We start from the raw sequence: 57,671 nt of genomic DNA on the forward strand, positions 1-57,671 counted from the left end.
CCCTTAAAAGCAGATGACGGGCCGCCAAGGGTGATCAGCATCATCGGAATCGCCATTCTTCCTGCTTTAATTGCACTTGCTGGGGGACCTCCAACGGCTCGCCAGATTGGCAATTTGCCATTCAAAGGTTTAGGAAAGATTTCCATATCATTTAAATAACAAATCCAAAGTTGCGAAGTCCTCATATACACGTACAGGATCTGCAGTGCTTAGCACAGTGGCTGAACTTACAAGCTTTATACGCTCGGTAGCATTTGCTATAGCTCCAAGGACAACCGAGGCTGCAGAGGTAATGAATTTCGGTTGATGACTCTCACCTACTCCAAATACATCTAATCCAGCATCCTCAGCTAATTTGGCAGCAGATACGATCTCTTGAACCGTTGTCGTTCACTAATTGCTTTACCTGTTAAGGCGTCTGTGGTGTGATCACCTAACGTGTATAAACCTAGCTCCAACCCTTTTCTCTCGTCGTTTCTATATTGTTCCATCATGATAATGTCCTCCTTTCATAGCTATATTAGGTTTAGCGGATAGGATGAAGCTTCGATTCAATCTCTTCACGACGTTCTTCCAGAAATGAAGGTAAGGTCAAATTCTCTCCTAGTGCATCAAAAGCTTCATCAATCTCAAATCCTGGGCCATCTGTAGCAAGCTCAAAGAGAATATGGTTCGGATCCCGGAAATACAAGGAATGGAAGTAATAACGATCAATGACCCCCGTGTTTTTAAACCCTGCAGCAGTGATTTTGGCGGCCCATTCGGTTAATTCTTCAACATCCTTCACTCTAATAGCCACATGATGAATACTGCCTCTACCTGGTCTCTCCCGATCTTTGTCATTTATTTCTTTGAGCTGAAGTTCAGTGTACAAACCACCCTTATCTGTTTCAAAAATATCCACCATAACCTTCGGATCACCCATGGAAGGCACTGTCCGAACTTGTGTATAGCCTAAAATATCTTCCAAAACCGCTTTTGTTCGGCTAGCCTCACGTACAGTCAATTCAACGGGTCCTAACCCCACGATGGCATACTTTGTAGGGATATCTTCTGTAATCCACGGTTCAACGAGCTCAATTCCGTTATCTTTTTCAGCAGATACTAGATGGACCATCAATTCATCCCTATCATAAAAAGTAAGCGACTTACGCTCCCCTATACTTACAATAGCTTCATGAGGTACTTCAAAAGAATCTAATCGACTAGCCCAATATGACAAGGCTTCATCACTAGGAACAAGAAGGGAGAAAGAACTAATACTGTTCGTCCCTTTGCGAGTCCGACCTGCATTTGGCATTTCAAAGAAAGATACCTCGGTGCCAGGAGCGCCATTGCGATTGCCGTAAAATAGATGGTACATGGAAGGATCGTCCTGATTTACTGTTTTCTTCACAAGTCTTAGGCCCAGTACCTCTGTATAAAACCACAAGTTTTGTTTAGCGTCTTTAGTAATCATGGACACATGATGTTGTCCGTTTATGGGTTGTTGTTTCATTTTAAAAACCTCCTAGTTGAATCGTATTGAATTTAAGTTTACTAGTATACTGATGGAGAAAAAAGTAAGCTTTATGATTAATAAAGCTTGTCATTACTACTGGACCCCTCGCGGGAGCCGATTCACATCTTGACTATGCCGATGAATTTTCTTAAGCATGCTGTAAAATACTTTCTTCTCCTCGTCAGTCAATGGATCGAATAACGAAGCTTGGAAGTCTGATTGCAAAGGCAACACCTTCTCGATAAGTGTTTGACCCTTTTCCGTTAAAGTAATGTACTTCACTTTCCAATCCTGTTTGCGTTCAATGAACTCTTCCTTCTCTAATCGGCCTAACATATGCGATACTCCGCCTTTAGTAATGGTTAGGTGCTCGGCGATCTCCATCTGTGTCACAGGTTGATGTATTAATATTTGTACCAATGTATCGAACTGATTGACAGTTAAGCCAAATTGTTTCAAGAACTCATTAGAAAGATCGTTACTATTCTCATATACCCTTACCAGCCGTAACCAGATCAATAAGCTTAACTGGTTATCTTCAGTGAATCCATTATTCCTCATTTGGTCACGCCCATCATTTGTTTATTTTGTTTGTGATTTGATTTGTTAATATGAGTATACTAGTAAACTGACAAGGAGTCAAGCATAGCAGGAATCCTACTTGCTTGCCAAATACCAATTTGGAATATAGGTTTGAAAATCATCATACCACTTCAGAACACTTTCCGCCCTGCTCAGCATATCAGCAACGTCCTCTTTCCCAAATGGAATGGCCCAATAAATGCTTGATAACTGGTTGCTAGCAATATATAAAGCCATCATTTTAAAGAACAAGTCCGGGACATTGTTATTAAAATATCCATGAATACGACCCGAAGCGAACTCTGCACTTATCATCGCACAAAATGTAATTCGATTAAATTCCTCCCACGGATCACCATCATCAAACCTGTTGAAATCAATAATCCCCAAATCACCCGACTTCGTAACGATCATGTTTCCCACATGGTAGTCACCATGCTGAAAAGTTTGAGGGCGTCCGTCAAGTAAGTATCGATTCGCCTCTATAAATTGAATGACTTGATCTTCTCCCTTTAGAACAATGCCGCATGCTTTATAGTTGGTAATGTATTTATCGATCTTCCGATTATAATAATCAGCCCACGGCACTTGATCTTTCCCCGCAGGCATTTGATGTATAGATTGTAAGTATTGTCCCGCTTTCACACCCAATTGATATTGCTCTTCTACACTTAGCGTAGGGATAATCTTTTCCGCATCCTCCCCATCAATCCAAGTCAATAAGGAATATACACTCTGATCACCATTGCATACCCCAAACTGTAGCGGCCTTGACATCAAAATATCTTGATCTACCAGCCGTAGAATTGCTTCGTATTCCCGCTTTTTCTGATCATATTGAGAAATATCTGATGTTCTCAGCAAAAGTTCGCTGCCACTAATGGTCTTTATGTAGTATTTCTTATCCTTTGACCAACCTTTATGAACAGGCTCAACACTTACCCATGTAGCGGCTTCCGGTATGTCTTTATAGAAAGAATCCATTTCACTTCACCCTCCTTTTACTTTTTTTGATTGATTAGTAAAATTTCCTTGTTATTTCCTAGAAGAATATTCTAATTCAATTGATACTGTAGCAACAATAGTGTATGATACATAGTATAAAACATATACTGTATGACATACATTAATATCATTTTTAGTATCCATACAATGGCGGCAAGTATTTAAATGAGAAATATAATGAGGTGGGTGAATGAGTACTTTATTAAACTCCTTAATTACAGAGCTTAGGAGAGGTACGTTAACACTAGCTGTTTTAAGTCAATTACGAACACCACAGTATGGATACTCGCTCGTTCAATTACTGGAGGAATCCAGCATCGCTATTGATCAAAGCACCTTGTATCCATTGCTTCGCCGATTAGAGAAACAGGAACTAGTGACGAGTAGCTGGGACACATCCGAGAGCAGACCCCGTAAGTATTATGTCTTAAGTGACTATGGCATAGAAATTTTTTTGCAGCTAAAGGAAGAATGGCTTAAGAATTCGAAAGAACTCTACGGCCTATTACAAGGGGAGGATGACCATGAAGCTGATTGAGATTTACATCCATGAAGTGACTCGGAGGCTACCAGAACAAACTCGGGAGGATATCGCTCTCGAATTACGATCAACCATAGAGGATATGTTACCGGATGATCCTGATGAACAAGAGGTCAAGGCTGTACTTGCTAAGTTGGGGAATCCTGCAGTATTAGCCAGTGAATATCGCGACCAGCCCATGCATCTCATCGGACCACGTTATTATGAGTTATATCTTACCTTATTAAAAATGATAATACCGATTGCTGTAGTGGTTTCTTTAATCGCGATGACTGCCGAATATTTGATCGGGTATAGCGGTGATCAATCAGTGGCGGGGATTGTTACGACTGTTATAAGCAAAGGTATTGCTAGTATCCTTGAGGTAGGAATCCAAGTCTTTTTTTGGATAACCATAGTTTTTGCTATCATCGAACGAACGGATAACGGAAAAGAGAAACACCCCTTCACAACAAAAATGAGCAAATGGACACCTGATGATTTGAAGGACATCACTCCTATTCATAAGAAAAAAGCGATTAAGAATTTTGAAGTATTCAGTAGTTTTTTCTGGATTGCGATATGGGCTACCTTATATTTTAATGCTGAGCATTTGATCGGTGTATATAAAGGGGGTACAGGTGTACTTGATTTTGTCGCACCCGTTTTTAATCAGGATGTATTACTTCAGTATTGGCCTATTGTTCTTGTAGTGATCGGATTTGAAGCCGCATTAGCTATTTATAAATTAATTAAGAAACAATGGACAAAGGGATTGGCATTATGTGCTACAGCTCTCGAGCTCCTTGTGATCATTGTATTCGCTATCATCCTACGGAATCCAAATGTATTCAACCAAGAATTCATAACGTATATGTCTGATCTATTTAACATTACGACGAATCAATTTAAAACCGGGCTAGTCGGCGGTGGAATTTCCTTGTTCATTTTAGTTGCAGCTCTCAATATATACGAAGGCTTCCGTAAGGCTAGAATTTAATATTTTATCTATTAATGCAATATTACTGCTCGGTGATTGTAGACATTAGACTCCTTTTTTAACAGTATCATCCTCCACTAATAGTTTTGGACTCAAATGACGTTAATGGGGTCTATCAGGTCCGATATCGAAAGACAATAGAGTGCCCCAGCAGCCATTCATGACTTTTGGGACACTCTATCTGTATTAATTAAAAAGTTCTAGCTCAATAACCGTATCCATTTCGTCGGGCAGTTTGGCCCCTTTTAATGTAATAAACGCTCCACCGTTAACATCTGAATATTCTTCAGCCATCCAAGGTGCTTCTACCTTCAATTCGGTGCCATCTCGTAGTAATCTAGCCTTCTTAATCTTCCCCTTCAAGCCTTGGAAATAGATCGGACCAATTCCACGATCGTAGACATGTGCATACAACTTATTCCCTTTTTGCGTATAACGGCCCCACTCCGGCTTAGCAAGCAAAGAACTACCGCAGCCATAAATACTATCACCGTTCAGACGCATCCACTCGCCCACTTCATCAAGGATGACAAGCGATTCCCTTGTCATTTCACCTTTGGCATCTGGACCAATGTTAAGAAGCAGGTTACCGTTCTTACTGATACATTCAACCATCGAGCGAATGACCTGCTGGGTTGATTTATAATTTTTATCTTCGGAATGATAACCCCAGTTATCGTTTAGCGTAATACATGCTTCCCAAGGGATCGATTGACCATTCACGTCAACGATGCCGCCAGGAGGAATGATTTGCTCTGGAGAGAAGAAATCTCCAGCATATTCTTCTGGCTCGGCCGCGCGGATATTCCCACCCAAACGATTGTCGATAATAATATCCGGCTGGATAGAGCGAATCATACGGATTAGCTCCGTTGCTTTCCATTTCTCTCCGGTCATATTATCGTAGGAGAAGTCAAACCACATGATGTCGATTTTGCCGTAATTCGTCAACAGTTCCTTCACTTGTCCATGCATATACTCCAAATATCTATCAAAATCAATCGGCTTGTCTTTGGCCGCTTCATTGTCCCGATCCGGATGCGCTTTATCACCATATCCAGGGTAATCATCATGATGCCAATCAATAATAGAGTAGTACAAACCTACAGCAATACCCTCTGCCCGGAAAGCGTCTACATATTCTCGTACAAGATCACGTCCAGCGGGCGTGTTAGTCGCCTTGAAATCAGTTAGCTTACTATCAAACAAGCAGAATCCGTCGTGGTGCTTGGTCGTAAGAACCGCATACTTCTGCCCCGCTGCTTTTGCTGCGCTGGCCCACTTCTTCGGGTCATATCGAGATGCGTCAAATTCATCGAAATACGTCATGTAGTGCTCTCTACTCATTCGCTCGTTCCCACGTATCCACTCACCTCGTGCAGGAATTGAATATAATCCCCAATGAATGAACATGCCGAATCTATCCTGCAAGAACCATCTCGTTCTTTCTTCTCTTGTACCCATCTCTCTTCAGCCCCTCCGTTTTCGATAGCTTTGATAAACAGTTACCATCATCTAGACGGTATGAAATAATGCCGCAGCGCCTATAAGACCTACATCATCCCTCAGACCTGCTGACTCAATAGTATAAGTTCCTTTATACGGCTTCATGACAAGTTCCTCTGTTTTCTCTCTCAGCGCCGGAAACAGTAGTTCACCAGCTTTGCTTACGCCTCCACCAATTACAATGCGATCTGGATTAAACGTATGTACCGCGTTAGCTAATCCAATCGCCATATAATGAATTGTTCGCTCAATCACCTCGACAGCTACCGGATCTTTTAGTGCCATCGCTTCGAAGACGTGTCGAGAATTAATCTTTTCACCACTTCTATTAGCCAGCTCTGTAATCATCGACGTTCCGCTCTCCATCCTCCGCAGTGCCATGTCCCGAATCGCTGTACCCGAAGCAAATACTTCCCAGCATCCATATCTTCCACAGCTACATTCCGTTCCGCTCGGGTCAATAATATTATGACCGAGTTCTCCTGCAAATGAGTTCGTGCCGAGCAATAGCTCACCATCCATGACAATGCCAGCTCCAATTCCTGTGCTGAAGGTAACATATACCATGTTGTTTGAACCTTTGCCAGCTCCTCTTACATACTCACCCCAAGCTGCAGCATTCGCATCGTTTACCACTTTCACTTCAACACCAAGTTCTGACTCCATCCAACGCTTCAGTGGAACATTGTCCCATTCAGGAAGATTGGTACCGTGAATAACAATTCCATCCTGGCTGTTCACTGCTCCGGGAGAAGCAAGTCCGACCCCCATTAGCGGTCGTCCTTCGGATACGGAACGTATCATTCCGATCATTCGCTGTACTACCTCTTCCGCAGTGCTTGCCCCGGCCGTCTCCATCAACTCTCGATTCAACAAAACACCTTTTGAATCGAATAATGCTGCGGCAATTTTTGTCCCACCTAAATCAATTCCCACTACGTAACTATCTACCTTATGCATAACCATTCACCTTTTCACCATCAAATATTAGCCGTTAGAATGAATATTCTCAGCTAACGCCCGCAGGGCTACTGGATCGATTGGAGACAAAGCGTCTTTGCCATAACGAACAGCCGATCCAAAATGTACTTCCGTGACTCCTGTCTGTTGAATAAAGGATGTAATACCTTCTGGCTTCAGACCGCTTCCAGCCAATATATTAATCGAACTACCTCTAGATTCCTCTACTAGCCTACGCATAGCGGGAATGGCATCAGGTGCTGGACCAGGTCCAGCAGAGGTAAGAATACGTGTGATTTGCGGATAATTACAAAGCGTTCGATAACCTGCAATTTGATCCCCCAGCTCATCAAAAGCACGATGGAAGGTTACTTGTAAGCCATCTGTCAACGGCAATAATGTTTCAAGCGCTCGCTCATCGATCGTTCCTTCCGCTGTTAGTGCGCCGAGAACAACACCCGACGCACCGCTGGCTGCAATCTGTCTGATTTCTGAGGCCATAGTCAAAATATCATACTTGGAATAGTTAAATGATCTACTGTGTGGACGGACCATAACAAAGACAGGAATACGAACCGATTTGACTACTTGCTCCACCAATCCTATTCCCGGTGTTAATCCACCTTCTGTAATAGCAGTAATGAGCTCAAGGCGATCTGCCCCATTCGCCTCAGCCGTCAGAGCATCATCCATACAAGTAGCGATGACTTCCAATCTCATAACTTCCCCCCACTCTTCCAGTTGTTATTGATGTATTTGCTTCATGACATAATCGGCGAGCAGGCGTGCACCATATCCCGTCGCTCCAGCTTCTGAATACCCCACATCCTGCTTGTACTGTACCGTCCCTGCCATATCAATATGAACCCAGCTCATCGACTCTGCTACAAAGCGCCGAATAAATAGGGCTCCTGTTATCGCACCTGCAAATGGGGACGTACTAACATTGCGCAGATCAGCGTAATTACTCCGCAAATCTGCTTCATATTCATCCATTAGCGGCATGGGCCACAAGCGTTCCCCATTTCGCTCACCAATCTCTACCAGGCTCTGCGTTATATCAGCATCGCCCCATATACCTGCGATACCTAATCCCAGCGCCGCACCGACATTTCCAGTTAGGGTAGCGATATCGATCGCTTGGTTCGCTCCGATATTCGCGGCATGAATAAGCGCATCCGCTATGATAAGTCGACCCTCACCATCTGTATTTGCAACCTGAACGGTTAACCCGTTAGGGTAGCGGATAACAGATGAAGGCAACATCGCCTCAGCATCCGGCACATTATCAACAACCGGAATAAGTGCAGTCACATTTACATTGGCACGCTTCCGTATCAAAATATCCATAGCCCCAATTACAGCAGCCGCACCGCCCATATCCATGCGTGCATCGCTAATATCACTGGCTGTCTTCACGTTCATGCCACCTAAGTCAAAGGTTACACCTTTACCTACCAGTGCTAACATCGGTAATTCAGGGTTGCTCTCGTAACGAATTTCAACCAGAGCTGGAGCATGCTTGCTCCCTGCTCCAACAGAGATCAGTCCATTCATCTGAAGATCCACAAGCTCCTGCCCTCGATAGATATGAACTTTTAATGCAGCATCATCACGGTCAAAAAATTCAGCCATCCATTCCGCGAAACGATCAGGGTTTAGTGTCCCGGGCACTTCATTCACAAGATCACGAGCAACGATTGCTCCTTCAGCACGTATCTGTGCAGAAACCCGTACAGCTTCTATTTCAACAGAAGACAGTTCAGGCCAATCTAAGGATTGAAGCTGTAAATCAACAGAGCCTTCAACCTTGGTCGTTCCGCGATAAGTTTGGAAACGGTACAACCCGAGAATCCAGCCTTCCATCCAAGCTTGTAATTCATCAGCAGCAGAAATATCACTGTTCCTATTTACAGCCTCAGAGGCTAATCTCACTAGTGAAGCACTGCTGCGTCTTTCTTTCAAGATAGAACGAGCAGCAGCTCCTCCTGCTCGGCGAATCTTCTCAAGCGTAATATCCTTGCGCTTTCCCATGCCTACCGCTAATACGTCAGACTCTTCCTCAGTGCGGGCATGTAACCAAGTCACACTGCTGCACTGTTTGTGAGCCGCTCCCAGTTTAAAAGGAAATGACTCCTCGTCATAAGCTAAATAGACAATAGTATCCGCCACGTTAGCGGAATCGAATAAGATATTCATCGCTGTCCCTTCTTTTCCGTAAAGTTATCTCACAATTTCCGTTATCGCTCTAATTTCAGCATTTCTTCATCAAATAAATGACACGCAACCTCATGACCTGGTTCAACTTCTCGGAATATTGGTACATGCTGCTTACAGATTTCCATACAGGAAGGACATCTTGTATGAAAACGGCATCCCGACGGTGGATCAACCGGACTTGGGAGATCTCCCTTCAGAATAATGCGTTCCTTCTTTAAGGTAGGATCGGGTACAGGTACAGAAGATAGCAACGCTTGCGTGTAAGGATGCATTGGACGATCATACAAAGTATCTTTATCCGCCGTCTCTACGAGGGAACCAAGATACATGACACCGATTCGATCACTGATATGTTCAACAACACTTAGATCATGAGAAATGAATAAATAGGTCAGACCATACTCTTCCTGCAGATCCTGCAATAGATTCAGCACTTGTGACTGAATCGATACATCCAGTGCAGACACGGGCTCATCCGCCACGATTAAGCTTGGTCGAACAGACAATGCTCGGGCGATTCCAATCCGTTGGCGCTGTCCACCGCTGAATTCAAAAGCGAAGCGCTCGGCATGGAAACTGTTCAGTCCTACTGTCTCTAGCAGCTCACATGCTAGTTTATCCCGTTCTTTGGAGGATAGCTTTGTATGAATGAGCAGCGGTTCAGCGACAAGATCCTTCACCTTCATCCGTGGATTAAGTGAAGCATAGGGATCTTGGAACACCATCTGCATATCTTTACGAATAGGCCGCATTTGATTGTCTGAAATATGGCTAATATTTTGACCCTTAAACCACACTTCACCGTCATTTGGTTCCAGCAAGCGAGTCACAAGTCTACCTGTAGTGGATTTACCACAGCCACTCTCACCCACAAGGCTGAACGTTTCTCCTTTACGTATAGCGAATGAGATCCCATCAACTGCGTGCAAATATCTTGTAGTTCCGAAAAAGCCCTTCTTCACTGAAAAAAACTTCTTCAGGCTTTTAACTTCAATTAGTGGAGTCTCCTTCACAAACGTTCCCCTCCTTCCATGTTCTCCTGCTGTGTAAGCCAACAACGACTCTTTCGCTCAAGTCCCTCAATCGGAAGTAACTCAGGCTCCTGCGTGAGACAACGCTCTGTGACAAACTCGCAGCGTGGGGCAAATTTACAACCTGCTGGCATTTGTGAAAGGTCAGGTACATTTCCTTTAATAGAGTCCAAACGGCGTACATTCTGGCGCAGCTTCGGAACGGATTGAATTAATCCCTTCGTATATGGATGCTGCGGTCTTGCAAAGAGTTCTTGTACGGAAGCTTCTTCTACTACACGACCAGCATACATAACAACTACACGGTCGCATAGTTCGGCTACTACCCCAAGGTCATGGGTAATGAGCAGCATTCCCATATCCTGTTCTTCTTTCAGATGCTTCATTAGATCAAGGATCTGTGCTTGAATCGTTACATCCAGCGCCGTTGTCGGTTCATCTGCAATCAGCAGCTTCGGGTGACAAGACATCGCCATCGCAATCATGACACGCTGCCTCATACCACCAGAGAGCTGATGCGGATAATCATCCACCAATTCTTCCGCACGTGGGATACCCACAAGACGCAACATATGAATGGCATGCTCACGAGCTTTCTTCCGGCCATAGCCCAAATGCAGCATGATCGGCTCCATCAATTGCAAACCAATCTTTAGCACAGGATTAAGCGAAGTCATCGGCTCCTGAAAAATCATCGCCATATCATTTCCACGGATCTGACGCATCTCTTTATCCGTTACTTTCGTCAGATCAGTCCCCTCAAAGCGAACAGAGCCACCGGAGATTCTACCTGGCGTATCCTTAAGCAGCCGCATAATGGACAGTGAGGTTACACTTTTGCCACAGCCGGATTCTCCAACTAGACCCAGCACTTCACCTTTCTTAATCACAAAGTCAACACCTGCAACGGCCGTTATACTTCCATCGCCGCGTTTGAACTCCGTTTTCAGCCCTTGTACTTCCAGCAAATTTTGAGTCATGTCTTGTCCCTCCTTAGTTTTTCATTTTGGGATCAAGAGCATCGCGCAGTCCGTCCCCGACCAGGTTAAATGCAAGTACAGTCAAAAAGATAGCGATCCCCGGAAAATACACGATATGCGGAGCGATACTTAAATAATCACGGCCCATACTTAGCATCGCGCCCCAATCGGGCTCTGTTGGCTTCGCGCCCATGCCTAGAAAGCTCAGTGACGCAGCGGCCAAGATTGCCCCGCCAATCTTCATGGATAGATTAACAATAATGCTAGGAACTGTTTCCGGAAAAATATGTCTCCAAATAATTCGGCGATTCTTCGCACCCATAGAACGGGCGGCTTCAACAAACAATGTTTCCTTCGCAGACAATGTAACGCTCCTAATAATTCGGGCAAACGATGGTGTGCCGAAGACTGCAACGGCAATGACAACGTTAGATAAACCAGGCCCGAGTATGGCGACAATCCCAATGGCAAGCAGTAAATCCGGGAATGAGAACAGTACATCACTCCCCCGCATAATAATCCGATCCAGCCAACCGCCATAATATCCACTGACAAGACCAAGAATGGTTCCAAGTACACCCGCAATTAATACGGAACTTAGACTGACCGCTAAAGTCAACCTTGTTCCGTCAATTAAACGGCTTAGAATATCACGGCCATATTCATCCGTTCCTGCCCAGTGCGCGGCAGAGGGTCCCTCCATTAGTGCGTCGTAATTCGTAGCTTCAGGATTATACGGGGTCAGAAAAGGCCCAAATATTGCAATCAAAAAAAGCAATATGACAAAAAATGCAGCCAATAGGGGCATCTTTTGTTTGCTGAACTTGCGAATAAAAACACCCGCGCGGCCTTTCGTTTTCTCCGGGGCTATTACCTCTCCGGGTATAGGAGAATTAGTTCCCATAACTGCCGAATTGTCGCTCATGATATCCCTCCTAATCCTAAATTCTCCCTAAATAAAACTATCGTATTGTTTCTCTGTAGCAATCTAGCTACTGAGAAAACCTGATTTTCGGATTGAGTACGCCATACAATAAATCTACAATTAAATTGATAAGGATAAATTGTGTTGAAAACAGCAGCAGCAAAGCTTGAATAACCGTATAATCCCGGAACAAAATGGAATCTACCAGCAGTCTACCAAGACCAGGAATACTGAATACTGTCTCAACCATTACCGAGCCACCAAGCAAGAACCCAAATTGAAGTCCAGCTACAGTAACGACCTGAATAAGAGAATTGCGCAACGCATGTCTACTGATAACAACATACTCGCGTAAGCCTTTCGCACGTCCAGTACGGATATAATCCTCCCGTAACGTTTCTAGCATCGATGACCGTGAGTAACGGGCCAACATCGACATAATCCCCATTCCAAGTGTAATGGAAGGAAGAATATAGGATTTCCAGGAATCTACACCGCCGGTCGGAAACCAGCCCAGCTCTACCGAGAAAATTTGAATGAGTACTAAACCTAACCAGAATCCAGGAACAGACATCCCTGAAATAGCTGTCAATGTACCTAAATGATCCGGCCATTTATTGCGGTAAACCGCCGAAATAACACCGATTAGAAGACCAATGACAAGTGCCCAAGCCATACTTAGAAATGTTAGCCATAAAGTAGGCATGATTCTGCTCTCCAGCATATCAGTGACCGGAATCCCTGAACGGATCGAATTACCTAGATTACCACTTAGTAGATCACCCATGTAGTTTATGTATTGTTTCCACAAGGGCAGATTGAGACCCAGTTGCTCTTGAATGCCATGAATCTCTTCAAGTGTGGCGTCCTTACCCGCAATAAGTCGGGCCGGATCACCCGGAATTAAGTGAATAAACAAAAAGACTAGTACCGATACAATGAACAACAGCGGAATAACCCCGAGGAGTCTTTGTAAAGCATATCTACCCAACTCATAAGCCCCCTTCAGTATAGACAAATGATTTAGTGAGGCCGCTTCCTACCATTCTATAGAAGCGGCCTCGTTCAATTCTTGGGATATTAATCTTACTTTTGTTTTACATCATTATTTTACTTCTGCATTGAGGACATTTATGGAACCGTCCGGGAAGACTTTTACACCTTCCAAATAAGATCTTTTGCCAGAAATAATTTGGTCAACGCCCATGAAGGCCCACGGAGCATCTTCCCATACTGTTTTTTGAATATTGGCATAAATGGATTTAGCCGCTTCAGGATCAACCGCTTTATTCGCCTCAGCAATCCATTTATCTACATTTTCATTTTTGTAATAAGCTGTATTCGAGCCTGCAGGTGGGAACATTTCACTACTGAACAAACCTCTAGTTGCGCCATCTGCATCACCGGAGGATGGAGACCAGCTGACATACCACATTTGAATTTTTGCTTCTTCAGGCGTTTTCGCAGAGTTAATTTGGTCGGACAATGTACCGCCCTCCATAGACTTCACTTCTACCTTAATGCCTACAAGCGCTAGCTGTTGTTGAATAAATTGCATACCCTTCATCGTTTCGGATTCGTTTTCTCCCCAGATTTCGGTTTCGAATCCGTCAGGATATCCCGCTTCAGCAAGCAATTGTTTAGCTTTTTCAATGTCATAGTCATAACCTGTTTGTTGGGAGTAATATTGTGTTTTGGAGGACATTGTGGAATCAAGCTTAGCGCCGAGACCCGATTTCACAACCTTGATATAAGCATCTTTGTTGATAGCATAGTTAATGGCTTGACGTACTTTAACATCATCGAAAGGTTTCTTCATCGTATTCAAAGTTACATAACGAACAATGGTTGAATCGATCGTATCTACAGTAATTCCTTCAAGACCTTCAACCTCGGATACTTGCTCGGTTGGCATAGGATAAATGAAGTCAGCCTCACCAGTTTTTAGCATCGCAATCCGCGATCCATTCTCTGGTACGGGTCTGAAGGTTATGCTATCCACTTTCGGCAAGTCTTTTTGCCAGTAATCCGGATTCTTCTCAACAACTAGACGATCACCTTGTACCCACTCTTTGAACTTAAATGGACCAGTACCTACAGGCATTTTTGAAATATCGGCACCGTTTTCTGTCAGAGCTTTCGGGCTAATGATCGGCGCCATGGCAACCTTATTTAAAAAGGCGTTGTACGGCTCACTCAGTGTAATAACCACGGTTTTAGCATCAGGAGTCTCCACTTTAGCTACCTTTGCGAAGCTTTTGCGCAGTCTCAGATTATTCTTCTCATCTTGAATACGGGCGATGTTTACTTTAACCGCTTCAGCATTAAAGTCAGTGCCGTCTTGGAATTTAACATTCTCTTGCAAGTTGAACGTGTAGACCAAACCGTCATCACTTATGGAATGGCTTGTGGCAAGAACAGGAACTACATTCATATTCTCATCAAAACCCATTAGACCTTCGTACATCGTTCTGGCAGCGCTTATTGAATGTGTATCGCTAGCGTTATGAGGGTCCAGCGTAATAAAGTTAGAATTGATGGCAATTACAATGTCTTTATCATTTTTTGTAGTTGGGGTGCTAGTTTCCGTGCCGCCAGCTGTATTGCCACCTTGTCCCTCGTTGTTCGCTTTGTTGCCGCACCCTGCAGTCACTACTACTGTAATAAGCAGCAGCATGAACATTGACCATACTTTTCCTTTTACTTTCATGTTATACACTCCCCTTTAGAAACGATGTATTAGAAAAGCTCCCAGTCCGATTATTCATGAGACTTGAAGATTATTCTCGATCCTGATAATCAAACTTCCCATTGGAATACAGCTCGGCGTTCGCCTACAATAGTACCGCCATCATTAACGATGGTATTTGGTACGAGCGCATATAAACGATCAATTGTAGCTTGATTGCTATAGCCTAAACGTTCCAGAATCGATGCGATGATACAAGGCCAGACTTGCTCAGAGCCATCGGATACTTTTAGTGATATACCGATTCGTTCCTTACGAAGACCAATACCATATACACCTTTAGCCCCGCCCTTGGCCGTCAGATTATCATCCTTTAAAAGCTCTGAGCAGACGAATTTCGTATCTGCTATCATCACCGGATTATCATTCATAAGCTTTGCAGTCACAGCAGCTGCGTTGCGTATTTCAATATCCTCGATCAAATCAGGACAGGCTAGCTTTAAATATGAATAAGCGATTTTGTGCAGCGGAAGTGCGAAAATGGGTAGACCACAACCATCAATTCCTTGAGGAATGGATTCCTTCGGTACTTCAGCTATATAGGCCATGGTCTCAAGGATCTCCTGTTGTACAGGATGGTTAGGTTCATAATAAGTATCTATATCCCAACCCATATATTTGCTGAGACCCATTAACCCGGCATGCTTACCCGAGCAATTATGAAAGATTTTGCGAGTAGGCTCATTCGCCCGATGACGCTCCGCTTTGGCTTCCTCATTCAGTGGATATGTAGAACAGCAATGAAGTCCCTCTTCTTTTAATCCCATTTTTTGAAAAAGAGATTCAAGTGCTTCAATGTGGAAGGCCTCTCCCCGATGCGAAGCAGTAAAGAGTGAGGCTTCCTTACTTGTCAAACCATACACTTCGTCGATCCGTCGCTTCATAACCGGTAAAGCTTGGAACGGCTTAGCAGCTGACCGAAGATAGGTCATATGCTCCGGGTTTCCTGTTTTGTACAAGATGTTACCTTTCTCATCGACTACGCTAACTGCACCATAATGCACATTCTCTAGTAAGCCACCGCGATATTCTTCTACCAGTGTTGTAAATCCCATCTGTACAACCTCCCTCGATGTAATTCTATTAATCCAATGCGAAAAAACGATTCTGCGATAGTAGGCCCGATCCGATAATTACACCGTTCTCATTCAACATCGAACGATGAATGGAGAAAGATCCACGAAGCGGTTCCCAAGTGAAGCGTGAAAGATAGAGCTTCTCGACTTCTTCATAAACGTCTGGGAATTTGTCGACGAGTTCTCCACTCAAGATCACACTATCCGGGTTATACATGCATACGACATTGTTGATCGTAATCGCCATATACATGAGTGCACGTTCGATCAAATGAACCGCCCAATGCTCTCCTGCATCCTTTGCTTCAAATAACTCCTCGATCGTGCGAATCGGACGAATCCGATTGGCTTCTGACAACAATGAGCTAATATTTATATAGGTCTGTAAGCAACCCGCTTTCCCGCACTCGCACATCATTCCGTTAGGATCCACTGTTGTATGCCCAATTTCACCAGCACTGTTCATCACCCCGCGGTAGATCTCTCCCTCGAGGATCATCGCCGAGCCAACACCTTGACCGAAGCCCAATAGTGCGGTACGGATGGAACCAACTGCAGCACCTTTAAGGTGTTCTGCAAGAGCTCTTACTTTCAGCTCATTATCTACAGCAATTTCAAAACCGGTAAGTTCCTTTAGACGTTTAGCTAAGGGCACATTCTTCCATCCAAGCTGAACCGAGAAGACGACGATACCTTCTTCGTTATTTACAATGCCAGGAAGTCCAACTCCAATACCGACGATACGTGTTCTGTCAATCACATGCTGCTGTGTCAGATGTTCAATCGCTTCATTAATTCGTTCCAGCGTCTTGTCAGGACTCTCATCCGGTGTACGCGGGTATTGCCTGCTGCAGAGCAGCTTGCCTTGCAAATCTACGATCCCTACAATCATAAGACTACGATCCAATTCAACCCCAACTGACAACACAGAAGCGTCAACCATAGCTAGCAACGTTGATTTTCGACCTAATCCTGACGATACCTGATCCGAGTCGAGTAGAAATCCTTGTTCAGTTAATTCCCCAACAATTCGACTTACAGTCGTAGGACTCATACCCGTTTGTTTGGCGATGGAAGCCCGAGAAATCGGCTGTTGATTTTTAATGATTTCGAAGACCGTTAATCGGTTTTGTCGCTTCATAAAATCCTGATCGTGCTTTTTCACAGACATTCTCCTAATTATTTTCTCCAGTGCATTAATCAAGCTGATAAAACTATAAAAATAAGAAAAAATTTGCCAATTAAGCTACGATAATGTATTATTCGATTTAATTTTAGTTTAGTTTCTCCAGTGATGGGATTAATAATAAAGGCTCATTGAATGTATGTCAATATAAATAACATATTTTTTATTCGAAATAAATGAAAGCGGTTAATATGTGAAATATTTAACAATATCATTCAATACATAACATAAACATAACACGAAAAACCAAATCTCATCTCGTAATAGACCGTGCGAAAACTATAAATAGGAAGAACCTGATCTCAAAGGGAAAATAAATAAGAATAGCAAGAGGTTTGAGATAAACAATCAAAGCAGATGGTTTGAATATCTGAATTAAAAAAAGGGTAGGATCATGCGCGGATTGATAGTGAAATGGATATTGCCCCGCATCAAAAGTAAGTTTTTTATATCAACCAACCTTTGATACGGAGCATCTTGAACCGTTATTGAAAATCTACTGCCTTAACAGATGCATCTTCTTGTATTAGGGATAACAAATTCACAGAATTAAAGGATTCAGGATATTTTACGATAATTTCTAAATTCAACTCAGAGGCAAGACTATTATTTTCAGCGTGAAAGCTTAGTATAGTAATGTTTTTTTCTTCAAGTATCTTTTGAATTCGACTGACGGCTCCTTCTGTATTAGACAGACAGATCACAATCTGTTGGGTTTTCGGTGAGGCCAGCCAACTGTATCGACCATGCAAAATCTTTTGCCCGAGTAAGATAATAACCGTTGCTCCTCCGCCAAGGATATAAAGCCCTGAACCAATCGCCAGACCTAGCCCCGCCGTTGCCCAAATCCCCGCAGCAGTTGTCAGCCCCTTAACGGTGTGTCTGTGCATGAAAATCATTCCAGCGCCAAGGAATCCCACTCCACTTACTACCTGCGCTGCAATACGTGCGGGATCGAGTTTAACATAGGACCAAGAAGCTTGATCCTGAAATCCATATTTGGAGATGATCATCATAAGTGCAGCACCTAAAGCCACAATAAAATGCGTCCTAACTCCCGCTTCTTTCATTCGGCTTTTACGTTCAAATCCAACTAATACTCCACAAATTCCAGCTCCAACCACACGAAGTAAATATTCAAACTCCATACATTGTCCTTCTCTCCTTATGATATTGCTATTTATTGTATCATAAACGGATTTCTATATTTCCCCTTCCAATAAGGTGGACATGACATTTAACATAGTTTGAGCATGCGCACAGTCACATCTGCAATGATTTAACTGTGATACCTTTATAGCTATTACTCCAGTAGACATTGTATAACGATCTACAACTTGTGAAAGAGGTGCGTATATGAACCTGCCAACAATCCAATTTGGGCATATTAAATCCAAGGTTCCTGTGATTCAAGGTGGTATGGGCGTAGGTATATCCTTAAGTGGATTAGCTGCTGCTGTAGCCAATGCAGGCGGGATCGGCACCATTTCCGGTACAGGAATCACCACTGATGAACTGAGAATGCATATTCGTAAAACAAGAGAGCTCTCTAAAGGGATTGGATATATCGGTGTGAACGTACTATTCGCAATGAAGGATTTTGCCGATAAAATGAAGGTCGCTTTGGAAGAAAAAGTGGACTTTATTATTTCCGGAGCCGGAATTTCCAGAGATATTTATGCTTGGGGGAAAGAATATGGCACTCCTGTGGTGTCTATTGTTTCTTCCGCCAAATTGGCCAGAATATCCGAAAGACTTGGTGCCTCTGCAGTCGTTGTGGAAGGATTTGAAGCTGGGGGCCATTTAGGCACTGAAAGATCCATGTTTGATATCCTCCCAGAAGTTGTAGAAGCCGTTTCGATACCGGTTATTGCTGCAGGCGGGATTCTGACCGGAGATGATATCGCAAAAGCCCTTCGAATGGGCGCTTCCGGTGTTCAGATGGGGACTCGTTTCGTAGCAAGCCATGAATGTGATGCTCCTTTGTCTTTTAAGCAAAAGTATGTAGATGCTCGACAAGGTGATACTATTCTAATTAAGTCTACAGTGGGGCTAGATGGCAGAGCGATTCGCAATGAATTCACAGATCGTATTAGTGATGATGCCAAATTAAAAATAGCCAAATGCTCTAATTGTCTAAAGGTTTGTTCGCATCGCTTCTGTACCATGGAATCCCTGCTAACTTCCCTTAGAGGAGATGTTAAGAACGGGTTAGTGTTTGCCGGGTCCAGAGTTCATGAGATTAAAGAGATATTGTCCGTACAGCAGATTATTGACAATTTGATGTATGAGTATCAGGGAGCATTGAACCCCGCAACATGACGATACTTATGCGATGATAAAGATAAAAAAAGAACCCTTTGTTGTATGCAACAAAGGGTTCTTTTTAAAAGGCGTTGATTATACATCAACAATGCCTTACATCATTCCACGAGTATTAGAAATGCCATCTTGTTGATGACAGCTCTTATACATTTGTTCTAGTTCGGAATCACCTAAGTTAGGATGTCTTTCTTTCATAAAGGGCAACATCTCTTTAAAAGTGCTTGGAGCAAACCCGGCAGCATACGCTGCTGTTCCAATTCCAAATGACAAAATAACAACACAGATTACTGCAAATACTCCTCTTTTCAAAAAAACCATCTCCTACTTTATTATACGGAAAAAATCAATACGAAAAAAATTTGCTGAAACCAACATGCACATCAGACCCATTCCCATAACTAGAATGGCTATGATCCAATCCGCTTTTTTCATATTCATCCTCCCGTGCCATCGAACACCCTAAATCCAATGAATAGTGGGGTTCAATCATATTAATTATTATAGATAAATATTGTGTAGAAACTATGTGGGGCATGTTAGAAATTCATTTTTGACAATTCCGTGAAATTATTCACTATGTCATCATTCGTTCATATTGCGTTCTTATTTCCATGATATTATTTCGATATAACAATAAACACAAAGGAGTCATGATCATGAAAAAATTGTATTACACGTCATTTTTCTATGCAATTCTTGGGTTGATAGCAGGTGTTGCTTATCGTGAAATTACCAAAATGAATGATTTCGAAGGAAACACCATCTTAGTTGCACTTCATACTCATATCCTTGTACTGGGCTTCTTTTTCTTTATTATTGCTTTGATTCTAGCCAAGTTATTTAATATCCATGAGGCCAAATCATTTAATGCATGGTATATTGTCTATAACATTGGTCTCCTGATCACAATCGGTGCTATGGCTACTCGTGGGATGCTGCAAATTAACGGGACTGATATTAGCTTCTTACCGCATATCGCCGGTCTCGGTCATACTATAGTAGGAGCCGGTATCATATGGCTGCAAATTCTGCTCGGTAAACGAATTAAATCATAGGGAAAGTGACGCTGGATCATATTCCAGCGCCTTTTTTTTGATTAGTCATATTTAACTTCATACCAAATGAGACTATAAGTATATTTGTTTATAGACTGGTAAATGATACAATATGGAAGTCGCGAGATATCTTGAATTTTAACTTTAATCTATGCTTTCGATGCCAATAAAACTTTTAAGGAGTGAAGTAAATGTCTATCGATGTTTATCTGAATTTCAACGGGAATTGCCGTCAAGCCGCAGAATTTTACGCGGAGGTGTTTGGCACTGAACGTCCACAAATCATGACCTTTGGTGAAACACCACCCGATCCCAATTTCACTCTTCCTGAAGAAGCCAAAGATTTAGTTATGCACACTCGCTTAAATATCGAAGGCAGTAATGTAATGTTCTCTGATGTTTTTCCGGGAATGCCTTTTGTAGAAGGAAACAACATTAGTCTTTCGGTAGTTAGTAAGGATTTGGATGGCATAAAGAACTATTTTCATAAGCTAAAAGAAGGCGGTAAAGTAGGTATGGAATTACAAGAAACCTTCTGGAGCTCCTGTTATGGTAGTCTAAAAGATAAGTTTGGCATCGATTGGCAATTCAATTATGATGACGGACGAATGAATATGTAATAAAAAAACAACGAGTATGGACAATCTCCAACTCGTTGTTTTCTTGTTCAAATACTTAGTCCATAATCAAATCATATACACTGACCTTTCGAATTCGCCTTGCAACTAGCATAGACACCACATAAGCAACCACTAGAATGACCGCACACAGTAGAAGCACTTGAGGCAAACTAACCGCCAATTGAACATTATAAATGCCAAGACTTGAAAGCAATAACACAAATGCTGAATCCGAGTAAAAATAACCCGCTAAACTCCCCAATACTACTCCAACTACAATCACCGGAAAAAGACTGAACGTAATTTGTGTCATCAGATTAAAGGTGGTGTATCCGATACCCTTAAGAATACCGAACTCTCGCTTGCGCTTCATAATCAAAGTCTTAATCACCAAGTACAAGATTAAGCTGACGACTATAATTGTGACTGCCGTAATGACTGCTGTCATAGAAGATACTGCTGCTGTGAATGTACTAAGTGTGCTTTCTAACATGTCTAAAATGTTCGTTACGTTCCATTGTCCAGGGAAACGTTCTTCGAGCTTTTGAATGAACGCTTGAGGATCTTCCCCTTCCTTTAAATACACATTAATGGACTGAACGGAATAATTCGGCTGTAATTTCCTCATTCCATCTTCTGTTATGGTAGCAACCATACCTAACTGATTAATCTGCTGGCTAAGACCAGTTACCAAATAATTTTTGGTTACCCCATTAAACGTAACTGGAATCTCGTCCCCAATCGATTTATTTTTCATTTTAGCAATTACGCCGGATATCGCAATTTCATTATCATAAATGGGCTGTCTACCTTTGTAGACCGTCTGCGTTTCCAGCTTGGCATAATCATCTGATACACGGAGCATAAAGCTGGAATCATCTGTAGAGGCTACTCTACCTTCCAATATGGAAATCTTTTGAACCTCAGACATAGCTTCAACTTCAGCAATTATTCCCGGAGCATGGTCAGCTTTTTTTAGATCAAGTTGCAAATTGGTACGTTCTAAACCCACTAAATCTAAAACGGCTGAAGTATCCCCTTTAAAGTTAAAATTAAGGATGGAGCAAAATATACTAGAAAAGGTCAAGCCTGCAACGATCAGCACAATCATAAAATTCTGTTTGGTCTGTCTAAATAAAGATTTCAGACTTAAGGCAAATTGCAAATTCAATGAAGTACTTGCTAATGGAAAATGATTTTTCTTGAAATTGTGGGTAAGAAGTCCGCTCTGAAGCGCTGCTATCGGAGTAATCCTACGAATCTTTCTACTGGACAGGTAGGCAACAAATAGAATGAGTACCGTAACGATAAGCAAACTATACAAAGCACTAAATACTTCAAAGGTTGTCGGCCACAACAGTCCAACCGAAGACGAGATCATATTGCCTACTAAGGGCATAACTAGAACGGAAATCAAACTCCCCGGTATGGAAGCCATTATAGACACTGAGACGAACTGTAACAGAAATGAGGATATGATCTGCCTTGACGTATAACCGTTCGCTTTCAAAACCCCGATGTTAGTTAGGTTATCCTCAATATTTCCGAAGATTTGAAACCTGATCACAATCAGTGAGATGACAACCATAATCAGTGCAAACACAATCAGGATGGCGGCTAAAATATTCACAAAAACACGGTTGCCCTCCAGACCCACATCGGTACGCATGACTAAAAATGAACTAGAGGTTCCAGAGCCAAATATCTGTTCACTTAGCTTTTGCTCTAGCTTGACCTCTTTCGCCCGTTCGTTAAGTTGCACAGACAAAAAATTAAATTGAACCTCTTTCCCAAGCCGTGCCTCCAATTGCTTATAACCTTCATCGTTTAAAAATATTTTTAAAGCCCCATTCGTCAATGTCCCAAACAGGGGTTCCTCCGTAAAGCCACCGATGGTGTAAGTGAATTTGTTGTTGTCGTATTCAAACGAAAACGTATCCCCAAGGTTATAACCTGAGCCCCCGTGGAAAATATACGGTAGGTAAATTGTACTTTGATCTTCAGTTTCCAACCGAGAGGTTGTATTAAAAAATCCCATGGATCGCTGCGAATCCATATTAAGAATCAAGAACGCGATAGCTGTATTGTTTCCCCCGTAGTTTATCTTTACGTCAGGTAGTAGAAGAGCCGACTCATTCTCCCATGCTTCAGTATAAGGATAACTTTCCACCAGAGACTCATATTCCTTCACATGCTCGTTTACAGGAAAATAAGCGGTGATATCAGGTGTATTTAGCTTGGAGATTTTCTCTTGCTGAAAAGAATTAAGCTTCAAACTGACCGTTAGACCAATATTCAACAGCAGCACAGCTATCATAATCAGAAGGAAGAGCGTAATCGTTGCACTCTTTCTTTTGCGAATATTGGACCAAGCAAGCTTTCCTATTAGGCTTCTCATCCCTACCACCCCAATTCGGTTAGAAAGGACTGTAATTGCTGCTGCCGTTCTGGTCCACTATCTTCGCTATAAGGGGAAAGACGTAAATCTCCAACAATTATTCCATCCCGCAGGTACAAGATCCGATTACCACGCAGTGCAGTCTTGAGATCATGAGTTACCATAATTATGCTCTGCCCCTGCTTATTCACCTCTGTCAGGACGCGCAGTACCCCTATTCCTGCTGAGCTATTAAGCGCTCCAGTCGGCTCATCAGCGAATACCGCCTTTGGGCTATTGATCAGGGCCCGGATAATTCCCGCCCGCTGAGCTTCGCCCCCAGAAATTTGAGCAGGAAACTTGCCCCAAACTGAATCATCCAGACCCACATCAGAGAGAAGTTTTTTGGCTTTCTTTACCGCCCCCACCCTATCCTTTTGCACAAGAAAAGCACTTGATAATACATTGTCGAGGACACTCATCGAATCAAGCAGATGGATCTGCTGAAACACAAATCCACAATTCTTTCGCCGGAATATCGCCAGCTGATCATTACTCATCGCTGTTATCTCTTGACCTTCAAACAAAACCTCTCCGAGTGTCGGCTTATCCATTCCTGAAATGGCATACAACAGTGTTGATTTACCAGATCCAGAGCTGCCCATAATAATCGTGAAATCACCATGATATAAGGTCAGATCTAGATTTTTTAGAACATGCTGCTGAGTCCCTCCATGGGAAAAGGTTTTTCCAAGCTTATGGGTCTGCATCAGCACTTTATGATTCACTTCGCTCATCTTGAACACTCCATTTACATTCATGCTCATTAATTACGCTGACTAATAACAGAAATTAAAGACCTAAGCGAAATTTAATGGCTGCAATCACAGGCTCATTCGTAATTGCAACCTTATCGTACGTTAAATGTTCTTAACATGTCTTTGTGCAATCCTTAGCGAATTCTTAATTCTATCCAGCTAAAGGAATCAACAGCTTTACAGTAAATCCATTCTGCCGGTTGGAACACACAATTTCGCCTTGCATTTTTTGCATCATATAACGAGAAATGTACAGACCTAGACCTGCACCGTTCTGGCTCATTGCCAAACTGCCCCGAAAAAATTTATTGAATATTAAAGGCAGCTCCTCCTCAGGAACACCCGGACCATAATCCTGAATATCAACCTCCAGATAATGATCCCTAATCTCGAATTTAATATCGATGGGGGTCTCGGAATTGGCGTATTTATAGGAATTGTTCACCACATTATCTATAACCTGCTGCAGACGCAGGGGATCCACCGTCAGGATACAGTCTGGCACTGCTGCTGCTGAAATCCGCTCATAGAAATTTACATTATTTATAATTTGGGTCAGTAGGTGACTATGCTCCTCCGTTAAGCTGACTTTTAGTTCATTCAATTCTTCCAAGGTGGAATGGAACATATCTGTGACCAGACGATCAATCTGATCTGCTTTGGAATATAAGGTGTTCAATTGTCTGCTTGTCTTCTCATCCCTAGCACTTAATAGCATCAGTTCCGTAATCGCCTTTAGCGAAGCGACAGGTGTCTTAATATCATGACTTAGGCTAGCAACCAGTTCCTTCTTACTCTTGTTCGCCAGATATTCGCTGTGCCTAGCCGCCGCAAGCTCTTCCCGCATCATATCGAAGCTTTCGGTAAAAGCACCAAATAGATGATTACGATCCATCGCAAGCGGAACTTCAAGATCACCTCTTGCAATATGCTTCGCGAATAGCTGCATTTTACGAAACGGACGAAGAATGGATCGATTCAGGAACCAAATATAGAGGATGCCTAGAATTGTAAGCAGAAGCAACATCACAACAGAAACTTGTATAAATTGTTGTTTCATATGTATAAAAACCGTACGATAATCATTATTAACAATCACTTTACCCACTATCTTATCCTGCTCAACAACATCGACTACGGTGTCCCGATTATTGATAGCTTCGTTAATCGTAACGGAAACCGCATTTTCAGTTTGATATTTAAGTGCTCCTGAAGTATCGATGATGGCGAAATCATAAGGACTTTCCTTGTACAGTTTCGGTTCAAGCTTGTCCCAATTCTGCTCCGTAATCTTAACGATGGTATTGATAGCTACTCGATCCGTTGATGTCTCCACCTTCAAGTTAACAATCAGGAATAAGAGAGTTATACTTGCAGCGAGAATAATGAGGAGTAGCGTTATCAGCAATTTTTTAGTCATAGCTATTTATCCTCGAAAGCATAACCGATACCCCATACGGTACGGATGAACTGTGGGTCATTAGGATTCTCCTCGATCTTCTCACGAAGATGACGTATGTGTACATTTAAGGTGCCATCTCCCGCAAAAACATCTCCCCAAACCCCTGTAAATAACTCCTCTTTGGGGATTACCCGATTTTTATGCTGAATCAAATACTTAAGTAATTTATATTCCATTGTTTTCAGCTTGAGGGGTACACCGTTAAGTGTAGCCCTTCGGAGTTCAGGATCAATTTGAACGGGTCCGGATTCAAGAAGAGAAACCTCCGCTACAACGCCGTTGTTGTACCGCTTTAGCACCGCCTTCACTTTAGCGAGCAGCACTCTAAGGGTATACGGCTTATGAATATAATCATCTCCCCCAATATCCAGCGCAATCAATACATCATCCTCACTGGAGCGGGCACTAATAAATAGAATGGGGATTCCAGTCGTTTGACGTAGCTCTTTGCATAACTGGAAGCCGGATTCACCACCTAGATTAATATCTAGGAGTAACATCGACACCTGATGCTCACTTAAAAATCTCCGACAAGCATCAGCGCTTGTAACAAACGCGGTTTGAACATCAAACAAATTAAAATATTCGCAGGTGGTCTCCGCAAGCTCAATTTCATCATCAATAATCAAACAATCATATTTCATGGATTTCTCTCCGCTTCAACAGAATTTATTATTATGTTAGAATATGCCTTTAAGGAGGGGTTACCTGTGGATATACAATTCCAGCGTCTGGAGCACTATTTAGATAAATACGAACAAAGCTGGCCATTAAGCGGCACAGTCTTAATAGCTCAGCGTGGAGAAATAAAGCTACATAAAGCCTACGGATATGCAAATCTTGAACATCAGGTCCCGAACACATTAGATACCAAATTCCGGATCTGGTCACTTACCAAATCTTTCACTGGCATGGCTATCCTGATGTTAAAAGAACAAAAACGTCTGAGACTGGATGATCCCATCCTAAAGTATCTTCCTGAGCACCATGCACTAGAGGGGATCACCATTCTTCATCTGCTGGGACATACCTCTGGTATAGCCAACTACACTTCCATACCCGAATATAATCAAAAATTAAATAAGCTAAAGCTAACTCCACAGGAAATGTTACAGCTATTTGTGAGTCAGCCGCCTGCCTTTATGCCTGGCACATCATTTGCCTATAACAACTCAGGTTATTATTTACTTGGGATGATTATTGAGAAGATTACAGGGATGACCTTTGAAGATTATATCACTACTTTTATATTACAGCCTTTGGGTATGGTAAATACAGGAGTTTATAACAATTATCAAATCATTTCAAAATTAGCCTCACCTTATCATTCCTCTTGGGGAGAGTACACTCAAGGAGAATACATAGATATGAGCTCTATCCAGTCTGCTGGTGCGATGTATTCGACGGCTGCAGATCTTTTTCTGTGGGATCAAGCCTTGTACTCCGATCAATTAGTATCTCATGACACCTTGGAAATGGCCTTTCATTCCAGTAATCTTAAATATCGATTTGGTTGGTTCTTGGACGAACGCCTTGATCGAAAAAGAATGTATCACGGCGGTGCCTACCGCGGCTTTCGAAGTGAACTGCATCGATACCCGGAAGATCAAACGAGCGTCATCATGTTGACCAACTATGATTGCGTCCCCGTCACCAAGTTAACGGAATCGCTAGCTGGATTAGTATTTGGCGAACCTGTATGGGTGCCGACCTCTCCGCAAGCCTTTCCGCTTGAGGATAGCCTTTATGCAGAATATATGGGAACCTACGAGGGTTTTGGCTGCAAAGCAAGTGTAGAGCGTAGTGGCCAAGACTACTATTTTATCTGGAATGATGTAGAAGTCACTCCGTTTTATCCGATCTCGGAAACAAGATTCCATCATACCAAGCATGATACCGAATATGAATTTAAACGAAATGCTCAAGGTGAGCTTTCATTCCTGGGGATGCATAAAAAACAAGACAAGTCTTAATTAGACCTGTCTTGTTTTTCTTTTTATAAGTAATAAAGACTCAGGTTCATGTTCATGCTAGGCCTTGGCTATAATGATAAACTCAGCGAGAAGAACAAGTAATGCGGTAGTTACCCCAAGCGAATTAATTACAGTTAAGGCATCTGGGTAGCTTTCTTTCTTAAATTGTGAGAACAAAGACACCATCCATAATACACTGAAGAATAACGCGACCAATCCGGAAATAGCCTCACTGTCCACTTTTCTACTCTTCATAAAAAATCCTACTAGGCCAACGACTGTAAAAATCATATATATAGCAAGCTCTATGGATGTGATGACAATCGCCTCGCCTGCAGAGAACAAATGCATTAACGTGTATTGAATCCCCAAACAAATAAACACTAGCTGGTTAAAAGAAACTTTGCTCACCCTCATAGCGTATCTCCTTTTAATTTAAGTGAACTGCCATAAAAGATAACGCTTACATTATATCGATAATTTCAGTAATCCTCTGTGACTTTCAGTACTCTTGCGAATCTACGCATGAATATCTCTTTTTCCAAACGAAATATAGGTGACAGACAAACTGATAGCTATGATAATCACAGGGATCAGCAACACTTCCATAAAATCCTTTGCTCCGGTCAAGACTATATGTTGTGAGTTAACGACGTAGATTCCAGAAAACTTCATAACCTGCGTCGTTAAAGCATGGTCTGAAACCGCCCTTAGCCATGTTGAGGAAGCATCACGGAAATAACCGGATATCATGAAGTCTCCGAATATAATTAGAAAGGTTGCAACTACCGCAGAGGCTGTTCTTTTAATAATAAGGCCCACCATAATAATTAGAGTGGCATAAGCTGATAAATAAAGGATATTTAATCCCAGTACACGAGAAACCTGAATCAAGTCAGCATTTAAATTCCGATTACCGATGTCATTCCCAATTATCAAGGCAGCTATCATATACGTGAGATAAAATACTCCTGTAAATTGCAACATCCACCATACTATAATTTTTAAGGCAGAAAGATATTTCCCTGTGATGTAAATAAATCTACTTTGTCCTGAAGCAAGGATAACTTTGATAGACCCATATTCAAATCCTTCGGTTGAAAAAAAACATATGTATATTGGAATAATAAAATAAAAAAATATGGATAAAGGCATTACAATCGTTAAGGGTTCCGCGAGATTAGCGACTTCAAAACCACCTTTACTGCCAATCCAGAACGCTAATACCAGACTCGCTATAAGAAACAGCAGAGATATCCCCTTAAACATGGTATCCCTTTTTATAAAGTAAGACTCAGCTCTCAGTAAATTCCTCATCGCTCATTCTCCTATCAGATCCATGTAATAGTGCTCAAGATTCGCAGTAGACAGGCTGATTCCTTCAAGCGGGATACCCTCTCTAATTAACGTTGACATTAACTGTTCAAGATCGATCAAATCCTTGGGAATCAATATTTCTCCGGAAGCTGATAATGTGCTCGAATGAATATTAAGATCGTTCTTAAGTACGTTTATGGCTGCTTCTACTTCAACCGTTTTAATACAAATTTGCGTTTCGGCTGATTGCATGAGTTCTTCCACAGAGACTTCCTTAATGAACTGCCCTTTATGAATAAACCCGAATTTGGTAGCGAGCAATTGGAGTTCACTCAAAATATGGCTGGAAATCAAGATGGTAACCCCTTTTTCATGCACCAGCTTAGTCAATAATTTTCTCATCTCTACAATTCCCGTAGGATCAAGTCCATTAATCGGTTCATCCAAAACTATAAATTCCGGTTCGTTGAGAAGGGCAATTGCCAGTCCTAAGCGTTGACGCATGCCCAGAGAATAATCCGATGTGTTTTTGTGCTCAGCATCCGTAAGTCCCACCAGATTCAGTACATTTTTAATTCTGTCGGAATCCGTAATCCCATAAATCTTGCAATAAAAACTTAAACTCTCAGCAGCATTCATATGGGGGTAGAGAGCAGGGTGCTCTATTAAAATCCCCATTTTTCTCCTAACCCTTGCGATGTCCTTCTCACTACTTTTGCCCAGCAATTGAAAGGTCCCTTTTGTTGGATACACTAATCCACTGATTATTTTCATGAGTGTGGTTTTGCCTGCCCCATTCTCTCCTACTAGGCCATAGATATCTCCCTTTTGAATCTGCATATTTATATTTTGAAGCGCAGCTGCCCTACCATACTGTTTACTTAATCCCTCAGCTTCAAAGATTATTGTATTCATTGTTCAACTCCTCCATAGCATATTTACTCCTACTAATTGATATCAAATTAGCACGTTTACTAGAATTAATAATTAGGTTCGTAAAAAACACTGAAATAAATGTAACTTTCAACACTTCCAAGTGATTCCTAAAAGGATAACAGTTGATTCTAATCCCATATAATGTATTATTGCTTTATGTACAGGAGGGGAAAATCGCATGATACATATTGCCATTTGTGATGATGATTTCAAGACAACTGAATGTATTGAGAGATTGATCATTAACCATCCAGTTTATCGATCTGAAAACATAGAGGTATCCATATTCTATTCTGGTGAAAGCTTCACGAAAGCCATTCAGCTTGGCTGTCCATTTGATCTTGTTTTTATGGATATAGAAATGAAAGGAATAAGCGGAATAACAGCGGGCCATGTGCTACGGGGGGATTATGATAACGATTGGGTTCGGCTGATTTATGTTTCGAGCCACGAAGAGTATCATGTTCAGCTATTTGATGTTCAGCCTTCGGGATTTATAAAGAAACCTATACATAACGAATCTTTTGAAAAAAAACTATTCTCCATGATTCAGCAAATAAAGGTTAAGCGTCAACAAAACCAACCAAAATTACTGCCTGTACACCAAAGTGGAACTAAAATACTTATTCCAATCCGTAATATTATGTACTTGGCAAGTGACCGTCGAAAAATTATTCTGCAAACAACGGAAGATCAAACGGAATATTACAGTACTCTGTCAATAGAAGAAGAAAAGCTCCCTTCGAAGCAGTTTGTGCGGATTCATCAATCCTATCTTGTGAATTTCGATTACATCAAACAAATTCAGGGAAAAAGAATTGTGTTAACGAGCGGGGAAGAACTTCCGATCAGTGATAAGCAAAGCATTGTAGTGAAAAAGAGTTATTTGCAATTCAGGGGGAGTCTACTTGAATAATATTGTTCTGGATGAGTTGTTCTACGCTCTTACGCTAACTGCTCTCCCATTTATCATCCATTATTTCTATAATCATTGTTTCTCACGACTTTTGGAATCCAAAATGATCCTTTATACCGTTTACACTGCCTATTATATTTTCGTACTCCTACTGCATTATAGTCCACTCCCTGGATTATGGATGCTTGGGCTCAATATAGCGGGAGTCGTACTTTTGTCCTTTTTGTACAAGGGGAAAATACAATGGCGTTTTGGCGCCGCTTTATTCATCGTCGCACTCATTATGCTATCAGATGCAGCTACTGCGCCTGTGTATACGACCAGCGGATACATCTTTACCTTGTTTTTGTCTAAGCTTTTGATGTTTTTACTGGTGAAGATCACACTTCGTTTCACTAAGGCCTTTGGCGAGGGGAATTTAGGGAGCTGGTATTGGATCGGGCTGTTCTGTTTTCCATTTATCAGCATTTTCAGTATTGCAAAATTATCGGGCGAGCTATCCTTACGGGAATATCCGATCTTGTATCCGATTTTGTCCGGTGGAATGCTGTTGATCAACTTCCTGATCATTCTTTTATGCGATCGCGTACTAACCATACATTCGGCACAGAATAAAAACCACTTGCTGGAACAACAAAACACCTACTATATGAACCAGTATTTGCTCACAAAGGAAAGGCAGCAAGAAGTCTTTACGTTTCAACATGATTTCAGGAATATCTTGCTGGGTCTGAGGTCACAATTACAAGCCGGGGAGAAAGAAGCAGGACTGAACGATGTGGATAAGCTGCTTGGAGTACTCGAACTCTCATCAGGGGGTTGTAATACCGGCTCTATCCTTATCGACTCCATCATTAATGACAAGCAGCAATTCGCTAAAAAGCTGGGGATTTCCTTTCAAACAGACATTAAGATTCCACCTCAGCTTAACCTGGATACTTATGCATTTAGCATTATTCTAGGGAACATTCTCGATAATGCCATCGAAGCGTGCAGACATCCAGCTGTGACTCAGCCCTATATTAATTTCCAACTACATTATCATAAGGGTACGTTATTTATTAGAATACAGAATCCATATCAACATTCAATACGTACCAATCATTTCGGAGAACTAGCCACAACAAAACGAGACAAGCATTTTCATGGTATCGGTCTGCAAAGCGTAAAAAAGGCGGTTGAGGAAACCGGCGGAATATGGGATATCACCTATGAAAACCATATTTTCCAAGTGGAAATTTGTCTCTTTAACATTGAGGTCTTATCAGTTGCAGAAACGGAGCAAAAATGCACCTCATAGAAAGATATCGGACCCAGAGGGTTTTCCAATGTTTATTCTAAGGGGTGCATTTTAGTCACAAGTATACTTCTATTATTTTACTTACGGTTCGATTGCAAATTTAGACGAAAACGAAATACTGCATCTTCACCGTACCACATAGGGAAATTCGTGCCCCAGATATTGTTGTGCAAATTAAAATGCCATCCTTTATCTAAGGAGACAAAAGAATTATCGAATTGCAGCAGTCTTTTTTGACCCGGTGCAGCCAAAGCAATCGCTTTCGGAATATATTCCTCCATATATTGTCTTAACACATGTGCAGCCATATTCGTGAATCCGATGTCCAAATGTGTTTTAAATACAACATGGACCTTCTTAGTGTTATTCATTTTCCCACCCTGCCTCCGTTAGGTTATCGCTTATTGAAAACTGAAATTCGGAATAATCTATTTTCAGACTAATATATGTCACTGATCTATACAATCGAATAATCTAGAATAATATGATAATTTCATTGAAAAAACATCTATATCACTGATACGAAAAAGCTCTTTCCTCTACCAAAATAGTGGAGGAAAGAGCTTCAATGGTAATTAACACCTAAATCTATCAACGCCGTAGGGTCGAACGGAGCTCCGCTCGACGATGGTGGTATCGATTTTAATCGTTAGCGCACCTTCACGTGAATTCTCCATCCGTTTAACAACTCGTTGTACAGCAGCTTGTCCGAGTTTCTCTGTCGCTTGTCTCGCAGTAGTTAATGGAACTGGCAGCAAGCTCGCCAATTGAATATCTGTGAATCCTATGATGGATAATTGATCCGGAACCCATAATTGCATGGAAATTGCCGTGTACAAGCACGATGTAGCGATATAGTCGTCTGCGCATACCACTGCCGATAGCATCGAATTATTACCTAAGAACGACGCTAACTGTACATTTGGTGCATTCAACTGATGCATATAATCTTCTAAGTAATTCAAATATAAATTACGGCTGTTTACCGGCAGATCATGATCCAGCATCGCTTGAAGATAACCTCTATACCGATCTTCTCTACTCGTCACACCGTCAAATGGCATTGAAATATATCCGATTTCCTGATGACCTTTTTCAATCAAATACTGGGTGGTCTTATAAGCCCCATGGTAATGATCATGGTAAACACAATCAAGCTGTACCTCTCGAAAGATACGATCGATAATCACTAGAGGGTAGTTAAGTAGACTCAGCTCTAACACTTTCTCACTGCACTGCGTACTCCCACGCGGATAAAAAATAATACCCTCTACTTGATCGTCGTACAGTTCTTGCAAGCATATACTTTCGTCTTCCTTATCCGCAGTCATTCGAATGAGTAAATGACAATCCGCTTCACGCGCTTCTTTTTCAACGGAAGCAATGATTCTCCCGATATAATCGTCTATGTTAGGAATTACCAATGCAATCCTTCGCATCGGTTTCTTCTCCTCTATTGCCTTTAGCACCAGTTCCTCAGAATGTGCTTGATAATCAGCAGATACGAATGTGCCGCGACGGGCATGGCGATAAACGATCCCTTTTTTCTCCAAGATCTGCAGAGCAAGCTTCGCTGTCATGCGGCTGACCCCGTACAACTTGGCAATCTCCCCTTCAGATGGGACGAGATCATGTGGCTGAAGCTTTCTCTTCCGGATTTCTTCCATCACATGATTTGCAGTCTGTATATACAATAGCGGTTTCCGCTCTTTTTGATGATCCTGATTGTCCATTCGAGCCTTCACCCTTTACGCTTCTATACCGTTATTACTGTATGTAGTTCCTCATTGAGCTTGTCGATTAGCTCTATCAATTCAATCGGCTCACTGATCGTATAGTCTGGTTGTTCGGATTCATCGGCAGGGGTGTGTGGATAACGCGTCGTCCAGCTTTGAAAAATACTCGTAATGCCGAGCGCGTTCGCCCCCTTCATATCACGACTTAAGTTATTTCCTACCATGACAGTGCGTGAAAAGTCTGCTTCAGATAAATCAAGAGCGCCGATAGCGGCTTTGAACATTCGAGAGCTAGGCTTAACCGCCTTAATATTCTCTGAGATAATCATGGCCGTAAAATATTCATTAAGCCCATGCTGATTAAATACGTTTTTGAATGATTGCGTGTCCCCGTCAGCGACCAACGCCAATGTATAGCCCTTCTCATGCAAAGATCTGATCATGACATCCGCACCTGGAATAAGCTCCGCTGTAAGCACGATTCCGTCCTCGTCTCTAATCTCCGTGGATTCATCCACGATCGTATCTCCACTATCCAAAAAAACAATGATTTTCTTCTGCTCCATCCCTCACATCACATCTCCATCCCCAAATATTCACATTTCAAATCCCGCTCTAAATTTTTCGAATGGGACATCTTGTTCTCAAAATAGAATGAACAGTGGATTTATAAGCTGCATTATCAATAGGAGATCACCACTTGAGAAACAAGCAATCTGTTATAATCGTAACGATTCCATTATCTGATATCAAGAAATATATCATTTTTGATTTTGTCGCCGGATCGGTCTTTTACTTTGCGATTAAATTCCCTTTCCATTCTTTCATAGCCGCATACGCTGGCAGCATGTTCGGCCCTATGCTCATTCGCCAATCCATGAAAATCGTTCGAAACCGTGCTAAAGCTTAAGCCATGTATGACAAGCGTTCAACCTTGCTGTATGTATTTAAGGAATTGTTCAATCTGTTTTTTATGATGCTTATCGTGTGGAATAAAACTTCTCAAATACTTACGAATACTGAATTTTTTCCGGTCTGCATCCTTATATTCCACATCGCATTCTTCATCAGTTAATCCTGATACTGCATCTAAAATCCTAGTTCTGTAGAGCAGAAATTGTTCAATCAATGTTTGTTTAGATAACAATTTGGCATACTCCACAGCGTTAGCATTAAACTCGTTAAAATCCAGATGTTTCGTTGTTAACGGTTCCTTCAAAAGAATCTTCTTTATAGCACCTTCATAGAAATACTTATCCCAAAGCATAAGATGACATAAAATATCCTTTACGGTCCATTTCCCAGTCGCTATAGGCATATTCCAATGTTTATCTGGCACCTCTTCTAAAGATTCTACGAATGGAATAAGGGATTTAAATTCGAATAGCATCTGCTCTTTTGTTCTTACTGCCATAGAAGCTAACCTCCATGTGAATATAAAATAGTCTGACAAAAAGATTATGCAGCTTCATCCTTGGAAGCAGTTATGAGATCAGCCTCAGTAGATTCTGGATTCAGCCAAATCTCGATCATCTCATGGGTACGCTTTACATCATTTTCATCGAGTATATAATACCATTGATCCGTATGTTTTCCTTCCCCTTGCAGCATATGACTCGTTATTTCAGGGGTTCCACCTTCAAGAATTACCTTCTTAGCCAAATCCAGAATAAAATCTGACTTCATATTGGTTTTAAAATTACTGCCAGCAATTTCGATAATGTTCTGGATATTAAGAATATTATCGATTCTCTTCATCCGATCAAGCGCTGCTTTTAGGAAAATCCGTTGTCGCTCTGTTCGCTTAAAGTCAGAGTCTTCTCGATATCTTACATACATTAAAGCTTCCTTACCGGAATAGATCGGTTTGTTCGGCTCAATTCTTAATTTCTCATGATCAGGGCTCTTATTCTCGATCACCTTGGTGATTGGAAGCACCACGCCCCCTAGCGCATCCGTCACGCCAACAAGCCCGTTAAAATTAATAGTAGCATAGTAATCAATTGGCGCATTCAACAGATTCTTAACAGTATCTACACTCATCTGAGGACCACCGTAGGAATGTGCCGCATTAATCTTGGTTTCTTTTCTTGCACCTTTGATATTTTCCGCTCCAATTATTTCTGCATATGAATCACGGGGAATAGAGACGAGCAGTGCTTTATGGTTCTCAGGTCGAATGACAGTATAAATAATGGAGTCAGAAAGTCCATTCTCTTTACCACTCTGATCGGTGCCTAGCAGCAGGATAGAAAAAGGACGATTTTTATTTTCTGTCATTGCCTGAATTCCATCGTCTTCTGTTTCTTTTAACGGTACATAAGATTCATCAAGAGTGTGCTCTATAGTTGGTACTACAACATTATCAAACCCAAAAATCATTAATTCTTTACGGAAAATAAAACTTCCCAACCCAACAATAAGTACGATCGCAAGCGAAAAATACCAGATCTTCATTTTCTTGCTGATTTTATTCTTCTTTACCTTCTTTTTCTCGATTCTACTTAAAGCATATGAAGCAGGTGGAGGCGTACTCTGATTATTTTTCATTGGATGAATTACCCTTTCTGTACATGCGACTTCTCACCATTAATGAACATCACTTTTTACTTGTGCCTACCCTCCATTACCTAAATATCCCATTATTATAGACGATCTTTGGATCGATAAGTTTCTTTTTATAAGAAATTTTTAAGGCAAAAAAAAGACCTCATCCTAACAGGGATGGGTCTACCATGTTTATTGAGGTTACTAGATTTTGTTCAGAATCGTATCGATCTCACTTTTCAGTAAAAGATACCTGACAACACTTCTCATGATCGGAACTTTAGTTAACTTATGCTGATCAACATAGCTTTTCATTTGATCTTTAGACAGACCGAGCAAGTTACCGGCTTCAGACACCGTCAATACTTCCTTGTTACTTGTAGCGTTAAAGGTCTTCTTCACTTTTAAATTCCAGTCTTCAAACACTTGCATTTACATCCGCCACCTTTCTACTAAGCGAGAAATATAAGACATAAAGTATTGTGTGAAACTTATAATTTCTTATATATAAAAAAATCCCCAAACTAGAAGTTTGGGGATTTTTTTCACAACTTTAGAGTTTTACAACATTCTCAGCTTGTTGACCACGATTGCCTTGAACTACGTTAAATTCTACACGTTGTCCTTCATCCAAAGATTTGAATCCGTCGCCAGTGATTGCGCTGAAATGTACGAATACGTCTTCTCCGCCTTCAACCTCAATAAAACCAAAGCCTTTGTCTGCGTTAAACCATTTCACTGTTCCTGTTTGCATAATATAATTACCACCTTTTTTTAATTTACATGTTATTCTTATCCCAAAAAAATCTCTTACAAAATCTCTAAAAAAATAAAAATTCACATATGGTACAAGGTTATTGTCATCTAAAGAATAACCCTCTACGCTATGTGAATTCGCTAGGTAACTGCTTTCGATAAATTGATTATAGCACATCTGAAGTCATGTAGATACACTTTTGCATGATGTAATAAATGGAAGAACCCTGATCCTTTAGAAAAGGACAGGGTTTCCCGCTTGTAATCACGACATCACATGCATTCTAAATTTTAAAATAAGACAATTTGTCCAGCAAATCTTGCACCATCGAGCTGAGGGATTCCGTCGAAGCAGAGATCTCTTCCATAGAAGCAAGCTGCTCCTCAGAGGCTGCGGCTACACTTTGTGAATCCGCGGACGCTTCTGAGGCAAGTTCGGCTAATACTTTGACACTAGCTGAAATTTGCTCTGTACCAGCAGTCATCTGCTGTGCGGCTGCAGATACCTCCTGAATTTGATCTGTAACCTGTGTCATTTCAGCAAGAATCGATGTAAACAAAAGATCACTATCAGACACACTCTGCACACCAATACGTACTTGCTCATTACCAACGGCCATAGCCTGTGAGGCTTGATTTGTATCTTTGACCACATGTTCGACTAATTCAGTAACTTGTTCGGCAGCTTGTTTCGTCTGATCCGCCAACATCCGTATTTCCGATGCCACTACAGCAAATCCACGACCATGCTCACCCACTCTGGAGGCTTCAATCGCTGCGTTTAATGCCAATAGATTAGTTTGTTTACTAATGCTCGAGATCAAACCAATAATCCCGCTAATCTGGACAGATCTTTCACCTAATCGTTCGATCGCCAGACTGGTCTCGTCAACAGATTGCTTGAGCTCTGTCATCTGGCTCACCGCCATTTGCAGCTGCGCACTGCCTCTCTGCGTTTGATCGGTTACTTCATCTGCTGATGCAGACACCGCTGATGAAGAGTCAGCAATACGTTGCACTCCAACGCTAAGATCGCTCATGGCCAGAGAAGATTCTCCCGCATAATCATTCTGTAACTGCGCTCCCTCGGCTACTCGCCCAATAGACACAGCGATCTGTTCAGCAGCTTTCCCTGTCTGTTCAGCGTTAGCTGTTAATTCTTCGGAAGTAGCTCCCACTGACATCGATAAATCAGCCACAAGTCCAAACATTTCTCGAAGCTTATGTGTCATCTGATTAAAGTGTGTGGACATCTTACCGAATTCATCATTATTCCGAATCTGCAAGGTTTGTGTTAAATCGCCTTGAGCCATAAGCTGCAATTTCTCAGATAACACTCGAAGTGGTTTGATCACCATAAACCATAATTGAACGACTATAACTATTCCTAGAATCGACATCCCAACAAGCATGATAATAAAAGATTCTGTTTTAGCTTGTTCGTAGTCAGCCATGATTGTAGTTTTAGGAATCGCTGTCTGCGTATACCATACCTGATCACTTTCCGGCATAGGAATTGGAACAAAAATTCGGAGTACATTTTCTCCTTTGGAATTATGCGTGTACCCCTGAACCGTCTCTCCATTCTTCACTTGTTTCCAGAGTGCCGCTTTCTGCTCCGTATCACCAAAATCTTTAAGTACACTTGCTGGATCATTTGGATTAGCTGCATATTTACCGTTACCCGTGATTAGAGAAACGTATCCTCCCATAGGTTTATATTTATCAGCATCCTCCTGGAGCTTTGATAACGATACATCAAACCCTACCGTCCCAAGAAAAGTACCCGATTTGTCTAAAATGGGCAGCATTACCGAAATCATCTCTATAGCCCCACCGCTCGTATCATAGGAATAGGGTTCAATGTAGATCGGTCTTTTCTCTTTTTTAGGTAAAAGGTAATAATCACCCGCCCCTTCTACATCGTAATTCTTTAAGGCTTCAACCGTTATTGAACCTTGATTTCTAAGAACATAAGGAATAAAACGCCCCGAAGCATCATCATATGGTGTCTTATTAATATTAGCCTGATCGTTTTGATCGAAGGCATTGGGTTCCCACAGTGTACTAATTGCAAAAAGCTCAGGTCTATTCTCAAGCATCGATTTCATTGTAGAAACAACTTCTTCACGACTCAAGCTTTGACCTTCTCTTGATTCAACCAGTACTTCTGTGAATACCTTGGCTGCCGACTCTATGTCTATCAGAGTATTCTGAATAGTTTCCGCATAACTTCGCCCAGCAACTTCCGCCTCTAGTTCACCGTTCGATATGCTCACACTTCGCAAATTCAGCAAATTTGCAACCAAACTAAAGAAAAAGATCACGATGATAACTAAACTTACTACCAGAACAAATTTAACCGTTAAAGAAAGCCTTCGATATAATGCCATCTAAACAACTCCACTCTAGGATAATATACCTTATCTTTAATCGACAAAATGCGACTAACCCTAAATAGGTCTTATTTCCTATAATTTTAGTGATAAAAATTTAAAATGCATATCTTTTCAAAAAGTATGTTTAAATAAAAGGAGCTTAACTAAAAAATCTCAATACAAAGGAGTTCATGCCGATGGAAATATCCTCTTTTTTGTTGCCTAAAGATCAAGTTGCCTATATCACTAATTCAATATCCATGCTGGAAGCCTTAGAACAATTAGAGCAGCACCATTATACGGCTATCCCTATTATTGATAATGAAGGAAAATATGTAGGAACACTTTCGGAAGGTGATCTATTGTGGAAGTTGAAAAACACAGCCGGTCTAACCTTTGACAATATAGGGGAAGTTCCAGTAAGCACAATCCAGAAGCATGTCCATAACGAAAGCGTCCTCATTCATGCCGAAATGGAGGATATGCTAACGCTCGCTGCAGATCAGAATTTCGTCCCTGTTATTGATAATGAGGGCGTGTTTATCGGAATTATTCGTCGAAAAGATATCATTGAATATTATACTCGTAACATTACAGATTAATTGAACAACAACAAAAAGACCTGATCAGTAGCATCCTGTGAAGATGGGACTGACCCCATAACGTGAGACAAATCAAAACACCTTCAAAAGAATGGAACCTTGTCGTAAGATAAGGAGATCATCTTGGAGGTGTTTTTGCATTGGCAACCAGAGTAAGTTATCCCGTGGAAATAAAGATGAAAGCTATAGAAATGAGATTAGCAGGCGTACCTGTGAAAGAGGTTATGGAGCAGCTCGGAATACGGAATAAGACACAGCTAAAGACATGGATGAGATGGAATCGAAATGGTGAACGGCATCGTTTGCAGCAGCCGGTGGGTAAACAGTACAGCTATGGAAAAGGTCCGGAGGACTCTTCGGAGCTCGAAAGAGTAAAGGCAGAGAACCGATTCTTAAAACAACAATTAGAACTGCTAAAAAAGTACGAGGAGTTGGAGAGGAGGTGGAACCAGAGGCCGTTATTGCCTGGATCGAATCCATTCGAAACGAAGTGACGGTGTCTGAGGCTTGTAGATGGCTCGGAATCGCAAGAACGACTTACTACCGCTGGAAAGCAGCTGTGGGGACAAAGCATACAGACAAAGTGGTGGAGAAAATCCGGGAGCTTTGCATCCGTCATAAATTCCGCTACGGGTACCGGAAAATCACGGCGCTCCTTCGGATAGAGCAGAGTATAAATCACAAGCGAGTCCAGCGGATCATGCAGTGTGAGGGGCTTCAGTGCCGCGTGAGGATGAAAAAACGAAAGGTGACTGGGCAATCTGTACACTCCTTTGAAAATCTGCTCAAGCGACAGTTTCATGCAGAAGCACCTCTGCAAAAACTCGTCACGGACATTACCTATTTGCCATTTGGCGGGAAGATGTTGTACTTCTCCAGCATTCTAGACTTGTACAATGGTGAGATTGTGGCTTACAGTATAGCAGATAAACAAGATACCTCTTTGGTGTTGGATACGTTAAATCAACTTCCAAAGCAGGAAAAGATGTTGCTGCATAGCGACCAGGGCAGCGTGTATACGTCCTTTGCGTACCAGGAAGCTGTAAAAGGAAAAGGCATTACCATGAGCATGTCCCGTAAAGGAACGCCCGCTGATAATGCCCCCATTGAATCGTTTCATTCCACCCTAAAGTCTGAAACGTTCTACCTCGAAGATCTCACATCTACAACGACTGCAATCGTTGTAGAGACCATTCGAGACTACATCATTTACTATAACTCATTTCGAATTCAAGCGAAACTAAATAACCAGTCACCGATGGATTTCCGGCGACTGGCTACTTAAACTTGTAAGGTGTTTTGATCCCTGTCTCACAAACGGGGGTCAGTCCCGATGATACTAATCAGGTCTTTTTGTTAACTCAAAATTATAATTCAGTCAGGATAATGGTCCCTTGTGGGGTGATAGCTAACGTATGTTCATATTGTGCTGACAGACCGCCGTCGATGGTACGCGCAGTCCAACCATCCGCATCAATCTTTGTTCTGTAGCTGCCTGTGTTCAGCATCGGTTCAATGGTAAATACCATCCCCTCTTTAAGTCGAGGCCCTCTGCCAGCCGGACCATAGTGTGGTACCTCTGGAGCTTCATGCATTTCTGAACCAATTCCGTGGCCAATAAAATCACGCACAACAGAAAAACCGTTAGACTCTGCGTAAACTTGAATAGCATGAGCGACATCCCCGATCCGGTTGCCTGCAACTGCCTGCTCGATACCGCGGAATAAAGATTCTTTTGTGGTGTCTAATAATTTCGTCGCCTGTTCACTGATATTGCCAATCCCGTACGACCAAGCGGAATCTGCCAACCAGCCATCTAAATTCACTACCATGTCTATTGTTACTATATCCCCATCTTTAAGCGGCTCTTTTTTCGGAAATCCGTGACAGATTACATCATTTACAGATGCACAGGTTGCATATGGATAACCGTTATATCCCTTTTGCTCAGGAGTCGCTCCTTGAGACAATATAAATTTTTCAGCAAATTCATCAATCTCCCAGGTAGTAATTCCAGGCTGTAAGATTTGCGCAATTTGACGATGACATTCAGCCAGAATTTTTCCCGCCGCACGCATTTTTTCGATTTCTTCCATCGTTTTCATGATAATCATAATATCGCCTCTTCTGTACAGAACACATCACTCTCGGGCAATGGCTCTTCTTTTGTATTTAGTTTCCCCTTTATATTATGAAAGAAAAACACGAGAAATCCAAATCATTAAGCAAAAAAAATATAAATTCATTAATAATTCTAAAAAAAGACTCCCTTTTTACGTGAATGTTAGATATGGTATGGGTTTGAGTAATGACAACTAACAAAGAGGCATCCCAGCAGCCATAATGCAGGCTCCGGGACACCCCTTCAATCTAGAATGAATTAGTCGTGAAAATTAAGGCCTGACGTAACCGCTTTGACATAACCTGCTCGGATCACGAAATCTCCAAAATGCTCACGATGCAGACGTTCTTTGGCGTAACGATGAAGAATAGGCTCCAGCGTCTCCAAAATTTCTTTTTCATCTATGTTTTCTTTATATATCTTGTTTAAGCGATCTCCCGTAAAACCTGCTCCCAAGTACATATTATATCTGCCTGGTCCTTTACCAATAAACGAGATTTCGCCCAGTGCCGGTCTTGCACATCCATTAGGACAGCCCGTCATCCGGATCACAATTTCCTCATCACGTAGGCCTGCTTCGTCAATGACAAGCTCAAGCTTATCAATCAATGAAGGCAAATAACGTTCCGCTTCCGCCATCGCAAGCCCACAGGTTGGCAGCGCCACACAGGACATGGAGCTGCGTCGTAGTGCAGAAAGATGTGCTCCATCCGTAAGTCCATGCTGTTTAGCCAGCTCAGTAACTTTTCGTTTTTTGGCAGAGGTTACGTTAGCAATTGTTAGATTCTGATTTGGAGTAAGCCGGAAATCTCCGGTATGAATTTTGGCGATTTCCCGCAGTCCGGTCATCAATGTGTACCCTTCTTGGTCATGAATCCGTCCGCTTTGGATATAAAGCGTTAGATTCCATTTTCCATTGGTACCCTTCACCCAGCCGTAACGGTCTCCATTATGATCGAAATGGTACTCCCGCGCCGCCTCAAGCTGCCATCCTAGTCTTTCATGCAGCTCATCGACGAACCATTCCAGACCGTGACGGTCGATCGTATACTTGAACCGTGCATTTTTACGGACAGAACGATTTCCATAGTCCCGCTGAATCGTTACTGTCTTCTCTGCTACATCAATTAATTGATCAGGACGGCAAAATCCTATGATACGGCCAAGCTGAGGATACGTACTTGTATCGCCATGTGTCATCCCCATACCGCCGCCTGCCGATACGTTGAACCCTACCAGCTTATCGTTCTCAAGAATAGCAATGAAGCCCAAATCCTGCGAGAATACATCTACGTCATTTGAAGGGGGAACCGCAAGACCAATTTTGAATTTACGTGGTAAATATACCGGACCATAGATCGGCTCAACTTCTGCCCGATCACCTAAACTATCTACTACCTTTTCACCGTCTAACCAAATTTCATGGTAAGCAGGAGTACGAGGTGATAGATGATCGCTGACTTTTCGCGCCCATTCATAGACTTCTGCGTGCACCTCAGACTGATAAGGATTCGGATTGCTCATTACGTTACGGTTGACATCCCCACAGGCTGCAAGAGTCGTCATTAGCGTATCATTGATACTTCGGATGGTCTTCTTTAAGTTCCATTTAAGTACACCATGCATTTGAAATGCCTGTCTTGTAGTCAGACGTAAGGTTCCGTTACCATACTTCTGTGCCAGATCGTCCACCACCAGCCATTGCTCCGGTGTAGCTACTCCACCTGGGGCTACTACGCGAAGCATAAACTGGAATGCAGGCTCCAGCTTCTGACGTTCCCGTTCATTGCGTAGATCTCTGTCATCCTGCATATAGCTTCCATGAAATTTCAGCAGACGATTATCATCTTCAGGCAGACCGCCCGTAATCGGATTGCTTAGTGTCTCAACTAACGCACCGCGCAGGTAGTTACTCTCCGACTTAATATGCTCAACATCACTTGGAGGCCCGCCGATCGGCTTAACCTTCTCATTGTTTGCCATTGTTGTTATCTCCCCCCGAAGTCATTCGATAACTTCCCATCTATCCATTAGTAGACATCACGCTGGTAACGCTGTGTCTGTTGCATATCTTCCAGATAAGCCGCTGCCGCTTCAGGGCTGAGTCCGCCCTCACTCTGAATCACAGTAAGCAAAGCAGTATGAACATCATGTGCCATATACTTCTCGTCTCCGCAAACGTAGACATGAGCACCTTCTTGCAGCCATTCATAAACCTCACGACTCTTTTGCAAGATACGATGCTGTACGTATACTTTCTCTTCGGTATCACGTGAGAAGGCCACATCCAGCTTGCTTAGAACGCCATCCTTTAGCATTCTCTGCCAATCTGTCTGATACAGGAAATCTGTAACGAAATGCCGATCCCCATAGAACAGCCATGATTTCCCTTCCGCTCCAAGCTCTCCTCGTTCTTCCAGGAAAGAACGGAATGGGGCAACGCCTGTGCCCGGTCCGATCATAATGATCGGTGCATCCGGATTAGTCGGAAGCTTAAAGTTAGGATTATGTTGAATGTAAATAGGCAATGTATCTCCCGGCTCTACTCTTTCGGCGCAATGCACTGAGCAGACACCGTAGCGTTCCCGGCCGTGAGCCTCATAACGTACAGCTCTGACGGTGAGATGAACCTCATCCGGGTTAGCCTTGTAACTGCTAGCAATAGAATATAGACGTGCAGGAAGCTTCCGTAAAATAGTCACAAAACTGCTAGCTGAGCCTTCCCATGGTGAGAAGTCCTGGATCAAATCGAGCAGATCGCGTCCTTGAATATACTCTTTAAGCTCCGAAGCACGGTCTGGAGCAACTAACTCACTCAGCTTGCTTGAGGCAGATAGCTTTGCTGCTTGCTCAAGTAATGGTTTTGTCAATACGGTGATTTCATAATGATGCAGAAGGGCCTCACGTAAGGCTCCTTCATCACCTTTCTTATTAAACGGAACCTTATCGCTAGGATTCCAACCCATAGTATGAATAATGGCATCCACCAATTCAGGATGATTCTCAGGATATACGCCCAATGCATCCCCTGGTTCAAACTGTATATTAGACCCTTCAAGCGATAGCTCCAGATGACGAGTCTCCCGATCAGAACCGCGCCCGTTCAAATTTAAGTTCTCCAACACCTCTGCCTTAAAAGGATGATTCCGGGTATATAAAGGCTCTTGCGATTCTGCGTCCTCAGCGGCTTGAACCGCTTTTGCAGCAATACCCGGAGCATTCAAATTAGCATTTAATGCACCAATTACACCTTCAAACCATTGAGCTACGGAATCATCATAATCGAGATCACAATCTACTCGCGGACTTAACCGCTGACCGCCAAGTTCCTCTAAGCGCTGATCAAAATCCTTACCGGTTTGACAGAAAAATTCATAGGAGGTATCTCCCAAAGCCAGAACAGAAAACCGCAGGTTCTCTAATTGAGGAGCTCTTTTACTATAAAGAAATTCATGAAAAATCCGTGCATTATCTGGTGGTTCACCTTCTCCATGAGTACTCACCAGTAGAAGCAGATTCTCAACCTTTTTAAGCGCAGTAGGTTTAAAGCTGTTCATCGCGGAGAGTGTGACCTGAAATCCTTGCTCTTCCAGCTTGCGGGACAAGCTCCCTGCCAGTCTCTGGCAATTCCCAGTTTGCGAACCAAATAATATGGTTACCTCCTGTGATGCTGCTGGTTGACTCGTCACAGCCGCGCCAACCTCCGCGTTCCCAATCGAATTCGATTGCACTTGAAGTTCGGCACCCGCCGGCGCCGCTGCCGCAGTACGGCCAATCGCAGACAAATATCCGCTTAGCCATATTTGCTGTGTCTCCGTTAAGGATGGTAGAAGACGATTGAGAAGCTCGACTTGGTTCTCGTTAAAAGGACTGTTCGTTACCTGTAGTTGCAACAATATCCACCTCTCCTAAACATGAAATCTGGTTATGATCCGTACCTCATTTGAATCGATCTGAGCCTTTTTTAGAACCTCATAAAATCAGGCTATCACAATAATTGTAAACGATCAATGAAGTCGTTTTTACATAAAAAATGTTATTTATTGAAAAAATATCAATAAAGTACGGAAAAACCGATCAAAACAGTATGATTTACTCTGATTTGATCGGTTTCATTATAAAAAGTGATACTATTTATAAAATATTGTGATAAATAAAAACTATAAATCCTTCTTACTTTCGGGAAATAATACCTCGCCTACCCCCAGCTTTATCTTCACAATCTCTTCAAGCGTATTCGATAACTCGCCAGGTGGATAAGGTTTCGTTAAATACTTCTGAATCACATCATTCAATTGGTTCTTATCCGATTGATCTAGCGCAGAGGATATAACTATAGGAATATTCTCTGTTCTCGAATCATCTTTCAGCATTCGGATCAAATCCCAACCGTCCAAATCTTCCCCAAGCATCAAATCAACCACGATCGCAACAAATGGTGTTTTTAAAGCTTGATCAAAGGCTTGCTGTGGATGATAGTGATGGGTGACACGGAAGCCCTTTCCTTTAAGCTCTTCTGATAAGAGCAACGAAAGACTATAGTCATCTTCAACAATCATTACATTTGGCTTACTCTCTTTCTCTGCATTCCATTTATTTAGCTCATCTTGCTGTTGGATTGTATCCTCATGGAGGATTGGGAGGCTAAACCAAACAGTAGTCCCTTCTCCCTCTACCGATTCGATCCCTATGGTTCCTTTTTGTTTCTCAATAATTTCTTTACAGATGGCAAGACCAAGTCCGGTTCCGCCAATTCTTTTAGAAGCGCTGTTATCCACTCTTCTGAACTTTTGGAACAACTGTCCTATCTGATCCTTAGGAATACCGAGACCATTATCCTGGATGCGAACAATAACTTGACCCGGCTCATTGTGTAGCAGCACCTTCACTTCATTGGTAGAAGGTGAGAACTTGATCGCGTTACTTAACAGATTCGTTAGAACTTGGACGATCTTATCCTTGTCCACATCAACGTCTGCATTAAGAGCCTCATCCACGAGCAGCACATGATGTGTGCTGCTAAGTTTATATTGATCGATAACGCCAAGCACAATTTCGCTGAGATTCACATGCTCCGTGATATACTGCTGCTTACCTGATTCCATTCTTTGCAGATCTAGGAAATCATTAATCAGCTCAGTCAACCGCTTCGCTTCCTTATGAATCGTCTCCAAATACTTCAGCTGCTTCTCAGGCTTCATGGTTTTGGACAATAGCAATTCCGTGAATCCTAGAACACTCGACAATGGCGTTCTCAGCTCATGACTTACCGTACTGACAAGATCAGATTTCATAAGATCCAGCTCGTACTCCCTAGTAATATCTCTATAAACGAAAAGTGTACCGATTCTAAGCTCTCGTCGGAAAACGGGAATCGCATAAACATCAATATGCTTTTTGGATTCAGTTCCGATAGAATATTGCATACTGCTGGACTCCAGAGCATGCTCGGCGATTGCCTTCTCAAAGAACAACCGTAGTTCATCATTCTCATTCGAGCGTTCGATGAAATAATCCATCCATTCTTTTCTAGGAATCAATGTACCTTCTGTCCATTCATAGTTCACAATGTTGCACAGTGCCTTATTCATCTGAAGCATCTTGCCTTCTGTATTCACGAACTGAATGCCTTCGTTAACGTTATTCACGATATCGCGGTTCAGCTTTCGGCCATGTTCAATCTCTTCATACATGAATAAACGCTCAATCGCCAGAGCTACACGGTTCATCATCCCTTGAACCTCATTAATCTCTTCTTTGCTGAAGGAATGTCCAATCCGGGTCCCGCAGAATACAGCTAAAATCTCATCTTCTGCATTCACAACAGTAGTATAGAAGTCATAACAGTAGACTTCATTCGAAGAGATTCCTTGTTCCGATTGCGTAGCTAGACGCTTAATTAGATAGGTTTTTTCTGTCTTCAGACGATATAACATTTCATTGTTCTCATTATCGAGGTAACGCTCTACATTTTCCTGAGGAATCCCTTTAACAGCAGCGATCTTATCTTTTACTAGCAGGAAGAAACTTGAATCAAATGAATACAGATGATGCATAAATTGAATGAACTTATCTGCAAATTCATGTTTATCTAACGTGTAGGTAATATCATGATTCAGCTGATTATTTAGCTCAAGCATCTTTTTGGTCTGTTCCGTATTTTTCAGCGTCTCCGCAAGCTCTTGCTGCACGCTCTTCATAGAGTTGATATCGTTCGCAATAAGGATGTACTGATAAATTACACCCTCTTCATTCAGATAAGGCACAATCGTCAGATGCAGCCAGACCGGCAATCTGTCTTTGGCTATAATCTGAAGCTCATTGCTCCATACTCCACCTGTACTTAATTTGTTGATGATTTTTTGGAATTCATCATGAGACACATTATAAAGTTCAAATAGTCTGTATGTGTAGCCGATAATCTCCGACTTTTTATAGCGGGTATATTCACTCAAGTTCTCATTTGCGTAAGTAAACACACCTTTAGCGGTAAGGATACCGACGGCAGATGACTGATCGAGCGCTTTCATCATGCTCTCAATTTCACTAAGCGACCGTTGCAGCCTATACTGCTGATCCTGAAGCTCATCCTGCTGAGCGTGCAACTCTTCATTCTGCATCATCAATTCTTCTTCTTTATCTTGAATACTTCTGGCCATATTTAGAAATGCATTATAAAGCCGGCCAATTTCATCTTGATGCTTAAGCTTGCCCAGAAGAATTTCCTCACCGGCAGCCAGTGAATGCGTTGCTCCTTCCAGCTTCAAAATAGGGTCAATCAGGTTCTTCAGAATCCGCCAGATCATAAAGGTAAAGAACAACAGAATGATGGCACTAATAAAAAATGCGATAAATGTAAATTCATTTGCCTGTTTGATATAATCCATAGCCATAGTATTTAATGCTTCATCAGAGCGTTTTTTGTACTCTTCCGTATAGGAGAGAAAATCATTTACAGATTTAGTGGTACCATCTGCGGACAGCGCACGCAAAGCTACATAATCATCAGCCTCGACCAGCCGAATCGCTTCGGGCAGCGTTTTATTTTTATACTGAACATAAAAGGCCTTTAAGCCATCCCTGAAAAGAGCCTCTTCGGGAGATAAATTGAGATTGGAATAGGTATCCAGAATCTTATCAAAGTTAACTAGTCCTAAATTTAGAAGCTTTAATTCATTATCACTCTTAAGAGCGCTAAATCCCCTGGCACGGAAAAACACCTCATTTAAGGCACTCGCCAAATCAGTTACGGTGTCCGCCTTATTTTGCAGAATTTCCCGGTCTCTGCTTAATTTGTTCTGTTCATCATTGATGAAAAAGAAAAATATCGATCCCATAATGATAATTAAAGCAAAGACCAGTGCAATGATACGAAAATACCTATTTTTGATACTGTGATTAGCGTTACTTCTCTTCGTCACTTAGGATCCCCTCCACAATCTGCAAGAGTTCCATTGGACTAAAGGGTTTGGGCATAAAATAACGTGCTCCTGCTTCCACTGCTCGAAGTCGATCTACATCCTGAGCTTTGGCCGTTAACATTAATATCGCTGTAGTTTTCTTTTTCTCCTCGTCCAGCTGCTGGAGCACTTCAATCCCTGTCATTTCCGGCATCATATAATCCAGAATCACCAAATCAAAATGATCCGCGGACAGCTTATTCAGTGCTTCCAATCCATTCTCCGCCGTGTGAATCTCAACATTCTCTAAATCTTCCAGCGTATCCTCGATTAACATCCGTAATACTTCTTCATCATCCACTACCATTATCTTTTGCATATTCGTACAATCCCCTTCGTTTTAGAACAAGAATCTATGAGCCAAGCGTTCCATCCGAGACAACAGCTCAGGCATATGGACTGGCTTTACTACATAATCATCGGCGCCCATCTGCAGGGCATGTACAATATCCGCCTGATTATTTCTGCCTGTCAGCATAATTACTAATATATTCACTTCCGGATATGTCTTGCGAATTCTTTCCAGCACCTCAACACCATCAAGATCCGGCATCACACCGTCCAGCAGGATAATATACTTCTCATCCATGGAATACCAATCCGATTGTAAAAAATCCAGTCCATTCGCAAAACTGCTGATATTGACCTCAGCAATATCCTCCGGCTCCCAAGTGTCAATCTGATGAGTCACGATTCTACGAATTAACGCATCATCATCCACAATAATTACATTTAGAACTGAATGCTTTTTAGTCGACAATAAATGGTCGTTATAAAGCGTCGTCTGATTCCTTCCAGCATCCTTGCTGGCATAGAGCGCCTGATCTGCTTCCTCTACAATTTTATCGGCAATATTCTCAGCTTCTGTTACCTCAGATATCCCGCTAGAAAAGGTCACATGAAAGATTTCATTCTTCGCAAAAAAATCGGTGGCAGCAAATCGCTCCTGTATACGTTGTATCACTGTCAATGCAGAGCTCGCATCCGTATTTGGCAGGAACACAGCAAACTCTTCTCCACCAAAACGGCAAAAAGTATCTTCCATACGGATCGAACTTTGTACAAGCTCAGATAAGGACTGTAATACCTCGTCTCCGATTAGATGACCATATGTATCATTAATCTTTTTGAAATAGTCCAGATCAATCAGTGCTAAAGAAAATACTCGCTCCGTACGCTTAAAATCGCAAATTAGCTGCTTCATCACTTGATTAAAGTGTTTTCGATTGAATGCACCCGTTAATTCATCCACAATGATGGAGTCCTGCCATTCCCTTTTCAGCTCAAAACGGTTTTTGATCAGAGCCATGAATATATCAATATCTACAGGCTTCGATAAAAAGTCCATCACGCCCAGCTTATAGGCATGCAATTGCGTCGCTTTGGAGTATTCCCCACTTATAATGATGATTGGAATACGTTCCTTTTTGGCTTTGCCGATAATTTGATTCAAGACCTCAATTCCACTGATATCTGGTAAAAGAATATCCAGCAGGATCAGATCGGGTTTGGTTTCATAAAAAATCTTAAGACCCCGTTCAGCAGATAAGGCAATGCTTACATAATAGTTCTGCTTCTCCAATGATTCTTTTAAATAAGCAACTAATTCAACATCATCATCAATAAGCAAAATATCATTATGCGGGAGTATTTCATCATTCCCTCTTTTGTCTAGCTGCTTAACTGAACTTAGAGAAACCGATTCATCTTGGTCAAACAGAGAAATAAGCGGATACAAATAATCCCCCCACTCTTCAATAGACCAGCACTTTAGACTGCTTTCCATGAAATAGGGCAAGGTTGCATCGGCAAATTGTTCAACTTCTTTTAACCCAACAGTACCAGCCGTACCCTTCAAATTATGCAAAAAACGATAAATGTCCTTCTCTTTAACTTCCGGCAGGTCAGACCATTCCTGGAGGGTTTGTTTGGTCCGCTCTTCAACCATATCTTTATATTTTTGTGTAGTCATATTTACTCCTTCAGAGTATCGTATCAATCTCTCACTTCATCATATTTTTCATATACTGTCAATCGAATTTTCTTTAAATTCATAGGTCTACATAAAAAAATGATCAAACTGACAAAAAACCTTTGGTTGAAGCTTGCTTCAGCATTTGTAATAATGATTGGAATGGTTCATTCCGTTTACACGGCGTAATCACCATATACAAAGGGAGGCTGTAAGCATGAAGGGGATTATTACTGTATTAGGGAAAGACAAAGTAGGGATTATTGCTAAGGTATGTACATATCTTGCCGAGCACAATTTGAACATTCTGGATATTTCCCAGACGATTGTACAAGATTATTTTAACATGATGATGATTGTAGACATTTCTAGCGCGAACAAAGCATTTGAGGATATTGTTGAGGATTTACATTCAATCGGAGAATCAATCGGCGTGGAAATCAAGCTTCAGCATGAGGATATTTTTAATATTATGCACCGCATCTAGGAGGATGACCATGATATCATTAGTAGAAGTACAAGAGACGAATAAGATGATCCGTGAAATGAATCTGGATGTGCGTACCATAACAATGGGGATCAGCCTCATGGATTGTGCTCATACAGATATGAGAACTTTTAACCAAAATGTATACGACAAGATTACTAGATCCGCCGAGAAGCTCGTTAAAACAGGGGAAGATTTAGAAAGACAATTCGGTGTACCCATTGTTAATAAGCGGATTTCTGTCACTCCTATCGCTATCGCTGCTGGAGCTGTGAAGACGGATACGTATGTGCCTGTTGCTGAAATTTTAGACAAGGCTGCAAAAGAAGTTGGCGTTAACTTTATTGGCGGCTTCTCTGCGCTTGTGCAAAAAGGCTGCACCAAAGGTGATCGGATTCTGATCGACAGCATCCCAGAAGCACTGGCAGTCACTGAAAGAGTCTGCTCCTCCGTTAACGTTGGGTCCTCTAGAAGTGGAATCAATATGGACGCTGTGAAATTAATGGGTGATATCATCATTCAAACAGCGGAACGCACCAAGGATCGGGATTCCATCGGCTGTGCTAAGCTGGTGGTCTTCTGCAATGCCGTCGAGGACAATCCTTTTATGGCGGGAGCCTTCCATGGTGTTGGAGAACGGGAATGTGTCATCAATGTAGGTGTCAGCGGACCAGGTGTAATTAAGCGTGCGTTAGAAGAAGTTAAAGGTCAGGACTTTGAAACCTTGTGTGAAACGATTAAACGAACTGCGTTTAAAGTTACGCGTGTGGGACAACTAGTTGCTCAGGAAGCTTCCAAACGGTTGAACGTACCTTTTGGGATTATCGATCTATCTCTGGCTCCAACACCAGAAATTGGGGACTCCATTGCAGAGATCTTTCAAGTCATGGGTCTGGAAGAAGCCGGCGCACCAGGCACAACAGCCGCTCTGGCCATTCTAAATGACAATGTTAAAAAAGGTGGCGTTATGGCCTCCTCCTATGTCGGTGGACTCAGTGGCGCCTTCATTCCGGTCAGCGAAGACCATGGAATGATTCAAGCCGTTCAACGTGGTGCTCTTACCCTTGAGAAGCTAGAAGCCATGACCTGTGTATGTTCAGTAGGCTTGGACATGATTGCTATACCGGGAAGTACCACCAAAGAGACGATCTCTGGTATCATCGCCGATGAAGCTGCTATCGGAATGGTCAATAACAAAACAACCGCTGTTCGCGTCATTCCTGTCATCGGCAAGGATGTAGGTGAAATCGTAGAATTTGGCGGTCTCCTTGGATATGCGCCTGTTATGGCAGTTAACGGCTTCAATTGCGCCAACTTCATTAACCGGGGCGGACGGATTCCTGCTCCAATTCACAGCTTTAAGAACTAATAGAAACATCAAACAGCAAGTCCCTATTTGCACCTAGGCGACTTGCTGTTTTTTTTATTGTTCAGAGCTTGAAGATATTCATGTGATCAGATTTATGCTCGCTGGATCCCAATATTAGGTGTTCCACCGGTTAGATCGATAAATAATACATAATCATTTCCATCCGTGCCTTTCAGCACAAGTCCTGTCTGTCCTGCAACTCCCACAGCGAAATATCTGACCTGTTGAAGGCTTGTGGGTGCTGCTACTGGTGTCAACGCCTGATTCACAGCAATCAAACGTGTAGCAGTTTTAATGGTGCCAGCACCGCTAATTTCACCGGTTACCCCCAAATGACCAAGTATAGACTCACTACCGTTCACATTAAGGCTACCCATTATAGTCTGACTACCATTCAAATGCAGATTTGAATCGATAGTTTCATTTCCGTTAACATGCAGATCATTTTGAATGGTCTGACTTCCTGTAACTAGAACATTATCAAAGGTTGGCAAGGCGATCATCCCTTTCAGGTTATATAGTATATCTTATGTTAAACAAGCCAACTCAGTCATAGATAGATATACATCTTTCACTAAATCCGCTTTTTCCTACGAGATTCTTATTAATGGTCTTATACCTAAAGTCAAATGATCCCCCTACACATATAATGTTTAGCAAGACTAGGTGCTAGAGCGAATAACTGGCTCCAAGGAATACAGGAGGAATTATGAAGAAGACAGCTAATAGGCTCACTCCTCAAAGGCCCTCAACTCACAACGTCACCATCAGCCATGTTCATCCATCGCAACCGCCTAATCTCATTCTTGAGATGAACTCTTATAGAGCGGAACCCCTAAAACGGGAACTAAAGCAATTAAGAGTATTGCTTCTGGTCCCTTCAGAGATAAGTAATAAAATGCCTAATGTACGACTTTTTAAAGATCAGCTAAGGCATCTGGTTAAAGAAGTGCTTGCCATTAAGTTACATCACAATCTAGAAGAATATTTAACCCAATATCAGCCTGATCTGATACTTGCCTTGGGATCAGAGACCCTGTTCCCTGAGGAGAACATTCCTGCCCTTAAGGCTTCTAAAGCTCCAAAGGCCGTATGGATGGCAGACGCGACCTGCCTTACCCGAACAGAACGTAATCTGGCACTGTTATTCGATTATATTTTTACACAGAACATAGCTAATCTAATCTATTATCAGGGTTTACGTGAAAAACATTCGAGCTATCTCCCTTATGCTCCAGACACGGATCTCTATTATCCAAGACGTGTGGAGAACCAATACCACAGTGACGTACTCATCCTCGGCCATTTTCAAATGAATAGTGTTCTGCATACCTTAGCTCATTCTGAACTATTTCATGGCCTCAAGGTATTAACCGTCGGTAGCGGGTGGGAGCCCATCAAAAATTTCATAGAAATTAGCCATGAGAAAGATATGTCTAACTATTATAATGGCGCACGGATCATCATCAATTGCACAGGTTCTGTACAGAAGATTATGGAGGTTTCTGCTTGCGGTGTATTTCAGTTAGTGGAAGATCATCCCCATCTTCAGGGTTACCAAATCACAGAAGAAGATCTCATTCGTTTCCAGAGCTTTAAAGAGCTCTCTGAGAGCTTCAATTACTATATTACTCATAGCGATGAAAGAAGAATTTCTGCGTCACGTGCGCTAAAGGAAGTGAAGTACAACTATTCTTATCTTCAACAAGGAAAGCTGCTGCTCAAAAAAATATTCACGGAACCATAGGGGGTGACCTGACTTGAAATGCATTGCTTTTGTATTACCTCAGTTTCATCAGATATCAGAGAACGATTCCTGGTGGGGGGAGGGATTTACAGAATGGACAAATGTCAGGAAGGCTACAGCCCTTTATCCTGAACATCATCAACCGAAAAAACCTTTAAATAATAACTACTACGATTTAACGGACCCTAAAGTGAAACAATGGCAGGCTGAGACTGCAAGGGCTCATGGCATTTACGGTTTTTGTTATTATCACTATTGGTTCAATGGCAGGCGACTTCTGGAACAACCGGTTCAGCAGATTCTTACCAGCAAAGAGCCAGACTTCCCCTTTTGCCTGTCTTGGGCTAACGAGCCTTGGACGCGAAGCTGGGATGGTACCGAAGAAGATGTCTTGATGCCACAGGAATATGGAGAAGAACGGGATTGGCGGATGCATTTTTATGCTCTGTTGGAGGCGTTCAAAGATGAACGATATATTTGCGTAGATGGTAAACCGGTATTTATTATCTACAGATCCTCCAGCATCCCTCGCTGTGATGAAATGCTTCAATGCTGGCGTGATTTAGCTCAGCAAAACGGTCTTAAGGGTCTTCATCTGATCAGGACACTGGGCGGATTCCCTCTAAAGACAGAGCACGGGTTCGATGCCAGTCTAGAATTTGAACCTCACTACACATTCGCACATGGCGGTGTAAAGCATTTATGGAGTTCCAAGCAGGTGGAGGACCAGAAGCATATCGTCATTGATTACGATGAATTATGGGAATCCATGTTAGAGCGGACACCTCATAGAGACGGAGAAATTATATATCCGGGAGCATTTGTGAATTGGGATAATACACCACGCAAAGGTGCCGCCGGACAAAGTACTTTAGGTGCAAATCCTCACAAATTCGGCCAATACCTGTCACGACAAATTGAGAGGACCAAAAAGATGTTCAAAAGTGATTTTATTTATATAAACGCCTGGAACGAGTGGGCTGAGGGTGCCTATTTAGAGCCGGATGATCATTATCGGTATCAATACTTACAAGCCGTTAAGAATGCTCTTCAATATCATCACAAAGAAGATCCTTCCACGCCGTAGCGTCAGAAGGATCTTCTTCTTTATTCCTTATTATCTTTCCGAGGTCTGCATTCTGGCGCTTCTTGCACTTATCATTCTCCACCCTGTTAGCAATGCAGCCACAAAGCATATGGATGCCGAAGTCATGAACACTACATGCATGCCACTGATAAACAACTCTGGTCGACCCGGAACTAGACCTGTTACCCGATAACCTGCTTCACTGCTCATCACATGAAAGAGTATCGTCGTAGCGATCGTAATACCGACAACCATACCCACATTACGAACCAGCGAATTGACGCTGCCCGCGGAACCAAGCTGAGTTCTAGGCACCTTAGACATAACAAGTGAATTATTCGGCGATTGAAATAGACCACTGCCTATTCCCAGCATAGCGATCCACACGCCTACCAGCACAACAGAGCTTCCTTCATGAAGCTCTGCTAATCCAAACTGAGCAATAACCATGACCACCAGCCCTGCAAAAGTTAGAAATTCAGAGCCGATTTTATCTGATAAAGCACCGCTTATTGGTGCAACGACTACCATACATATCGGTAACAGCATCAACAGGAATCCCGCTTCAAAGGGCGATAGATTCAGCATATTCTGTGCATAAAATGGTGCGATAATGTTAAAGCAGAAGTTCGCTGTAAATACGAGAAACCCACACAAAATACTTAATGAAAACAATGGATTCTTAAATAATGACAGTTGCAGCAGCGGTTCTTTTCTTCGAAGCTCCGTCCACAAGAACGCAATAAAGCTGATTACAGCTACGATTAGTGAAGTCACAATTAAACTGTCGCCATAACCGAGCTGCTGTCCCAATAATAATCCCGCGAACAAGCTTATAATAAAAATAGCGAAGAGCAAACTGCCAGGAACGTCAATTGTAGATTTCGTTCTAGTTAAATCCTTAGGCAGTACCTTCCATCCTAACAGGATAGCAATCACTCCAATTGGAATGTTCACCCAAAAGATATACTCCCAGCCTAATGTCGAGACCATAATCCCACCTAAACTAGGGCCAGCTATACTTCCCAGTGACACGAATGTACCTATGAAACCAAGGGCTTTCCCCCG

54 protein-coding genes and 1 pseudogene (2 of these 55 cut by a window edge) are annotated in these 57,671 nt (G+C 42.1%); 15 read left to right on the plus strand and 40 right to left on the minus strand.

From position 1 onward, the window contains the following. The 4 genes and pseudogenes from NSU15_RS19700 to NSU15_RS19715 all read right to left on the minus strand — a co-directional run. Nucleotides 1–491 (minus strand): annotated as a pseudogene (locus tag NSU15_RS19700) (LLM class flavin-dependent oxidoreductase); it reaches 397 nt to the left of the window's first position. 35 nt (nt 492–526) lie between these two features. After that, complete coding sequence (locus tag NSU15_RS19705; RefSeq protein ID WP_042129309.1) at nt 527–1,498, minus strand: ring-cleaving dioxygenase; 972 nt, start codon at nt 1,496–1,498, stop codon at nt 527–529. 96 nt (nt 1,499–1,594) lie between these two features. After that, nucleotides 1,595–2,062 carry a MarR family transcriptional regulator gene (locus tag NSU15_RS19710; protein ID WP_042129310.1) on the minus strand — a complete coding sequence of 156 codons (468 nt, stop codon included), beginning with the start codon at nt 2,060–2,062 and terminating at the stop codon, nt 1,595–1,597. Nucleotides 2,063–2,158: 96 nt separating this feature from the next. Next, complete coding sequence (locus NSU15_RS19715) at nt 2,159–3,067, minus strand: phosphotransferase family protein (RefSeq protein WP_076120739.1); 909 nt, start codon at nt 3,065–3,067, stop codon at nt 2,159–2,161. A gap of 211 nt (nt 3,068–3,278) precedes the next feature. Between NSU15_RS19715 and NSU15_RS19720 the strand changes: the two genes are divergently transcribed. Together NSU15_RS19720 and NSU15_RS19725 are read left to right on the plus strand one after the other, a co-directional pair. Then, a complete protein-coding gene (locus NSU15_RS19720; protein WP_076120740.1) occupies nt 3,279–3,626 on the plus strand; it encodes a PadR family transcriptional regulator in 348 nt (115 codons plus the stop codon). Next, entirely contained in the window at nt 3,613–4,608 is a 996-nt protein-coding gene (locus NSU15_RS19725) for a hypothetical protein (RefSeq protein ID WP_042129316.1), read from the plus strand. Before NSU15_RS19720 ends, NSU15_RS19725 begins: the two co-directional genes overlap by 14 nt. 186 nt (nt 4,609–4,794) lie before the next feature. On the opposite strand, the gene NSU15_RS19730 is transcribed toward NSU15_RS19725, so the two are convergent. The 12 genes from NSU15_RS19730 to NSU15_RS19785 form a co-directional block, all read right to left on the minus strand. Then, nucleotides 4,795–6,072 (minus strand): alpha-L-fucosidase, encoded by a 1,278-nt coding sequence (locus NSU15_RS19730; RefSeq protein WP_042129318.1) that lies wholly within the window; start codon nt 6,070–6,072, stop codon nt 4,795–4,797. Between the two features lie 51 nt (nt 6,073–6,123). Then, nucleotides 6,124–7,074: an ROK family protein gene (locus NSU15_RS19735; RefSeq protein ID WP_139328602.1), complete on the minus strand. Its 951-nt coding sequence runs from the start codon at nt 7,072–7,074 to the stop codon at nt 6,124–6,126. Between the two features lie 27 nt (nt 7,075–7,101). Then, nucleotides 7,102–7,794, minus strand: a complete 693-nt coding sequence (locus NSU15_RS19740; protein ID WP_076120742.1) for a copper homeostasis protein CutC — start codon at nt 7,792–7,794, stop codon at nt 7,102–7,104. Between the two features lie 24 nt (nt 7,795–7,818). Continuing rightward, nucleotides 7,819–9,273 carry a leucyl aminopeptidase family protein gene (locus tag NSU15_RS19745; RefSeq protein WP_339287350.1) on the minus strand — a complete coding sequence of 485 codons (1,455 nt, stop codon included), beginning with the start codon at nt 9,271–9,273 and terminating at the stop codon, nt 7,819–7,821. A gap of 41 nt (nt 9,274–9,314) precedes the next feature. Next, nucleotides 9,315–10,307 carry a dipeptide ABC transporter ATP-binding protein gene (locus NSU15_RS19750; RefSeq protein WP_042129325.1) on the minus strand — a complete coding sequence of 331 codons (993 nt, stop codon included), beginning with the start codon at nt 10,305–10,307 and terminating at the stop codon, nt 9,315–9,317. Beyond that, nucleotides 10,304–11,305, minus strand: a complete 1,002-nt coding sequence (locus NSU15_RS19755; RefSeq protein WP_339287351.1) for an ABC transporter ATP-binding protein — start codon at nt 11,303–11,305, stop codon at nt 10,304–10,306. The genes NSU15_RS19750 and NSU15_RS19755 overlap by 4 nt, the downstream gene beginning before the upstream one ends. A 13-nt stretch (nt 11,306–11,318) precedes the next feature. Next, nucleotides 11,319–12,230: an ABC transporter permease subunit gene (locus NSU15_RS19760; protein ID WP_042129329.1), complete on the minus strand. Its 912-nt coding sequence runs from the start codon at nt 12,228–12,230 to the stop codon at nt 11,319–11,321. Nucleotides 12,231–12,297: 67 nt separating this feature from the next. Then, on the minus strand, nt 12,298–13,221 hold the full coding sequence (locus NSU15_RS19765; protein ID WP_042129331.1) for an ABC transporter permease subunit: 924 nt from the start codon (nt 13,219–13,221) through the stop codon (nt 12,298–12,300). 114 nt (nt 13,222–13,335) lie between these two features. Further along, nucleotides 13,336–14,940, minus strand: coding sequence for a glutathione ABC transporter substrate-binding protein (locus NSU15_RS19770; protein WP_042129332.1), 1,605 nt, complete (start codon nt 14,938–14,940; stop codon nt 13,336–13,338). A gap of 89 nt (nt 14,941–15,029) precedes the next feature. Then, entirely contained in the window at nt 15,030–16,034 is a 1,005-nt protein-coding gene (locus NSU15_RS19775) for an asparaginase (RefSeq protein ID WP_042129334.1), read from the minus strand. 28 nt (nt 16,035–16,062) lie between these two features. Next, nucleotides 16,063–17,220, minus strand: coding sequence for an ROK family transcriptional regulator (locus NSU15_RS19780; protein WP_042129336.1), 1,158 nt, complete (start codon nt 17,218–17,220; stop codon nt 16,063–16,065). 506 nt (nt 17,221–17,726) lie between these two features. Continuing rightward, the gene (locus NSU15_RS19785; RefSeq protein ID WP_042129338.1) at nt 17,727–18,389 is read right to left on the minus strand and encodes an MgtC/SapB family protein; all 663 of its coding nucleotides are present in this window, start codon (nt 18,387–18,389) and stop codon (nt 17,727–17,729) included. 208 nt (nt 18,390–18,597) lie between these two features. Between NSU15_RS19785 and NSU15_RS19790 the strand changes: the two genes are divergently transcribed. Continuing rightward, nucleotides 18,598–19,563, plus strand: a complete 966-nt coding sequence (locus tag NSU15_RS19790; RefSeq protein ID WP_339287352.1) for a nitronate monooxygenase — start codon at nt 18,598–18,600, stop codon at nt 19,561–19,563. Nucleotides 19,564–19,659: 96 nt separating this feature from the next. On the opposite strand, the gene NSU15_RS19795 is transcribed toward NSU15_RS19790, so the two are convergent. Next, the gene (locus NSU15_RS19795) at nt 19,660–19,875 is read right to left on the minus strand and encodes a hypothetical protein (RefSeq protein ID WP_231573314.1); all 216 of its coding nucleotides are present in this window, start codon (nt 19,873–19,875) and stop codon (nt 19,660–19,662) included. 347 nt (nt 19,876–20,222) lie between these two features. On the opposite strand from NSU15_RS19795, the gene NSU15_RS19800 reads away from it, so the two are divergent. Further along, on the plus strand, nt 20,223–20,621 hold the full coding sequence (locus NSU15_RS19800) for a DUF2871 domain-containing protein (RefSeq protein WP_076120747.1): 399 nt from the start codon (nt 20,223–20,225) through the stop codon (nt 20,619–20,621). Between the two features lie 191 nt (nt 20,622–20,812). Beyond that, nucleotides 20,813–21,241: a VOC family protein gene (locus NSU15_RS19805; RefSeq protein WP_339287353.1), complete on the plus strand. Its 429-nt coding sequence runs from the start codon at nt 20,813–20,815 to the stop codon at nt 21,239–21,241. 55 nt (nt 21,242–21,296) lie between these two features. On the opposite strand, the gene NSU15_RS19810 is transcribed toward NSU15_RS19805, so the two are convergent. The 4 genes from NSU15_RS19810 to NSU15_RS19825 all read right to left on the minus strand — a co-directional run bounded on the left by NSU15_RS19810 (nt 21,297) and on the right by NSU15_RS19825 (nt 26,542). Continuing rightward, nucleotides 21,297–23,639, minus strand: a complete 2,343-nt coding sequence (locus tag NSU15_RS19810) for an ABC transporter permease (RefSeq protein WP_339287354.1) — start codon at nt 23,637–23,639, stop codon at nt 21,297–21,299. 2 nt (nt 23,640–23,641) lie between these two features. Next, a complete protein-coding gene (locus tag NSU15_RS19815; RefSeq protein ID WP_042129352.1) occupies nt 23,642–24,415 on the minus strand; it encodes an ABC transporter ATP-binding protein in 774 nt (257 codons plus the stop codon). Between the two features lie 172 nt (nt 24,416–24,587). Further along, a complete protein-coding gene (locus NSU15_RS19820; protein ID WP_042129354.1) occupies nt 24,588–25,856 on the minus strand; it encodes a HAMP domain-containing sensor histidine kinase in 1,269 nt (422 codons plus the stop codon). 2 nt (nt 25,857–25,858) lie between these two features. Beyond that, a complete protein-coding gene (locus tag NSU15_RS19825; protein WP_076120751.1) occupies nt 25,859–26,542 on the minus strand; it encodes a response regulator transcription factor in 684 nt (227 codons plus the stop codon). Nucleotides 26,543–26,608: 66 nt separating this feature from the next. Between NSU15_RS19825 and NSU15_RS19830 the strand changes: the two genes are divergently transcribed. Continuing rightward, on the plus strand, nt 26,609–27,871 hold the full coding sequence (locus tag NSU15_RS19830; protein WP_052414656.1) for a serine hydrolase domain-containing protein: 1,263 nt from the start codon (nt 26,609–26,611) through the stop codon (nt 27,869–27,871). 57 nt (nt 27,872–27,928) lie between these two features. Here the strand turns inward: NSU15_RS19830 and NSU15_RS19835 are convergent, their stop codons facing one another. The 3 genes from NSU15_RS19835 to NSU15_RS19845 all read right to left on the minus strand — a co-directional run bounded on the left by NSU15_RS19835 (nt 27,929) and on the right by NSU15_RS19845 (nt 30,103). Next, nucleotides 27,929–28,288, minus strand: coding sequence for a hypothetical protein (locus tag NSU15_RS19835; protein ID WP_339287355.1), 360 nt, complete (start codon nt 28,286–28,288; stop codon nt 27,929–27,931). A gap of 102 nt (nt 28,289–28,390) precedes the next feature. Then, nucleotides 28,391–29,188: a hypothetical protein gene (locus tag NSU15_RS19840; protein ID WP_042129360.1), complete on the minus strand. Its 798-nt coding sequence runs from the start codon at nt 29,186–29,188 to the stop codon at nt 28,391–28,393. 3 nt (nt 29,189–29,191) lie between these two features. Beyond that, nucleotides 29,192–30,103, minus strand: a complete 912-nt coding sequence (locus tag NSU15_RS19845) for an ABC transporter ATP-binding protein (protein WP_076120753.1) — start codon at nt 30,101–30,103, stop codon at nt 29,192–29,194. Between the two features lie 199 nt (nt 30,104–30,302). On the opposite strand from NSU15_RS19845, the gene NSU15_RS19850 reads away from it, so the two are divergent. Together NSU15_RS19850 and NSU15_RS19855 are read left to right on the plus strand one after the other, a co-directional pair. Continuing rightward, nucleotides 30,303–31,040, plus strand: a complete 738-nt coding sequence (locus tag NSU15_RS19850; RefSeq protein WP_042129365.1) for a LytTR family DNA-binding domain-containing protein — start codon at nt 30,303–30,305, stop codon at nt 31,038–31,040. Next, complete coding sequence (locus NSU15_RS19855; protein WP_076120755.1) at nt 31,033–32,340, plus strand: sensor histidine kinase; 1,308 nt, start codon at nt 31,033–31,035, stop codon at nt 32,338–32,340. The genes NSU15_RS19850 and NSU15_RS19855 overlap by 8 nt, the downstream gene beginning before the upstream one ends. 77 nt (nt 32,341–32,417) lie before the next feature. On the opposite strand, the gene NSU15_RS19860 is transcribed toward NSU15_RS19855, so the two are convergent. The 3 genes from NSU15_RS19860 to NSU15_RS19870 all read right to left on the minus strand — a co-directional run bounded on the left by NSU15_RS19860 (nt 32,418) and on the right by NSU15_RS19870 (nt 34,642). Beyond that, nucleotides 32,418–32,711, minus strand: a complete 294-nt coding sequence (locus tag NSU15_RS19860) for a hypothetical protein (RefSeq protein ID WP_339287356.1) — start codon at nt 32,709–32,711, stop codon at nt 32,418–32,420. Nucleotides 32,712–32,915: 204 nt separating this feature from the next. Beyond that, nucleotides 32,916–34,073 (minus strand): GntR family transcriptional regulator, encoded by a 1,158-nt coding sequence (locus tag NSU15_RS19865; protein ID WP_339287357.1) that lies wholly within the window; start codon nt 34,071–34,073, stop codon nt 32,916–32,918. 23 nt (nt 34,074–34,096) lie between these two features. Next, complete coding sequence (locus tag NSU15_RS19870; RefSeq protein ID WP_339287358.1) at nt 34,097–34,642, minus strand: HAD family hydrolase; 546 nt, start codon at nt 34,640–34,642, stop codon at nt 34,097–34,099. Nucleotides 34,643–34,776: 134 nt separating this feature from the next. On the opposite strand from NSU15_RS19870, the gene NSU15_RS19875 reads away from it, so the two are divergent. After that, on the plus strand, nt 34,777–34,986 hold the full coding sequence (locus tag NSU15_RS19875; protein ID WP_339287359.1) for a hypothetical protein: 210 nt from the start codon (nt 34,777–34,779) through the stop codon (nt 34,984–34,986). Between the two features lie 18 nt (nt 34,987–35,004). Here the strand turns inward: NSU15_RS19875 and NSU15_RS19880 are convergent, their stop codons facing one another. The 5 genes from NSU15_RS19880 to NSU15_RS19900 all read right to left on the minus strand — a co-directional run bounded on the left by NSU15_RS19880 (nt 35,005) and on the right by NSU15_RS19900 (nt 39,772). Then, complete coding sequence (locus tag NSU15_RS19880; RefSeq protein ID WP_339287360.1) at nt 35,005–35,490, minus strand: DinB family protein; 486 nt, start codon at nt 35,488–35,490, stop codon at nt 35,005–35,007. 44 nt (nt 35,491–35,534) lie between these two features. Continuing rightward, on the minus strand, nt 35,535–36,626 hold the full coding sequence (locus NSU15_RS19885; protein WP_339287361.1) for an LCP family protein: 1,092 nt from the start codon (nt 36,624–36,626) through the stop codon (nt 35,535–35,537). Nucleotides 36,627–36,827: 201 nt separating this feature from the next. Further along, complete coding sequence (locus NSU15_RS19890) at nt 36,828–37,055, minus strand: helix-turn-helix domain-containing protein (protein ID WP_042129374.1); 228 nt, start codon at nt 37,053–37,055, stop codon at nt 36,828–36,830. Between the two features lie 121 nt (nt 37,056–37,176). Then, on the minus strand, nt 37,177–37,377 hold the full coding sequence (locus NSU15_RS19895; protein WP_036685790.1) for a cold-shock protein: 201 nt from the start codon (nt 37,375–37,377) through the stop codon (nt 37,177–37,179). 286 nt (nt 37,378–37,663) lie between these two features. Next, complete coding sequence (locus tag NSU15_RS19900) at nt 37,664–39,772, minus strand: methyl-accepting chemotaxis protein (protein ID WP_339287362.1); 2,109 nt, start codon at nt 39,770–39,772, stop codon at nt 37,664–37,666. A 182-nt stretch (nt 39,773–39,954) separates the two neighbouring features. On the opposite strand from NSU15_RS19900, the gene NSU15_RS19905 reads away from it, so the two are divergent. Next, nucleotides 39,955–40,359, plus strand: a complete 405-nt coding sequence (locus NSU15_RS19905) for a CBS domain-containing protein (protein WP_042129376.1) — start codon at nt 39,955–39,957, stop codon at nt 40,357–40,359. Nucleotides 40,360–40,499: 140 nt separating this feature from the next. Then, nucleotides 40,500–41,644 (plus strand): IS3 family transposase gene (locus NSU15_RS19910; protein ID WP_339287325.1). Its coding sequence is split into 2 segments (ribosomal slippage): nt 40,500–40,788 and nt 40,788–41,644, totalling 1,146 coding nucleotides; the frame shifts between segments, so codons are not numbered across the junction. An 82-nt stretch (nt 41,645–41,726) separates the two neighbouring features. On the opposite strand, the gene map is transcribed toward NSU15_RS19910, so the two are convergent. From map to NSU15_RS19940, 6 genes are all read right to left on the minus strand, one after another. Then, nucleotides 41,727–42,473: a type I methionyl aminopeptidase gene (gene map / locus NSU15_RS19915; protein WP_042129378.1), complete on the minus strand. Its 747-nt coding sequence runs from the start codon at nt 42,471–42,473 to the stop codon at nt 41,727–41,729. A gap of 266 nt (nt 42,474–42,739) precedes the next feature. After that, on the minus strand, nt 42,740–44,464 hold the full coding sequence (gene cysI, locus NSU15_RS19920) for an assimilatory sulfite reductase (NADPH) hemoprotein subunit (protein ID WP_339287363.1): 1,725 nt from the start codon (nt 44,462–44,464) through the stop codon (nt 42,740–42,742). Nucleotides 44,465–44,511: 47 nt separating this feature from the next. Continuing rightward, nucleotides 44,512–46,374 carry an assimilatory sulfite reductase (NADPH) flavoprotein subunit gene (locus NSU15_RS19925; RefSeq protein ID WP_339291403.1) on the minus strand — a complete coding sequence of 621 codons (1,863 nt, stop codon included), beginning with the start codon at nt 46,372–46,374 and terminating at the stop codon, nt 44,512–44,514. A 267-nt stretch (nt 46,375–46,641) separates the two neighbouring features. Then, nucleotides 46,642–49,902 carry an ATP-binding protein gene (locus NSU15_RS19930; RefSeq protein ID WP_339287364.1) on the minus strand — a complete coding sequence of 1,087 codons (3,261 nt, stop codon included), beginning with the start codon at nt 49,900–49,902 and terminating at the stop codon, nt 46,642–46,644. After that, a complete protein-coding gene (locus tag NSU15_RS19935; RefSeq protein WP_042129381.1) occupies nt 49,886–50,260 on the minus strand; it encodes a response regulator in 375 nt (124 codons plus the stop codon). The genes NSU15_RS19930 and NSU15_RS19935 overlap by 17 nt, the downstream gene beginning before the upstream one ends. 21 nt (nt 50,261–50,281) lie before the next feature. Further along, complete coding sequence (locus NSU15_RS19940) at nt 50,282–51,913, minus strand: diguanylate cyclase (RefSeq protein WP_042129384.1); 1,632 nt, start codon at nt 51,911–51,913, stop codon at nt 50,282–50,284. 217 nt (nt 51,914–52,130) lie between these two features. On the opposite strand from NSU15_RS19940, the gene NSU15_RS19945 reads away from it, so the two are divergent. Continuing rightward, nucleotides 52,131–52,400 carry an ACT domain-containing protein gene (locus NSU15_RS19945; RefSeq protein WP_042129386.1) on the plus strand — a complete coding sequence of 90 codons (270 nt, stop codon included), beginning with the start codon at nt 52,131–52,133 and terminating at the stop codon, nt 52,398–52,400. Between the two features lie 13 nt (nt 52,401–52,413). After that, nucleotides 52,414–53,769 (plus strand): PFL family protein, encoded by a 1,356-nt coding sequence (locus NSU15_RS19950; protein ID WP_245237908.1) that lies wholly within the window; start codon nt 52,414–52,416, stop codon nt 53,767–53,769. A 92-nt stretch (nt 53,770–53,861) separates the two neighbouring features. Here the strand turns inward: NSU15_RS19950 and NSU15_RS19955 are convergent, their stop codons facing one another. After that, nucleotides 53,862–54,272 (minus strand): hypothetical protein, encoded by a 411-nt coding sequence (locus tag NSU15_RS19955; RefSeq protein ID WP_231573830.1) that lies wholly within the window; start codon nt 54,270–54,272, stop codon nt 53,862–53,864. 395 nt (nt 54,273–54,667) lie between these two features. On the opposite strand from NSU15_RS19955, the gene NSU15_RS19960 reads away from it, so the two are divergent. Next, nucleotides 54,668–55,516 (plus strand): glycosyltransferase, encoded by an 849-nt coding sequence (locus NSU15_RS19960; protein WP_339287365.1) that lies wholly within the window; start codon nt 54,668–54,670, stop codon nt 55,514–55,516. A 13-nt stretch (nt 55,517–55,529) separates the two neighbouring features. Then, nucleotides 55,530–56,603 carry a glycoside hydrolase family 99-like domain-containing protein gene (locus NSU15_RS19965; protein ID WP_042129394.1) on the plus strand — a complete coding sequence of 358 codons (1,074 nt, stop codon included), beginning with the start codon at nt 55,530–55,532 and terminating at the stop codon, nt 56,601–56,603. A gap of 30 nt (nt 56,604–56,633) precedes the next feature. Here NSU15_RS19965 and NSU15_RS19970 read toward each other — a convergent pair whose 3' ends face one another. Continuing rightward, nucleotides 56,634–57,671, minus strand: partial view of an MFS transporter gene (locus tag NSU15_RS19970; protein WP_339287366.1) — the 3' portion only. 423 nt of this gene lie beyond the right edge of the window; 1,038 of the gene's 1,461 nt are visible here — the last part of the coding sequence; its start codon lies off the right edge, out of view; its stop codon occupies nt 56,634–56,636.

Origin of the sequence: Paenibacillus sp. FSL E2-0201 (genome assembly GCF_037963325.1) — a bacterium.
Classification (GTDB): domain Bacteria; phylum Bacillota; class Bacilli; order Paenibacillales; family Paenibacillaceae; genus Paenibacillus_AQ.

Coding starts and splice junctions, on each gene's coding strand:
- NSU15_RS19705 (WP_042129309.1), bottom strand. CDS start 1,498: ATGAAACAACAACCCATAAACGGACAACATCATGTGTCCATGATTACT.
- NSU15_RS19710 (WP_042129310.1), bottom strand. CDS start 2,062: ATGAGGAATAATGGATTCACTGAAGATAACCAGTTAAGCTTATTGATC.
- NSU15_RS19715 (WP_076120739.1), bottom strand. CDS start 3,067: ATGGATTCTTTCTATAAAGACATACCGGAAGCCGCTACATGGGTAAGT.
- NSU15_RS19720 (WP_076120740.1), top strand. CDS start 3,279: ATGAGTACTTTATTAAACTCCTTAATTACAGAGCTTAGGAGAGGTACG.
- NSU15_RS19725 (WP_042129316.1), top strand. CDS start 3,613: ATGAAGCTGATTGAGATTTACATCCATGAAGTGACTCGGAGGCTACCA.
- NSU15_RS19730 (WP_042129318.1), bottom strand. CDS start 6,072: ATGGGTACAAGAGAAGAAAGAACGAGATGGTTCTTGCAGGATAGATTC.
- NSU15_RS19735 (WP_139328602.1), bottom strand. CDS start 7,074: ATGCATAAGGTAGATAGTTACGTAGTGGGAATTGATTTAGGTGGGACA.
- NSU15_RS19740 (WP_076120742.1), bottom strand. CDS start 7,794: ATGAGATTGGAAGTCATCGCTACTTGTATGGATGATGCTCTGACGGCT.
- NSU15_RS19745 (WP_339287350.1), bottom strand. CDS start 9,273: ATGAATATCTTATTCGATTCCGCTAACGTGGCGGATACTATTGTCTAT.
- NSU15_RS19755 (WP_339287351.1), bottom strand. CDS start 11,305: ATGACTCAAAATTTGCTGGAAGTACAAGGGCTGAAAACGGAGTTCAAA.
- NSU15_RS19760 (WP_042129329.1), bottom strand. CDS start 12,230: ATGAGCGACAATTCGGCAGTTATGGGAACTAATTCTCCTATACCCGGA.
- NSU15_RS19770 (WP_042129332.1), bottom strand. CDS start 14,940: ATGAAAGTAAAAGGAAAAGTATGGTCAATGTTCATGCTGCTGCTTATT.
- NSU15_RS19775 (WP_042129334.1), bottom strand. CDS start 16,034: ATGGGATTTACAACACTGGTAGAAGAATATCGCGGTGGCTTACTAGAG.
- NSU15_RS19785 (WP_042129338.1), bottom strand. CDS start 18,389: ATGGAGTTTGAATATTTACTTCGTGTGGTTGGAGCTGGAATTTGTGGA.
- NSU15_RS19790 (WP_339287352.1), top strand. CDS start 18,598: ATGAACCTGCCAACAATCCAATTTGGGCATATTAAATCCAAGGTTCCT.
- NSU15_RS19800 (WP_076120747.1), top strand. CDS start 20,223: ATGAAAAAATTGTATTACACGTCATTTTTCTATGCAATTCTTGGGTTG.
- NSU15_RS19805 (WP_339287353.1), top strand. CDS start 20,813: ATGTCTATCGATGTTTATCTGAATTTCAACGGGAATTGCCGTCAAGCC.
- NSU15_RS19810 (WP_339287354.1), bottom strand. CDS start 23,639: ATGAGAAGCCTAATAGGAAAGCTTGCTTGGTCCAATATTCGCAAAAGA.
- NSU15_RS19815 (WP_042129352.1), bottom strand. CDS start 24,415: ATGAGCGAAGTGAATCATAAAGTGCTGATGCAGACCCATAAGCTTGGA.
- NSU15_RS19820 (WP_042129354.1), bottom strand. CDS start 25,856: ATGACTAAAAAATTGCTGATAACGCTACTCCTCATTATTCTCGCTGCA.
- NSU15_RS19825 (WP_076120751.1), bottom strand. CDS start 26,542: ATGAAATATGATTGTTTGATTATTGATGATGAAATTGAGCTTGCGGAG.
- NSU15_RS19835 (WP_339287355.1), bottom strand. CDS start 28,288: ATGAGGGTGAGCAAAGTTTCTTTTAACCAGCTAGTGTTTATTTGTTTG.
- NSU15_RS19840 (WP_042129360.1), bottom strand. CDS start 29,188: ATGAGGAATTTACTGAGAGCTGAGTCTTACTTTATAAAAAGGGATACC.
- NSU15_RS19845 (WP_076120753.1), bottom strand. CDS start 30,103: ATGAATACAATAATCTTTGAAGCTGAGGGATTAAGTAAACAGTATGGT.
- NSU15_RS19850 (WP_042129365.1), top strand. CDS start 30,303: ATGATACATATTGCCATTTGTGATGATGATTTCAAGACAACTGAATGT.
- NSU15_RS19860 (WP_339287356.1), bottom strand. CDS start 32,711: ATGAATAACACTAAGAAGGTCCATGTTGTATTTAAAACACATTTGGAC.
- NSU15_RS19865 (WP_339287357.1), bottom strand. CDS start 34,073: ATGGACAATCAGGATCATCAAAAAGAGCGGAAACCGCTATTGTATATA.
- NSU15_RS19870 (WP_339287358.1), bottom strand. CDS start 34,642: ATGGAGCAGAAGAAAATCATTGTTTTTTTGGATAGTGGAGATACGATC.
- NSU15_RS19880 (WP_339287360.1), bottom strand. CDS start 35,490: ATGGCAGTAAGAACAAAAGAGCAGATGCTATTCGAATTTAAATCCCTT.
- NSU15_RS19885 (WP_339287361.1), bottom strand. CDS start 36,626: ATGAAAAATAATCAGAGTACGCCTCCACCTGCTTCATATGCTTTAAGT.
- NSU15_RS19890 (WP_042129374.1), bottom strand. CDS start 37,055: ATGCAAGTGTTTGAAGACTGGAATTTAAAAGTGAAGAAGACCTTTAAC.
- NSU15_RS19895 (WP_036685790.1), bottom strand. CDS start 37,377: ATGCAAACAGGAACAGTGAAATGGTTTAACGCAGACAAAGGCTTTGGT.
- NSU15_RS19900 (WP_339287362.1), bottom strand. CDS start 39,772: ATGGCATTATATCGAAGGCTTTCTTTAACGGTTAAATTTGTTCTGGTA.
- NSU15_RS19905 (WP_042129376.1), top strand. CDS start 39,955: ATGGAAATATCCTCTTTTTTGTTGCCTAAAGATCAAGTTGCCTATATC.
- map (WP_042129378.1), bottom strand. CDS start 42,473: ATGATTATCATGAAAACGATGGAAGAAATCGAAAAAATGCGTGCGGCG.
- cysI (WP_339287363.1), bottom strand. CDS start 44,464: ATGGCAAACAATGAGAAGGTTAAGCCGATCGGCGGGCCTCCAAGTGAT.
- NSU15_RS19935 (WP_042129381.1), bottom strand. CDS start 50,260: ATGCAAAAGATAATGGTAGTGGATGATGAAGAAGTATTACGGATGTTA.
- NSU15_RS19940 (WP_042129384.1), bottom strand. CDS start 51,913: ATGACTACACAAAAATATAAAGATATGGTTGAAGAGCGGACCAAACAA.
- NSU15_RS19945 (WP_042129386.1), top strand. CDS start 52,131: ATGAAGGGGATTATTACTGTATTAGGGAAAGACAAAGTAGGGATTATT.
- NSU15_RS19955 (WP_231573830.1), bottom strand. CDS start 54,272: ATGATCGCCTTGCCAACCTTTGATAATGTTCTAGTTACAGGAAGTCAG.
- NSU15_RS19960 (WP_339287365.1), top strand. CDS start 54,668: ATGCCTAATGTACGACTTTTTAAAGATCAGCTAAGGCATCTGGTTAAA.